This window comes from Metabacillus idriensis (assembly GCF_050483325.1).
In the GTDB taxonomy this organism is placed as follows: Bacteria; Bacillota; Bacilli; order Bacillales; family Bacillaceae; genus Bacillus_P; species Bacillus_P idriensis_A.
Window position 1 is genome coordinate 1 of the sequence record NZ_JBCMYF010000014.1, and the last position, 57,671, is coordinate 57,671.

Annotated in this window: 57 protein-coding genes, 1 tRNA gene and 2 riboswitches (1 of these 60 running past the window's edge); of the genes, 17 read left to right on the forward strand and 41 right to left on the reverse strand. The window is 38.5% G+C overall.

All coding sequences use genetic code 11. The annotated features are described in order from the left end of the window. Positions 1 to 247 precede the first annotated feature (247 nt). Genes ABEQ24_RS09615 through ABEQ24_RS09630 form a run of 4 tightly spaced genes read right to left on the reverse strand, consistent with a single transcriptional unit; the run spans position 248 to position 3,054 of the window. On the reverse strand, positions 248 to 994 hold the full coding sequence (locus tag ABEQ24_RS09615) for an ABC transporter ATP-binding protein (RefSeq protein ID WP_430006583.1): 747 nt from the start codon (positions 992 to 994) through the stop codon (positions 248 to 250). A 1-nt stretch (position 995) separates the two neighbouring features. After that, on the reverse strand, positions 996 to 1,988 hold the full coding sequence (locus ABEQ24_RS09620; RefSeq protein WP_430006584.1) for an ABC transporter substrate-binding protein: 993 nt from the start codon (positions 1,986 to 1,988) through the stop codon (positions 996 to 998). A 15-nt stretch (positions 1,989 to 2,003) separates the two neighbouring features. Next, on the reverse strand, positions 2,004 to 2,789 hold the full coding sequence (locus ABEQ24_RS09625; RefSeq protein WP_430006585.1) for an ABC transporter permease: 786 nt from the start codon (positions 2,787 to 2,789) through the stop codon (positions 2,004 to 2,006). Continuing rightward, a complete protein-coding gene (locus tag ABEQ24_RS09630; protein ID WP_430006586.1) occupies positions 2,764 to 3,054 on the reverse strand; it encodes an MTH1187 family thiamine-binding protein in 291 nt (96 codons plus the stop codon). Before ABEQ24_RS09630 ends, ABEQ24_RS09625 begins: the two co-directional genes overlap by 26 nt. A 125-nt stretch (positions 3,055 to 3,179) precedes the next feature. Next, positions 3,180 to 3,292: riboswitch (TPP riboswitch) on the reverse strand. 142 nt (positions 3,293 to 3,434) lie between these two features. Further along, positions 3,435 to 3,536: riboswitch (TPP riboswitch) on the forward strand. Between the two features lie 106 nt (positions 3,537 to 3,642). Here ABEQ24_RS09630 and thiT point away from each other — a divergent pair. Further along, complete coding sequence (gene thiT / locus ABEQ24_RS09635; RefSeq protein WP_430006587.1) at positions 3,643 to 4,215, forward strand: energy-coupled thiamine transporter ThiT; 573 nt, start codon at positions 3,643 to 3,645, stop codon at positions 4,213 to 4,215. Positions 4,216 to 4,317: 102 nt separating this feature from the next. Continuing rightward, positions 4,318 to 4,515, forward strand: coding sequence for a hypothetical protein (locus ABEQ24_RS09640; protein WP_430006588.1), 198 nt, complete (start codon positions 4,318 to 4,320; stop codon positions 4,513 to 4,515). 17 nt (positions 4,516 to 4,532) lie between these two features. Here ABEQ24_RS09640 and ABEQ24_RS09645 read toward each other — a convergent pair whose 3' ends face one another. Continuing rightward, complete coding sequence (locus ABEQ24_RS09645) at positions 4,533 to 5,420, reverse strand: NAD-dependent epimerase/dehydratase family protein (RefSeq protein WP_430006589.1); 888 nt, start codon at positions 5,418 to 5,420, stop codon at positions 4,533 to 4,535. Then, on the reverse strand, positions 5,417 to 5,956 hold the full coding sequence (locus ABEQ24_RS09650; RefSeq protein WP_430006590.1) for an N-acetyltransferase family protein: 540 nt from the start codon (positions 5,954 to 5,956) through the stop codon (positions 5,417 to 5,419). Before ABEQ24_RS09650 ends, ABEQ24_RS09645 begins: the two co-directional genes overlap by 4 nt. A gap of 117 nt (positions 5,957 to 6,073) precedes the next feature. On the opposite strand from ABEQ24_RS09650, the gene ABEQ24_RS09655 reads away from it, so the two are divergent. Continuing rightward, positions 6,074 to 7,156 (forward strand): hypothetical protein, encoded by a 1,083-nt coding sequence (locus ABEQ24_RS09655; RefSeq protein WP_430006591.1) that lies wholly within the window; start codon positions 6,074 to 6,076, stop codon positions 7,154 to 7,156. A gap of 12 nt (positions 7,157 to 7,168) precedes the next feature. On the opposite strand, the gene ABEQ24_RS09660 is transcribed toward ABEQ24_RS09655, so the two are convergent. Next, the gene (locus ABEQ24_RS09660; protein ID WP_430006592.1) at positions 7,169 to 8,071 is read right to left on the reverse strand and encodes a DMT family transporter; all 903 of its coding nucleotides are present in this window, start codon (positions 8,069 to 8,071) and stop codon (positions 7,169 to 7,171) included. A 116-nt stretch (positions 8,072 to 8,187) separates the two neighbouring features. On the opposite strand from ABEQ24_RS09660, the gene ABEQ24_RS09665 reads away from it, so the two are divergent. Beyond that, positions 8,188 to 9,864, forward strand: a complete 1,677-nt coding sequence (locus tag ABEQ24_RS09665) for an AMP-binding protein (protein ID WP_430006726.1) — start codon at positions 8,188 to 8,190, stop codon at positions 9,862 to 9,864. A 53-nt stretch (positions 9,865 to 9,917) separates the two neighbouring features. Then, positions 9,918 to 10,406, forward strand: a complete 489-nt coding sequence (locus tag ABEQ24_RS09670) for a DinB family protein (protein WP_430006593.1) — start codon at positions 9,918 to 9,920, stop codon at positions 10,404 to 10,406. Positions 10,407 to 10,888: 482 nt separating this feature from the next. Here the strand turns inward: ABEQ24_RS09670 and ABEQ24_RS09675 are convergent, their stop codons facing one another. Continuing rightward, complete coding sequence (locus ABEQ24_RS09675; RefSeq protein ID WP_430006594.1) at positions 10,889 to 11,899, reverse strand: DUF3231 family protein; 1,011 nt, start codon at positions 11,897 to 11,899, stop codon at positions 10,889 to 10,891. 408 nt (positions 11,900 to 12,307) lie between these two features. On the opposite strand from ABEQ24_RS09675, the gene ABEQ24_RS09680 reads away from it, so the two are divergent. Continuing rightward, positions 12,308 to 12,496: a hypothetical protein gene (locus tag ABEQ24_RS09680; RefSeq protein WP_430006727.1), complete on the forward strand. Its 189-nt coding sequence runs from the start codon at positions 12,308 to 12,310 to the stop codon at positions 12,494 to 12,496. 271 nt (positions 12,497 to 12,767) lie between these two features. Here ABEQ24_RS09680 and ABEQ24_RS09685 read toward each other — a convergent pair whose 3' ends face one another. Together ABEQ24_RS09685 and ABEQ24_RS09690 are read right to left on the reverse strand one after the other, a co-directional pair. Continuing rightward, positions 12,768 to 14,030 carry an ATP-binding protein gene (locus ABEQ24_RS09685; RefSeq protein WP_430006595.1) on the reverse strand — a complete coding sequence of 421 codons (1,263 nt, stop codon included), beginning with the start codon at positions 14,028 to 14,030 and terminating at the stop codon, positions 12,768 to 12,770. Between the two features lie 265 nt (positions 14,031 to 14,295). Beyond that, positions 14,296 to 14,643 carry a hypothetical protein gene (locus ABEQ24_RS09690; protein ID WP_430006596.1) on the reverse strand — a complete coding sequence of 116 codons (348 nt, stop codon included), beginning with the start codon at positions 14,641 to 14,643 and terminating at the stop codon, positions 14,296 to 14,298. Positions 14,644 to 14,856: 213 nt separating this feature from the next. Between ABEQ24_RS09690 and ABEQ24_RS09695 the strand changes: the two genes are divergently transcribed. Together ABEQ24_RS09695 and ABEQ24_RS09700 are read left to right on the forward strand one after the other, a co-directional pair. After that, entirely contained in the window at positions 14,857 to 15,369 is a 513-nt protein-coding gene (locus tag ABEQ24_RS09695) for a hypothetical protein (RefSeq protein WP_430006597.1), read from the forward strand. 368 nt (positions 15,370 to 15,737) lie between these two features. Next, a tRNA-Ala gene (locus ABEQ24_RS09700) sits at positions 15,738 to 15,810 on the forward strand. A gap of 268 nt (positions 15,811 to 16,078) precedes the next feature. On the opposite strand, the gene ABEQ24_RS09705 is transcribed toward ABEQ24_RS09700, so the two are convergent. The 14 genes from ABEQ24_RS09705 to ABEQ24_RS09770 form a co-directional block, all read right to left on the reverse strand. Then, the gene (locus ABEQ24_RS09705) at positions 16,079 to 18,670 is read right to left on the reverse strand and encodes a polynucleotide kinase-phosphatase (protein WP_430006598.1); all 2,592 of its coding nucleotides are present in this window, start codon (positions 18,668 to 18,670) and stop codon (positions 16,079 to 16,081) included. A gap of 2 nt (positions 18,671 to 18,672) precedes the next feature. Then, the gene (locus tag ABEQ24_RS09710; RefSeq protein WP_430006599.1) at positions 18,673 to 20,019 is read right to left on the reverse strand and encodes a 3' terminal RNA ribose 2'-O-methyltransferase Hen1; all 1,347 of its coding nucleotides are present in this window, start codon (positions 20,017 to 20,019) and stop codon (positions 18,673 to 18,675) included. A gap of 123 nt (positions 20,020 to 20,142) precedes the next feature. Further along, complete coding sequence (locus tag ABEQ24_RS09715) at positions 20,143 to 23,817, reverse strand: GH32 C-terminal domain-containing protein (protein ID WP_430006600.1); 3,675 nt, start codon at positions 23,815 to 23,817, stop codon at positions 20,143 to 20,145. 81 nt (positions 23,818 to 23,898) lie between these two features. Further along, positions 23,899 to 24,867 (reverse strand): carbohydrate kinase family protein, encoded by a 969-nt coding sequence (locus ABEQ24_RS09720; protein WP_430006601.1) that lies wholly within the window; start codon positions 24,865 to 24,867, stop codon positions 23,899 to 23,901. A gap of 7 nt (positions 24,868 to 24,874) precedes the next feature. Then, positions 24,875 to 26,338 carry a glycoside hydrolase family 32 protein gene (locus ABEQ24_RS09725; RefSeq protein ID WP_430006602.1) on the reverse strand — a complete coding sequence of 488 codons (1,464 nt, stop codon included), beginning with the start codon at positions 26,336 to 26,338 and terminating at the stop codon, positions 24,875 to 24,877. A 66-nt stretch (positions 26,339 to 26,404) separates the two neighbouring features. Beyond that, on the reverse strand, positions 26,405 to 28,009 hold the full coding sequence (locus tag ABEQ24_RS09730) for an ABC transporter substrate-binding protein (protein WP_430006603.1): 1,605 nt from the start codon (positions 28,007 to 28,009) through the stop codon (positions 26,405 to 26,407). Positions 28,010 to 28,028: 19 nt separating this feature from the next. Next, positions 28,029 to 28,907, reverse strand: coding sequence for a carbohydrate ABC transporter permease (locus ABEQ24_RS09735; protein WP_070875791.1), 879 nt, complete (start codon positions 28,905 to 28,907; stop codon positions 28,029 to 28,031). 18 nt (positions 28,908 to 28,925) lie between these two features. Then, on the reverse strand, positions 28,926 to 29,897 hold the full coding sequence (locus ABEQ24_RS09740; protein WP_430006604.1) for an ABC transporter permease: 972 nt from the start codon (positions 29,895 to 29,897) through the stop codon (positions 28,926 to 28,928). 463 nt (positions 29,898 to 30,360) lie between these two features. Further along, positions 30,361 to 31,407: an SDR family oxidoreductase gene (locus tag ABEQ24_RS09745; RefSeq protein ID WP_430006605.1), complete on the reverse strand. Its 1,047-nt coding sequence runs from the start codon at positions 31,405 to 31,407 to the stop codon at positions 30,361 to 30,363. Positions 31,408 to 31,857: 450 nt separating this feature from the next. Then, a complete protein-coding gene (locus tag ABEQ24_RS09750; RefSeq protein WP_430006606.1) occupies positions 31,858 to 32,280 on the reverse strand; it encodes a DUF1801 domain-containing protein in 423 nt (140 codons plus the stop codon). Positions 32,281 to 32,517: 237 nt separating this feature from the next. Beyond that, positions 32,518 to 32,985, reverse strand: a complete 468-nt coding sequence (locus ABEQ24_RS09755; RefSeq protein WP_430006728.1) for a DUF6584 family protein — start codon at positions 32,983 to 32,985, stop codon at positions 32,518 to 32,520. Positions 32,986 to 33,575: 590 nt separating this feature from the next. Then, positions 33,576 to 34,196: a DUF4304 domain-containing protein gene (locus ABEQ24_RS09760; RefSeq protein ID WP_430006607.1), complete on the reverse strand. Its 621-nt coding sequence runs from the start codon at positions 34,194 to 34,196 to the stop codon at positions 33,576 to 33,578. A gap of 144 nt (positions 34,197 to 34,340) precedes the next feature. After that, the gene (locus ABEQ24_RS09765) at positions 34,341 to 34,856 is read right to left on the reverse strand and encodes a hypothetical protein (protein ID WP_430006608.1); all 516 of its coding nucleotides are present in this window, start codon (positions 34,854 to 34,856) and stop codon (positions 34,341 to 34,343) included. A gap of 471 nt (positions 34,857 to 35,327) precedes the next feature. Continuing rightward, entirely contained in the window at positions 35,328 to 36,086 is a 759-nt protein-coding gene (locus ABEQ24_RS09770) for a hypothetical protein (RefSeq protein WP_430006609.1), read from the reverse strand. 274 nt (positions 36,087 to 36,360) lie between these two features. Between ABEQ24_RS09770 and ABEQ24_RS09775 the strand changes: the two genes are divergently transcribed. Next, the gene (locus ABEQ24_RS09775) at positions 36,361 to 38,193 is read left to right on the forward strand and encodes a dihydroorotate dehydrogenase (RefSeq protein WP_430006610.1); all 1,833 of its coding nucleotides are present in this window, start codon (positions 36,361 to 36,363) and stop codon (positions 38,191 to 38,193) included. A 246-nt stretch (positions 38,194 to 38,439) separates the two neighbouring features. Here ABEQ24_RS09775 and ABEQ24_RS09780 read toward each other — a convergent pair whose 3' ends face one another. The 5 genes from ABEQ24_RS09780 to ABEQ24_RS09800 all read right to left on the reverse strand — a co-directional run bounded on the left by ABEQ24_RS09780 (position 38,440) and on the right by ABEQ24_RS09800 (position 41,758). Further along, positions 38,440 to 39,105 carry an HAD hydrolase-like protein gene (locus tag ABEQ24_RS09780; protein ID WP_430006611.1) on the reverse strand — a complete coding sequence of 222 codons (666 nt, stop codon included), beginning with the start codon at positions 39,103 to 39,105 and terminating at the stop codon, positions 38,440 to 38,442. 307 nt (positions 39,106 to 39,412) lie between these two features. Further along, positions 39,413 to 39,880 (reverse strand): NUDIX hydrolase, encoded by a 468-nt coding sequence (locus tag ABEQ24_RS09785; RefSeq protein WP_430006612.1) that lies wholly within the window; start codon positions 39,878 to 39,880, stop codon positions 39,413 to 39,415. A gap of 371 nt (positions 39,881 to 40,251) precedes the next feature. Beyond that, positions 40,252 to 40,698, reverse strand: coding sequence for a DUF5063 domain-containing protein (locus tag ABEQ24_RS09790; protein ID WP_430006613.1), 447 nt, complete (start codon positions 40,696 to 40,698; stop codon positions 40,252 to 40,254). A gap of 89 nt (positions 40,699 to 40,787) precedes the next feature. Beyond that, positions 40,788 to 41,225 carry a hypothetical protein gene (locus ABEQ24_RS09795; RefSeq protein WP_430006614.1) on the reverse strand — a complete coding sequence of 146 codons (438 nt, stop codon included), beginning with the start codon at positions 41,223 to 41,225 and terminating at the stop codon, positions 40,788 to 40,790. 122 nt (positions 41,226 to 41,347) lie between these two features. Further along, entirely contained in the window at positions 41,348 to 41,758 is a 411-nt protein-coding gene (locus tag ABEQ24_RS09800; RefSeq protein ID WP_430006615.1) for a GNAT family N-acetyltransferase, read from the reverse strand. Between the two features lie 692 nt (positions 41,759 to 42,450). Between ABEQ24_RS09800 and ABEQ24_RS09805 the strand changes: the two genes are divergently transcribed. The 5 genes from ABEQ24_RS09805 (at position 42,451) to ABEQ24_RS09825 (ending at position 46,093) form a co-directional block, all read left to right on the forward strand. Further along, positions 42,451 to 43,263 (forward strand): alpha/beta fold hydrolase, encoded by an 813-nt coding sequence (locus tag ABEQ24_RS09805; RefSeq protein ID WP_430006616.1) that lies wholly within the window; start codon positions 42,451 to 42,453, stop codon positions 43,261 to 43,263. A gap of 153 nt (positions 43,264 to 43,416) precedes the next feature. Continuing rightward, positions 43,417 to 43,851 carry a YciI family protein gene (locus ABEQ24_RS09810; RefSeq protein ID WP_430006617.1) on the forward strand — a complete coding sequence of 145 codons (435 nt, stop codon included), beginning with the start codon at positions 43,417 to 43,419 and terminating at the stop codon, positions 43,849 to 43,851. Beyond that, a complete protein-coding gene (locus tag ABEQ24_RS09815) occupies positions 43,848 to 45,113 on the forward strand; it encodes an RNA polymerase sigma factor (RefSeq protein ID WP_430006618.1) in 1,266 nt (421 codons plus the stop codon). Before ABEQ24_RS09810 ends, ABEQ24_RS09815 begins: the two co-directional genes overlap by 4 nt. A 117-nt stretch (positions 45,114 to 45,230) precedes the next feature. Beyond that, positions 45,231 to 45,665 (forward strand): YciI family protein, encoded by a 435-nt coding sequence (locus ABEQ24_RS09820; protein WP_430006619.1) that lies wholly within the window; start codon positions 45,231 to 45,233, stop codon positions 45,663 to 45,665. Positions 45,666 to 45,751: 86 nt separating this feature from the next. After that, on the forward strand, positions 45,752 to 46,093 hold the full coding sequence (locus ABEQ24_RS09825) for a DUF1801 domain-containing protein (RefSeq protein ID WP_430006620.1): 342 nt from the start codon (positions 45,752 to 45,754) through the stop codon (positions 46,091 to 46,093). 457 nt (positions 46,094 to 46,550) lie between these two features. Here the strand turns inward: ABEQ24_RS09825 and ABEQ24_RS09830 are convergent, their stop codons facing one another. The 4 genes from ABEQ24_RS09830 to ABEQ24_RS09845 all read right to left on the reverse strand — a co-directional run bounded on the left by ABEQ24_RS09830 (position 46,551) and on the right by ABEQ24_RS09845 (position 48,600). Beyond that, the gene (locus ABEQ24_RS09830) at positions 46,551 to 47,111 is read right to left on the reverse strand and encodes a uridine kinase family protein (protein ID WP_430006729.1); all 561 of its coding nucleotides are present in this window, start codon (positions 47,109 to 47,111) and stop codon (positions 46,551 to 46,553) included. Positions 47,112 to 47,342: 231 nt separating this feature from the next. After that, on the reverse strand, positions 47,343 to 47,600 hold the full coding sequence (locus ABEQ24_RS09835; RefSeq protein WP_430006621.1) for a hypothetical protein: 258 nt from the start codon (positions 47,598 to 47,600) through the stop codon (positions 47,343 to 47,345). Positions 47,601 to 47,728: 128 nt separating this feature from the next. Beyond that, entirely contained in the window at positions 47,729 to 48,217 is a 489-nt protein-coding gene (locus ABEQ24_RS09840; protein ID WP_430006622.1) for an NUDIX hydrolase, read from the reverse strand. Between the two features lie 47 nt (positions 48,218 to 48,264). Then, a complete protein-coding gene (locus tag ABEQ24_RS09845) occupies positions 48,265 to 48,600 on the reverse strand; it encodes a hypothetical protein (protein WP_430006623.1) in 336 nt (111 codons plus the stop codon). 635 nt (positions 48,601 to 49,235) lie between these two features. Here ABEQ24_RS09845 and ABEQ24_RS09850 point away from each other — a divergent pair. Next, positions 49,236 to 49,484: a hypothetical protein gene (locus tag ABEQ24_RS09850; protein ID WP_430006624.1), complete on the forward strand. Its 249-nt coding sequence runs from the start codon at positions 49,236 to 49,238 to the stop codon at positions 49,482 to 49,484. A gap of 542 nt (positions 49,485 to 50,026) precedes the next feature. Here the strand turns inward: ABEQ24_RS09850 and ABEQ24_RS09855 are convergent. Both ABEQ24_RS09855 and ABEQ24_RS09860 read right to left on the reverse strand, forming a co-directional pair. Then, positions 50,027 to 50,584 carry a hypothetical protein gene (locus tag ABEQ24_RS09855; RefSeq protein WP_430006625.1) on the reverse strand — a complete coding sequence of 186 codons (558 nt, stop codon included), beginning with the start codon at positions 50,582 to 50,584 and terminating at the stop codon, positions 50,027 to 50,029. A gap of 167 nt (positions 50,585 to 50,751) precedes the next feature. Next, the gene (locus ABEQ24_RS09860) at positions 50,752 to 51,603 is read right to left on the reverse strand and encodes a pentapeptide repeat-containing protein (RefSeq protein WP_430006626.1); all 852 of its coding nucleotides are present in this window, start codon (positions 51,601 to 51,603) and stop codon (positions 50,752 to 50,754) included. 964 nt (positions 51,604 to 52,567) lie between these two features. Here ABEQ24_RS09860 and ABEQ24_RS09865 point away from each other — a divergent pair. Further along, positions 52,568 to 53,104 (forward strand): hypothetical protein, encoded by a 537-nt coding sequence (locus ABEQ24_RS09865; RefSeq protein WP_430006627.1) that lies wholly within the window; start codon positions 52,568 to 52,570, stop codon positions 53,102 to 53,104. A gap of 79 nt (positions 53,105 to 53,183) precedes the next feature. On the opposite strand, the gene ABEQ24_RS09870 is transcribed toward ABEQ24_RS09865, so the two are convergent. Next, positions 53,184 to 53,366, reverse strand: a complete 183-nt coding sequence (locus ABEQ24_RS09870) for a hypothetical protein (protein ID WP_430006628.1) — start codon at positions 53,364 to 53,366, stop codon at positions 53,184 to 53,186. Positions 53,367 to 53,750: 384 nt separating this feature from the next. Here ABEQ24_RS09870 and ABEQ24_RS09875 point away from each other — a divergent pair, with 384 nt between their 5' ends. Further along, on the forward strand, positions 53,751 to 54,134 hold the full coding sequence (locus tag ABEQ24_RS09875) for a hypothetical protein (protein ID WP_430006629.1): 384 nt from the start codon (positions 53,751 to 53,753) through the stop codon (positions 54,132 to 54,134). 282 nt (positions 54,135 to 54,416) lie between these two features. On the opposite strand, the gene ABEQ24_RS09880 is transcribed toward ABEQ24_RS09875, so the two are convergent. The 5 genes from ABEQ24_RS09880 to ABEQ24_RS09900 all read right to left on the reverse strand — a co-directional run. Beyond that, positions 54,417 to 54,854: an NUDIX hydrolase gene (locus tag ABEQ24_RS09880; RefSeq protein WP_430006630.1), complete on the reverse strand. Its 438-nt coding sequence runs from the start codon at positions 54,852 to 54,854 to the stop codon at positions 54,417 to 54,419. A 137-nt stretch (positions 54,855 to 54,991) separates the two neighbouring features. Beyond that, complete coding sequence (locus ABEQ24_RS09885; protein WP_430006631.1) at positions 54,992 to 55,675, reverse strand: HAD family hydrolase; 684 nt, start codon at positions 55,673 to 55,675, stop codon at positions 54,992 to 54,994. 709 nt (positions 55,676 to 56,384) lie between these two features. Beyond that, positions 56,385 to 56,726 carry a hypothetical protein gene (locus tag ABEQ24_RS09890; protein WP_430006632.1) on the reverse strand — a complete coding sequence of 114 codons (342 nt, stop codon included), beginning with the start codon at positions 56,724 to 56,726 and terminating at the stop codon, positions 56,385 to 56,387. 128 nt (positions 56,727 to 56,854) lie between these two features. Next, on the reverse strand, positions 56,855 to 57,199 hold the full coding sequence (locus ABEQ24_RS09895) for a hypothetical protein (RefSeq protein ID WP_430006633.1): 345 nt from the start codon (positions 57,197 to 57,199) through the stop codon (positions 56,855 to 56,857). Positions 57,200 to 57,587: 388 nt separating this feature from the next. After that, a protein-coding gene (locus tag ABEQ24_RS09900) for a hypothetical protein (RefSeq protein ID WP_430006634.1) crosses the window boundary here: on the reverse strand, positions 57,588 to 57,671 show its end. It continues 417 nt past the right edge of the window; 84 of the gene's 501 nt are visible here — the last part of the coding sequence; its start codon lies off the right edge, out of view; it ends in the stop codon at positions 57,588 to 57,590.

Sequence of the window (57,671 nt, forward strand, 5' to 3'; positions counted from 1 at the left end):
CAAAGATCATTTGCTTCAAGCGAAGCTTTATTAATATAACATTTTGCCATTTCAAAGTCAAGCGTTAATTTCACTTTTCTTTTTTTAGGCTGTGTTGCTTTTTCGCGATTTTCGCGGCAACGAATAATAATATACCACGCTGTAATTCCCTTTGCAATAGCTTTTTTATCAATTTATAAAAAAAGATTTTAAAGATCGAAAACGCACTGAATTTGTCTGAAATTCAATGCGTCATTTTCTAGTTGAATCATGTTTTTTTCAAATGAAGAAGATCCAGCAATCTCCGTTTAAGCGAAGCAAACTTCATACTTGTAAAGAGATCATCTGTCCTTGGCCGGGTAAACTCCACACTGACCTCTTCTATTATTCGCCCCGGTCTTGGCGAAAGAATTAAGATTCTGTCTGACAGGAAAATAGCTTCATCGATATCATGAGTAATGAATATCACGGTCTGTCCTGTATCCTCGCATATTTGGATAAACCACTTCTGCAGCTCAAGTCTTGTCATCGCATCTAGCTTGCCAAACGGTTCATCTAATAGAAGGAGGTCTTTATTATTTAAATAGGCTCTTAAGAAATTGGCGCGCTGACGCATTCCGCCCGAAAGCATAGACGGATAATGATTTTCAAATCCCGCCAGCCCGAATTTCGGGAAAAGGCCGCGCGCTTGACTGCGAGCTTCTTCTTTCCCGATGCCTTCTATCTCTAAAGGAAGAATGACATTATCCATAACCGTTCTCCATGGAAACAATACATCACTTTGAGGCATATATCCGATTAGGCCGGTTTTATTCGTTATCTCTTCTCCATTGTAATGCACAGTGCCATTAGCCGGCTTATTGATGCCGGCTATAATATCAAGCAATGTACTTTTCCCGCAGCCGCTTGGTCCAATAATGCTTACAAATTCGCCTTTTTTAACAGTAAAGTCTGTCGGCAGCAGGACATGCTGGTCTTCAGAATACGATTTGCTGATTTGAGAAAGAGTCAGCATGCTATTCCTTTCCTTCAGTCAGGAACTCATTTGTAAAGGCCTCGCTTGGGTCTATGTTCTCTTCAATCAGCTTTCTTTCAAACATCCAATCCGCATATCTTTTCCAGACCTTTTCTTCTTGTATGCCCCATTGTTTTGCATCTCCCTGATACTGTCCGCTTAACCATACTTGACTGGCCTTAACCAGTTCCGCATTAATTTCAGGCACGTTTTTAATCAGGATGTCCGCTGCTTCTTCGGGATCCTCACTAGCAAATTGATAGCCTTTTGATGTAGCTTTCATGAAAGATTTGACCGTTCCTTTATCTTTTGCTATTTTGGATTCGCTTGTTGCGATAAGCGGAGTGTAATAGTTTAATGCCGGATCAAGGTCTTTTAAATAGATGTAGTTCAATTCAATTCCCTGGCGGACAGCCTCAACACCGTCCCACCCTTGGAAAATCCATTGAAAATCGGTATCGCGTCCGATTGATTTGAAAAAGTCAGTCGCTCCAAGCGTGACATAATCCACTTTTTCAAAGTCTGCATTCGATTTCCCCATGACAGCTTTGATAACAGCTTCTTCTGTCGGAGAACCCCATCCCCCATATCGTTTCCCTTCAAAATCCTTTGGAGAAGTGATGTTTTCTTCTTTTAATGAAGCAAAGGCAGAAGTATTTTCCTGGATGATTGCTCCTATTGAAACAATCGGAACGCCTGTGGATCTTGCATGTGTAATATTCTCCTGATGGCTGACGGCAAAATCAACTTCCCCTGAAGCAACAATCTGATCAGCACTGACTCCTTCTCCCGGTTCAACGATTTCTACATCAAGACCCTCACTTTTATAGAAGCCCTTTTCTTTCGCTGCATAAATACCTGTATGATTTGTATTCGGAAACCAATCCAGCATAATCTTCACTTTTTTTAATTCCTCATTAGAGGCATTTTCGGCTGATCCGCATCCAGATAAGATGAACATTAAACTAAATAAAACGAATATGAATTTCTTCATTTTTTCTCCCCCGTACTAGTTAGAATGCTTTTGCTTGTATTTCCAGGGCATCATGATTCTTGCCAGGATTTCAATGAGTGCATAAATGATTAAGCTTAAACCTACTATTAAGATGATCGTTGCAAATACTTTTTCTGTTAGAAATGACTGGGATGAACGAGTTAATAGAATGCCGAGTCCTTTACTTGCACCCAGCCACTCCCCGATAACCGCCCCCATCACGCTGTATGTGCCGGCTATTTTTAATCCTGAAAAAAAGAAAGGCGTTGCAGCAGGAAGTTTCAGTTTCACAAACATTTGCCTGCGGCTTGCTCCAAGGGTTCGCATGAGCTTCAACATATCCCTGTCAACTAAACGGAATCCATCAGACAGGTTGATGGCGATCGGAAAGAAACAGACGAGCGCAACCACGATGACTTTAGGAAAAATACCGAATCCAAACCAGATGATAAGCAGTGGAGCAAGCGCGATAATGGGAATGGTCTGTGAAAGAACAAGCAGCGGTTCAACAGATTTTCGAACCAGCTGTGACATGTCTATTAAAATAGCAATAAATACTCCCGCGGCTATTGCGATCAATAATCCAAGCACTGCTTCTGCCAGAGTCTGCAGGATATGGACGCCTATCATCCCCCTCATTTCTGCAAGCGTGACAAAAATATCGGTCGGGCGAGGCAGAATCCATTTTTCCACCTCAGTGACGATGACTGCCAATTCCCATAAAAAGAGGAACGACAGCAGCACGATGCCTGGAAGCGCAGCCTCCAAAAGGGCTTTAACGGTATTTCTTAAGTTTTTCATCCATAGTGACCCCTTCTATTGGACGGTAATGAATTTTCATGTGAGTCATTACCTCAGTCGCACCGGCTGAAATGCAGGCATCCTGCGCTTGCTTGACAATTTCAATCAGTTCATCAAGCTCTCCCTCCATCACCGTCTCCATTGCACCAACCTCATATTTAACTCCTGATTGCTGGACAACCTCGATGGCTTTGTCGACAATTTCATATGTATTTCCCTCTGATGATTTAGGCAGCACCTGAAATGCTAGATTTACACTGGACATTCTTTTTCCTCCTTAAATTTTTCATATATGAATATCTGACCGAGGATCTGGGCGCTGGAACTGGACGAACGACAAAAAAGGCTGCCACAGGGGGCAGCCTTAACGCATTCGCAAAGTTATGGAAAAATAAAGTATCTTCCGCATTCCCTCCGCTGGCATTACCCAGATCAGGTTAAAGGGTCGATACAAGAATCAGTATCCTCTCAGCCAAGTTCACTCAGCTCCCCTGCATATATTGAATTCATGGAAACTATAGCAAGATTCCGGAAAATTGTAAAGATAAAAGAAAAGGCTTTCCAAACTTTTCTGAAAAAAATCTCAATATGTCCTTGTCGAATTTTGCAACTTCCTGTATAGTAGTGTCTAAATCATATATTGCATTTGACCACTTGGGGAGCCATTCGGCTGAGAGTGAACATGATGTTCAGACCCGTTGAACCTGTATAGTTAAAGCTTACGTAGGGATGTGGCGATGGATTCAAGTGATAACCCAACCAAAGCAGTGCGTGGAAACCATCCGACATTCCCCGCATTGCTTTTTATTATGGAAAAAACAGCCCCGGTCGAATGCCGAAAAGGGGAATAGCTATGCAGACAAATACACGTCTTGTTTTCTTAGTAGAGGCAGCAATCCTTGGAGCGATTGCATTTCTGCTTGATTTAGCAACAAGCTTTATTGGCAAAATGCCGCAGGGCGGGTCAATCTCGCTTGCGATGATTCCTGTCTTGATTATGGGGTTTCGCCACGGCTTAAAAGGCGGACTTCTTACAGGTTTTTTACTTGGCGTTTTACAGACGATTATGGGCTACACAACAATCGTCCATCCGGTGCAGGGCTTTCTTGACTATTTTGTGGCATTTACCGCCGTGGGTGCCGGAGGAGTTTTTTATAAGCAAGTCCAAAGCTCTTTGAACCCGCTGAACAAAAGACGGTTAATTACTTATGTCGTGGCGGCTGCTTTTCTCGGAAGCTTCCTTAGATTTGCAGCACATACACTTGCAGGAGCAGTATTCTTTGCAGAATTTGCAGGAGATCAGCCCGTTCTTCTGTATTCAGCCGGCTATAATGCATCATACATGGTGCCGACATTTGTCATTTGCTCCATTATCTTAGTATTGATGCTGACAACTTCTAAAACACTTGTTTTAAAAAGAAAATAGATTTAGGCAAAAGCACTGATTTTTTTCCGGTGCTTTTTTTGTCATAATCTCTCATTTGCCTGCATGTATTAGTAGTAATAGATTTCTTATGGAGGGCAAACGATGAATCTATCCTACTCTTTAATGCTGATGACCTTTTTATTGTCGGTTATTCATTTTCTATATGGTTACTTTGAAGCAATCAGGATCAGCAACGAAGAAGATTTAGTCAGCGGCTGGTCTGTCATTTTCTCTTTCCCGCTTGCCTTTGTATTTGCCTACTTCGCCGCGGTGTTTCATCAGCAGATTTTACCTCACTAAAAAGAAACGCGGCAGTGTCACGTTTCTTTTTTCATTTCCTCTATTAACCTTTCTATGTATGGATTCAATTTCTCAAATGAGTACCCGGCTCTTTCAGCCTTCGACACATCCAGTGTCCATTCACCTGCTAATCCGTAAGGTGAGGCATTCTCTTTTGTAATATCGCTTGTTACCATCGCCTTTTTCCCCACAGCACTCTCGATTTGATGCAGAAGATCATTCAGAGAGAGACTTTTTTCAAAAGCAATATTGAAGGCACCCGCCAGTTTTTTTTCGCCAGCCATATACAAGAATCCCGCAGCGTCCTCAGATGATGTATAGCTATAAAAATGACCAGGATTCACGAGGCCGATCGGCTCCTCGTTCTTCACCTTTTTCACATGAAAGAATAAGCGTTCCGTATAGTCATCTATTCCAATAACAAGGGCTGGTCTAACAGAAGCAACCGGCACATCTGCAGTCTGAAAAAGATAGGCTTCTGCACTGCGCTTTGCTTCCTGATAGCCGCTCATCCCTTTATAATCTTTGCGCTCTTTATAGGAAGGCTTATATACTAACGGATCAAAGTCTTCTTCCTTTCGTCCTCTCCCAAATTCATAGACTGCCATAGTAGACGTGAAAATATAATGCTTGATTTTGCCCTGCAGCGTTTCATAAGAAGATTTTGCTTCAAGCGGCGAAAAGCACGATTGATCATAGACAACGTCCCATTTTTTATTTTCAAAGGCCTTAATCATTGAATCTTTGTTTTCACGGTCGATTATCAGACGCTCGACTCTATTCCCAAAGTCATCAGGTGTTCTTCCTCTTGTAGCAATCGTCACTTCTGTCCCCTTTTCAAGCAGCTCATAAACAAGCCTTTTCCCGAAAAATTGAGTTCCGCCAAGTATTAATGCACGCTTCACAGTGATCCCTCTTTCCTTTTCAATGCAGCTGACAGTTTCGGCAAGTCACGCCATCCCAATGCCGTTTCCTGATGACCTGTTCCCTCAATCGTGTAGACGTCCTCTGCAATCTTTTCAGGTGAGAAGCGTTCGTAGAAACCTTTAGAAGGATTCGCATTCATCACCCACAGCAGCATGGACTGATAGTTTTTCCGCATAAGCTCATCAGCAGCCGCTTCTACCAGTCTCCGTCCGATGCCCGCTCCCTGCACTTCTTTTAATAGATATATCGCATATAATTCTCCATCAAATCCATATTCCCCGGTTCGTTCTTCTCCAAATCCTGCAAACCCGATAATCTGGCCATCTTCATTTTCTGCCACAATAACAGTGTCAGGATCGATGGTTCTCCACATTTTTTCTTTACTTTCATATGTAAGGCTTTCCAGGAAGGCATCTGCTACAATACCATCATAGGTTGTTCTCCAGCTGTCCACATGCACAACAGCAATTTGCTTCGCGTCTTCAATGACCGCTTTTCTTATCTTATAATTCATCTTCAACACTCCTTGCTGATAAAATTCGACAAGCCAAAATTAAATCCCTACCTCTACAAGGAGAATATGTTCATAAAACAGAATAAGTTCATAGACTAAGACAATCGGAGGCTGCATGTGAAAATACTTCTGCATAGTTTCTTATCAATTCTGTATATCGTTTATTTCACCGGAGTGTTTTACGTTCTGTTTCTCTTTTTGAATATCCCTGCCACTGTGATCGCAGGAAGCATTATGGCACTTTTGCTGATCGGCTTGTTTATCTATTCTATATACGAGATGATTCACCGCAAAGAAAGGAATCTGCTCTTTTTCAAAGGACTGTCAGGATCCATCTTTCTTTCCATCACAGCCATCAGTTTAATTGTCACTTTATTTTTTGTTGTTCTCATGAATGTAATGACAACCCATTTTAACTATCAAAGTATTAGTCCGCGGGAGAAGTTTGAGTTTCAGGTCAACGCTTTTTTGCCGATTGACCCATACGAAGAATATAAAGAGGATGCTGAAACAAAGAAAATATCTCATCTGACTGTTTATTATTCCTCTCTGAATAAAAGAGATATCCTGCTTGTTGAGGACGAATTTATAAATGCACGTAAAATCAGTAAACGCTTATTCGGCGATATTGAAGATCAGCCGATTGACCTGATTCTTCTTGATGAATCTCCGGACTCGCTGCAGGAGCTTGAGTATCTGGATTATATGGGATTTTACGATCATCTGAAAGAAACCATGGCGATTGTGATTCCAGATGATTTCGATGCCGCATCCCCGCTTGTTGTGGAAACTTTTTACCATGAATATGCCCATTACTATATGGAGAAAGCATTAGAGAAAATGGAAATCGACTCGATGAAAATTCCGATATGGTTTAATGAAGGCGTAGCAGAATATGCCGGCTATAATGGAGAGGAAGCAAGAATTCCTATTGATAATGTTATTCCTTTCAATGAACTTAGAAATCCAGGAAGCTGGGCAACGGCACTAGAAGACAGTCCGGATGCAGAAGTTTATACTCAAAGCTACTGCGCCGTTAAAATTCTGGCAGATGAATTTGGAGAAGATATTATTATGGAACTCCTGCTTGAAACCAAAGAAGCAGGCAGCTTTGAAGAAGCTTTAAAAAAGAAGACGAAGTATACGTTTAAAGAGTTGGAAAAGAAAATTTCTGAAGAAGAAAAAAGGACTCGAAATTGAGTCCTTTTTCGTTTAAAGCGCCTGTTCACTTGATATCTCGGCCACTTCTTTCTTTTCAAAAAGAAACAGCATGACTCCAATAATAATGATGGCTCCGCCAATTAATTGCGTAAGAAGAACCGTCTCCTCAAGGAAGTAATACGCAAGAATAATCGAGCCAACCGGTTCAAACAGAATCGCTACAGAAATGACATTTGTCGAAATCCATTTCAGCGACCAGTTGAACAATGAGTGTCCAAGCAAGGTAGGAACAATGGCAAGCAGCAAAAAGTACAGCCAATCCTCCTTAGGAAAACCCGTTAGCGGATAGCTTAATAACACACAGTACAGAAATAAAGTCACAGAGCTTACTGCATAGACGATAAACGTATAAAGAGTCAGCGTATGACGCTTTCTTACACCTTGGCCAAACAGCAGATATGCCGTGACCATTCCGCAGGCCGCAAGCGCAAGAAAGTCTCCGAATAAGGCAAGCCCGCTGATCCGGAAATCTCCCCAGCTGATCACAACACTGCCTGCAATGGCAAGCCCGGCGCTGAGAATGGCCCTCGCCGACACTCTCTCTTTAAAAAAGAAATAGGTTCCGATAAACGCAAACAGAGGCTGTAGCGTAACAAGCACAACCGAACTTGCCACAGAGGTGTAGTTCAGTGATTCGAACCAGAGAATAAAATGAAACGCAAGCAGCACACCCGCTAAAATCGAATAGCTCCAGTCCTTTTTCGTTAACGTGTTAATATGAGGCAGGGATTTTGCCAAAAACAGCGGCAGAACGATAAGCGTTGAGAAAAACAGGCGATAAAACGCGATAACAGGAGCAGGCGCAGAAGTCAGCTTGACGAAAATCGCAGATGTTGAGACCGCCGCAACTCCAATTGCTAGTGCCAGATAAGGATAAAATGTAGATTTATTCATGATTGTTCCCCTTTTTAATGTACGTCTCTTCTATTATACTGCAAGTGCATGCGTATATTTTAAAGAATAATAGTTTTCAAAACTTTCTAAAAATAGTTTATAATGAAAGCGTAATCATTCTTTTTGTCCAGGGAGGTCCCATGCAATCACTAAAAAATAAAACCATCGGCCAACTATTGAAGGAAACTGTGTCAAAATACGGGAGCCAGGATGCTGTTGTCTATTCAAAGGAAGATATCCGTTATACGTATGATGAGTTTTACAATGAAACTTCGAAGCTCGCAAAAGCCTTAATGGGTCTTGGCGTGAAAAAGGGTGAAAACATTGCCATCTGGGCAACCAATGTCCCTGAATGGCTTCTTCTTCAGTTCGCATCTGCACGAATTGGAGCTGTCCTTGTTACCGTCAATACAAGCTACCAGAGCAGCGAGCTCGAATACCTGCTGAAGCAGTCGGACTCCACCACTCTTTTCTTAATAGACGGCTTTAAAGGGACATCTTATGTCGATATTGTCCGCTCCATCACAAATTCTGCTTCTGCAGAGAAATACAAGCAAATTGAAGCATTACCGCATTTAAAAAACCTCATTTACATAGGAAATCAAAAAGCACCTGAAGAAATGTACAGCTGGAATGAGCTTCTCGATCACGGATTGAAAATTACAGATCAAGAGCTTGAAGAACGTGAGAGTCAATTAACTCCTGAGGGTGTTATCAATATGCAATACACCTCAGGGACAACCGGCTTCCCGAAAGGGGTCATGCTCACTCATCACAACATCGTGAATAATGGTTTTCTTGTCGCAAGCTCTATGAATTTAACGAATCAGGACCGTTTATGCATCCCGGTTCCCTTCTTCCACTGTTTCGGCTGCGTTCTTGGCGTCCTCGCATGTGTATCTGTCGGGGCAGCCATGGTGCCAATTGTGGAATTTGATCCAGACCTTGTCCTTAAAACCGTTGAAAAAGAAAAATGCACAGGACTGCACGGAGTACCAACAATGTTTATCGCTGAGCTGAACTCTCCTAATTTTAAAACTTATGATCTCTCAACCTTAAGAACAGGGATTATGGCCGGTTCAACCTGTCCGATTGAAGTCATGAAAAAAGTCATCAATGAAATGGGCATGTCGGAAGTAACCATTGCCTACGGTCAGACAGAATCCTCACCTGTCATTACACAGACAACCGTGAATGACTCCATTGAACGCAAGGTTGAAACAGTCGGCAAAGCCCATCCCCATGTGGAAGTGAAAATTATTGACCCGCTTACCGGCGAAGAAACAGCACCCGGCGTACAGGGGGAGCTCTGCACAAGAGGGTATCTTGTCATGAAAGGCTACTACAAAATGCCTGAATCTACAGAAGAGGCGATTGATAAAGAAGGCTGGCTGCACACAGGAGATCTCGCTACTATAGATGAACACGGCTATGTCGTCATTACCGGCCGTCTGAAGGACATGATCATCCGCGGCGGCGAAAATGTCTATCCGCGTGAAATTGAAGAATTCCTTTATCGTCACGAAGAGATCATGGATGTGCAGGTCATTGGCGTTCCTGATGAAAAATACGGAGAAAAAGTCGCTGCCTGCATCGTTCCAAAAGAAGGCGTCACCCTGTCGGCTGAAGACATAAAAGCATTCTGCAAAGGACAGCTTTCGCATTATAAAATTCCTGAATACTACTATTTCGTTAAAGACTACCCGATGACCGCATCAGGAAAAATCCAAAAATACAAGCTCAGAGAACAAGTAAAAAAACATTTAACACAGGAACTGTCAGGAAGAAGCTGAAAAGAGAACTTTGCATATCACTTTGATAAAATGAAGCTGAAGGGAGAGATTACATGCTAGAACATTCGCAGGCAGTACGCGCAGAATTATTGAACGAAGTCAAAAACATGACAGATGAACAACTCAATTTAAAACCTTCACAGGACGTATGGAGCCCAGGACAGATCCTTGAACACCTTTACTTAATGGAGCGTGTCATCACAGGCGGCATGAAACAGGTGCTTATGTCAGGCGAAAAGAAAGCATCAACCGAAAAGCCGCTGGAACTGGTCATCGACCGTTCGCGGAAAGTACCCGCACCTGAAAACCTGAAACCAGCTAAAGGACCTTACGTAAAAGAAGAACTCTTATCAAAACTTGAAGATTCACGCCGCGAACTGATTAATTTTGCAGAAACAGCTCCCGGACAAGACCTGAACGAAAAAGCCATGAAGCACCCTCACCTTGGCGATCTTTCCTTAAAGCAATGGGTGGAGTTTATTGGGTATCATGAAAAGAGACATTTGCTGCAATTAGCAGAAGTAAAAAGTGCGGCTTATTAAAAGTGAGGGGATGTTGGCCAAGACCCAAAATAGCTGACACTGAAAAAAACATCTTGTTTATGCTGCAGTCTGACTGAATTCTACAGGAGTCAGCTTGTCTAATGTTAACTGCAGTTTCTTGGTATTGTATAGCGGTAATCATAAGACGTGTATTGGGATCCTTATCGCCGTGAAGGATGGTCCCAGTCACGTTTTCTTTTTTTTTAGCCATTTTTATGGCTTTAGCATTCATACCATCGTTCTTAGCGCCTTCAACTGTATCTTTTGATCTGAAAGAAATTTTTCTCGAAGCTGATACATTCTAATGGTTTCCCAATCAGCACTTAAACGGCGCAGTTTATCTTCTGTTTTTGCTGCCAACTGATCCAAAGAATAAAAAACATCTATGCAATGGATCATGTACAAGAGCTCTGTTTTTATGTTTATAAATATAGCTATTAATATGATGTCAAAAAAGGGCACCAGAGCGCCCGTTATGATATCTATCTTTTTGTCAGCTGATTTCGATCTTCTACATGTGGAGGTTCTTCCATCCACCCATTTTTGACCATAATTTTTCCACCTTGTTTTGCAAAGTCATAAATATTTTTTGCAAGGAACGACATTTTCGCAGGTAAATCACTTCTTAAACTAAAGGCGCCACCAAGAGCATTACTTCCGAGTCCAAATGTACTTAACAAACTGGTATTATACATCATTAATTTATCAGAAAAAGGGGCGATGGTTGAATTTGTTGCTTTTCCTGCATGAGTGGCTGGTGGTTCAATATAGTCTTGCCGTAAAAATTCACCTAGCGATGTCTCAATTTTCTTTGCGAGTTCCATTCCATTAATAAAATGATTTCGCACCTCTTGATTATGGGCTACTTGAGCGAAACCAATCATTAATTGCATCCCCGTAAGGTTTGTCTCAATCGAATGATGAATAAGAGATGTCTCAATAGTATTCAAGGATCTATTGTTGCTAAACCAATTTAAATGGGTCATATACCTTTTATCCTGTACAAATTTCACTTCTTTTGGCATTGAAACATATGGGGGGCGTGAAAGTACCCCTGTTTCTAAAAGAATAGTTGTGGTTTGATCATATGCTTCTTGCGCTTCCGATGTTAAACGTATGAAAAATTGTCTCATATCTTGACGGTAAGACATAGTTGAATATAGCGCATAAAGATTCGTTTCTAATTTAGCCATCATGTGTAAATACATGACATCATACATATAGTCGAATAACTTGGGAGCCCCTTTATTCACGTCATTTTCAGTAAACCCAACTGGAATAACAGCACCTTCCTGCTGAAAAACAGAAACCACAAACTCTGCACTTTCAGTACAACGTTTATAATAGGATTGAAGAATTTCCCGTGCTTCCTCTGTTTCAACGTATTCCAGAAAGTATTCCAGAAATCTCAAAATCATTGTTTTTTCTTGATACGTCATCCACAAGTTCCCTAATTCTGTAGAAGTAATTGGTACTTTATTTGAGCTATTCATCCTTTTATCTCCTCACCCACCTGTTTTCATTAATTTAACCAATCTGAAAAAATTTATGAATCCATCTCCCTTTAATTTCAAATTAGAGAAACACAAATACAATCGCTGCATGCCTTGATTATTACAGGCGGGGACACCTTCTTTCAGGGCAAGCATCCAGAAGAGAAATACTTTTGCGGAACTCATCAATAATATGCAACAACAGCAGCTGTAAAGCTATTAAAAAAAGAGCAGCTCTCACTGCTCTTTACGGGATATTATACGGGAAATGCTTGTTTTTCAGCTGCATCCAACTAAGATTGTGTACTGCTTCTTTTTAAATAGCTCTCAAACAACAAATCAATTAACAGCATCAATGTTGATCTTGCAGTGATATCATATCCTGCGAAGTTAGCTTTCTCTACAGTCATGCTTAAGTTTGTTTTGACAATTTTCCCCAGTGCAGAACTGCTCATTAGTGTTCTGAATGGAACGGGGATCATCGAAACCGAAGAAGGACAGTTTTCATTTAAAAAGGGAGCTCATTTCATTATCCCTGCTACTATTAAAAGCTTTTTGATAAAGGGAGAAGCTTCTTTAATCGTTTCACATACCTAAGTATCATTATATAGTTGAATACTTTTTAGATCTTTAGAAATTTCCCAGCAGCATAATCATAATTTTTTTTATAATGTCTCTTTGTTTTTGGTTTTTCCTTTAAATGATTAATGTTTCTAAAAAAATCGACTAAATTCATTAGTCGATTTTTTATTCTACTCAATCATTGAAGATAGAGATTTCAGAAAGCGCCTTTCGAGGATTTATAAAATTAAGTCATTTCATTATTTGATTCTATAGATTCACTGATAAGATTCTATTTCCTGCTCCCCTATCCTTTTAATCTCCTATTTTCGACCGCAACGGTGTCAGGCTGATTTTCCATTTTAATAACGACAGGCAAATGAATCTCAACAGTTGTTCCTTCATTTTCTTTACTTGAAAATGATAATGTCCCGCTGTGACTCTCAATAATCCTAAAGCATGTCATTAATCCGAGCCCAGTTCCTTTTTCTTTTGTTGTATAAAATGGCTCTCCAAGTGTAGCTATCCGGTCTTTAGAAATACCGATACCCTGATCAATAATCTGGATTGAAATTTCATCTTCTCCCTTTAACTGAACTTTCACATCGATATTACCGCCCATCGGCATGGCTTCAATTGCATTCTTAAAAACATTTAGAAACACTTGTTTTAATTGGCCTTCTGCACATAATACCTTTGGCAGTTCCCTCTCAAATTCCAGAAAGATTTGAACATTATTCAAGATGGACTGAGTATTAATTAAGGTGACCACATCTTTTAATAAATCTTTTACATCTTGATCTTTGAATACCACAGCATTCGGTTTTGCAAGAACAAGAAATTCACTTACAATTGTATTTATTCGATCGAGTTCATTTAACATAATCGTATAATACTCATCTTCAGGATGATCGGCCTTCAAAAGCTGAATGAATCCTTTTATGGCAGTGAGTGGATTGCGGATTTCATGTGCAATGCCAGCTGCCATTTGTCCCAAAAGAGCAAGTTTCTCAGATTTTTGAAGCATTAATTCCGTTTTCTCTTTTCTTTCAGTAACATCCTTGCCAATTGAAAGCATAGCCTCTTTTTCACCAAAAATAATGTTCAATAAAGATATTTCAAAGAAAAAGGTTGATCCATCGGAACGTCTAACTTTATGTTCAATATTGTGTATTGGCTGTTTCTCTTTCTTTACCTGATCAATCCGTTCCAGCAATACATTTTTATACTCAAGTACAATAAAATCAAACAAATCTCTTCCTATAATCTCATCTTTACCGGAAGCCCCAAGCAAGTTGACCGCAGCTTTGTTTAAATACACAATTTTGTTATCGCGGTGAATAAAGATCGATTCTGGCAGGGAATCAATCATTTGTTTATAACTTGTTTCATTCGCCCTTGCTTTTTTTCCGTAGTATCTAGCCGTATCATATTGCCATCCAACAAGCCAGGCAATAACGGTGAAAATTAAGAAGTCCAGCGTAAAAAAAGGTTCTTGTCCAACAATCTTTTGATAGCTGGTGAATAATATAGAAATCATTACTAAACCAATCTGTCCCATGTACTTCATCCATATTGCCCCTTATGTAAATAGTCCATCTATCATAGCACAAAATAAGAATTTCGATAATTCTCACAATAGAACATTTTTTTGCCGGAATATACGGTGAGGAAACGACACAAGTATTCGCAGTTAAACACAAAAAAGCCAAGAAGATTATTTTTCTTGACTTTGAACTTGCTTTTTCTTTTTTGCTGCACTTATCTGTATATAACGGAAAGACACAGGACGAATGCCCTGTGCTTTCTCTTTTTTGTACTGACTGATATGTATGTTACCAGCAGTACCATTCTTTCCAAATATCCTTTGATTCTTTGGGAATATGCTTAAAGCAGTCTTCCCATTCTTTTTTGGAATACTTCTTCCATCCCCATCCCGTCCAGAGCCAATAATACTTTCCATCGTATTTATACGTATTAGTCTGGTAAGAATTCTTATGACTATTTCCGTAATCATATTTCGTATCCTTACTGCCGAAGAAAAAGGAAAAGACAGAATCCAATAACGCATCAAATGAATTTTGATGTGAGTAATCATAACCTGATGCAGCAAAAGCGGAAGCAGGTATTGAAAGTGAAGCAATAAGCAGACAGATCATAACAACACTTTTCCATTTTTTCAAAGATTCACCTCCTTTATAAAGTACTGCCGGCGCTTTTATTATAGCATTATATATTCTCTATAGAGAACGTTTTTAGGAGTATTTACCTTTTATCGAGATGATTCTCTTTTACTAGAAATACTAATAGGATATTAAATCCAATAATGTTATAATCTTATAGATTTAATTAGAAAATGAGAGTGAATAACACAAAGATATATAAGGAGTTTGAAGATGATACAAGGTCTAAAAATCTTCAGCATCACATTCGCAGCATTAACTGCAATCACAACAATCGGATTCGCTACAATGTATTTCTTGGATCAAGACTATACAAAAGAGGAAAAAAAGGCAGAGTCAGAATCAACAGCTGAAGCACCTGCAGAGCAGCCTGTACAGGATTACGGCAACACAGAAAACCCAGAATACCAGGACGCCGGAGAATTCATAGCCGATTTCCACGCATTCTACAACGAAACCACAGGCTGGGACCGAATCGACAGCTTAAACATGGCCGATCAAACCGCCCGTGCCACTGCAGCAAAAGCATATGCTGCCCACTTCGTCCCGCTGGTTGAAGATGAAGCTTTAAAAACCGACCTCGAATCTATTATCCGGCATTCTGAAAGTGTCATATACGGAAACAGTGACAATGTCCAAACTCTGCACCGCTATTTTCATGATTTGGATATGGTGATTAATGGGTATGTGCATGAAGACTTTTTTGGGGTGGTTGAGAGTGAGTGAGGTTGTTAATAGATTGTAATTAGAAGGGAAAGACATGAAAACTGAATCTCAAAAGAAAACTATTTCAGTACCGCTTAGTATTTGGTTATACGAAGACACAGGACGTTGGCGGTAAATTAACTAGAGTAACAACCCCCCCAGCTTCTAAGCGAGGAAACCCTAGTTTGTATGGAATACTAGAAGAACAGCTTTGTTCGGCTGGGAAGATTAAATAGTTTTTAAGTGAGGCCATTTCTATTTGAAATGGTTTTTGCATGATACTGATATTTTTTTGAAGAATCCTATTGCATGTAAGGGACTGAGGCAGTATAATTTACATTATCGCAATTGAAAAATCTGTTTAATTGCCTAATACCTTTTTTCACCGTGGGGGCTTAGCTCAGCTGGGAGAGCGTTTGGCTGGCAGCCAAAAGGTCAGCGGTTCGATCCCGCTAGTCTCCATCATCTAAAACACCAATATAAAGCCATTCCTGATTATTTCAGGAATGGCTTTATTCATTTTATTAATTTTCAGGATTTCCGTACCTTTCCGAAAATTAGGGTAACCGAATAATATCGTCTTATCTCTAATGAAATTCAAAAACTCGTTCACAACTTGATTAAATTGTGAACGAGTATGGTTGTGAGATACCACTCAATAAAAAATATTGCTATTTAGAAAAATTGAACACTTATAGCATGTCTCGACTGCTGTTGTCTATACACGCTATCACAACCTCGGATCCACAGGATCACTCTCCATTGCCAATGTCGCAAGCACACATTCATGCACCCGCTCAATGGTTTCACCATTCACATATCTCTTAATACCTTCAACTCCCAGTGCAAATTCTCGCAGCGCCAGTTTTTGCTTTTTACCTGTATTCCTGCTTTTCAGCCTTTCAAGATTTTTCGGCACTAAGTAGTCCATCCCGTAAATAATGTTCAGGTACTTTCTGCCTCTTACTTTTATCGCGGGCTGAAGAAGCTTGCCTTTGTTCTTTGCAATGTAGAATTCTGGCTTAATGACAATTCCTTCGTGCCCTTCTCTTGTTATGTCCTGCCACCATTTGATAACTTCTTCTGCACTTGCCTCGTCTGTGATTAGTTTGTATTCTGTTTCAACAAATAAACTTGAAAGTGCTGCAAATTCCCGGTTCATTTCCATGTGCCATGTATGCGGCTTGTCAAAGAATGTCTCATTGCTGTGAGCGAGAACGTGGAATGGTGCGATTTGAATGGAATTGACATCTTCAATTTCCCAGCAATATTTTAAGAAGACTTCATTAAAGGTATGGGCGTTTTCCAGCTTTTGTTCGTATTCATTTAGCCATTCTTTTAAGTCATCGTTTTCCCCAGCTGCTGCCTTTATTTTTTCTTTGAGCATTGTTCGATCTAGGATTGCGTTTTCTGATACGTGAGCGTACTGGCTGCTGATCAGTTCTTTTGCTTTGAGATTCCATGGCATGATTTCGGCGTCAAGAAGTAAATAGTCTGTCTCATACTTATCAAAATAACCTTGTACAAGCAAATCATGATTGATTTTTGATAATACTTTTTCCTCAGTTGCACCGTCAAAGAATCGCCTTCCTGTTCTTGTATAGATCACACCATATGATTCGATGCCAGTATGCTTTTTGGCAGATTCGGCATCTTTAAATACGAATAAAATCGCCCTGCTTCCCATATGCTTCTTTTCCGCAATCATGGTTTGAATGCCATGGCTTCTGTAGTAGTTCATTGCTTCTATGGGATGTTCTAAGTAGTCATCTAAAGAAGAAGGACTGGGTGTCGGACTCATGGTTGGTGGGATATAGATTAACTGTTCAATTGGTACCGTATAGTGTGATATTGTATCAATCGCAGGCTTAACGATATCCTGATGAAGTTTAATCTCCCCAAAATCTTCAGTAAGAACAGAGTAGCCATTGATGAACTTGCCGATATTTGGTGGATTTAACCGATTTTTCTCCCACTCTTTTAATGGGTTTTCAGAAACTCCTGAATAATCCTGCTTCGCTTTAACTGAGATAAATTCTCCTTCTGGATAGCGGAAAGCAGTCAGTGCGCCCCCAAAGACCACACCTTGGTCGATGTTTATCGTTTGGTTAATCAGAAGTGGAGTTGGTTTTGGGTCATGCCCCCAGACAATCAGCGCTTTTTTCTTATGTGAAATATACCAATCTTTTCTTATTGGTTTCCCTTTTTCGTCAAAACCATCTGTATCGCCGTACCGGCAAAAGTCACTAATAGCTTCCGATTGCTTTCCAATAAATTCGTCTTTAATGCCGGCATGAGTACAGATTAAGGTCTGAACTCCGTTTTTAGTAAATACATAATGCGAGGGGGCTTGAAGGAGAAACGCTTTAAGTGTCTGTTTTGCTTCTTCTGCTTTTTCTCTCCCTGCTTCCTTTTCAAACACATTAAACTCTTCTTCTACTTTTTCATCACCATGGTTTAAGGTTACATTTCTTCCATCCAACCATCTTGCAATTTTCCACCCGTGATTACTGTCAATCATATAGGCGAGGTTTTTCCTAACGTGTTCACAGAAAAAGAGCATCGTTTTCAGTGACTGAGGACCTCTGCTCATGATGTCTCCAATGGAAACAAACTTTCGGCCTTTCGGGTGAAGATAGAGGCCTTCTTGATTTTTGTGATAGCCAAGTTTTTCAAGCACCAGGATCATTTCCTCATAGCAGCCATGAATATCACCGATGATGTCAATCCCTTTTTCAATGTCTTTTACTATGGGGTTGCTGCGTCTAATGAACTCCAGATTTTCCGTTTCTTTTATCGTGTAAACGGCCATATATCCTTCTTTTTTAATGAAACGCTTTTCTTTTTTGAACGTTTGGTATTGCTGTCTGATGCGTCTTTTCCCCCGCGGATTGTCTCTTTGTTCATCTCTTATTAGCAGTTCATCTTCAGGGATATCCATGACAATGGATATAATCGGTAAATTGTTTATTCGAGCTAAAGAAAGATATCTTTTCCTGTCATCAGGATGAAGGTGAGTTGCATCCACAAAGGTTAATTTATTTAAACGGCATCTCGCTTCAATGACGGAATCCATCATGGAGAAAGCTTCCTTCGAAATGGACTGATAGTCATCAAGCAGGCTGTCTGCTTCATCCTTCGGTCTATCCCGCCAGTCAATAAATTCGATGTCACTTACTAAAACCCGAAAATCATCTGAACTAATGACCTCTGATTGTAGGATTTCTTTCTTTTCAATCTTGCTTTTTAATAGGGTTGATTTTCCGCTGTTGGATGGCCCAATCAGCAAAACAATTCCTCCGTATGGCAATAAGATTTGCATGGTTAGTCCTCCTTCCTTACGAACACACACATTTGTGTCGGAAAGCCATGTCTATCATGTTCTTCACCGATTCCTTCAAATTGAAGGTCATATGTATTACGGTGATTCCGCTCTTCACACCAGTGATGAAATTCTGCTCTTGTCCACTCAAAGCGATGGTCATTGTGGCGGAAATGGTCCTCCATATCGTAAATCTCGTTATATTCGCGATTTGGAGTTGTTATGATCAGGGCATTGGGCTGATAGTCATGTAAAATTGTATCCAGGACCTTGGGCAGACGGAACTCGTCGATATGTTCGATGACCTCGCACAAAATCATGACATCTTTGCCTTTTAACCTTTCATCATAATAAAAAAGAGAACCCCATATTGTTTCAGGAACAACAAATTTCTCTTTACTCTTCACTTTATCGAACCGCTCTATTGCTTTTAGGGTCGCGGATTGTGATGGCTCCACCGCCAGAATTTCTTTAACTCCATCTGCAAATCCAAGCCGGACTGAAAGTTTTCCTTCACCCGATCCGAAATCTACGACGCTTCTTGGCTTCATTTGATTGACGGAATCAATGATTTTTTCATAGCGAAGATCATTTAAGCGAACCTTTTCTACTTTCTCTTCCTTTTTTTCTTCTGTTTTCTTGTTTTCTACGATGCTGTAAATTTCTTTAAATCGAAGTGATTGGCGGTAAATATAATCCCGCTTAGGATGATCTTCAAGCCAACCCTCTCCATATCTCTCAAGCTTATCAATTTCTTTATCGTCAATGTAATAATGCTTATAGTTATCGATAACAGGAATTAATACAAATAGCTGTCTTAATCCGTTTTGTAGTGTATTCATCCCTTTTAAACAAATGGATCTGGCAGAGCTTCTTTCTTTCATTTCAAAAGAGTACTCAATTTCAGGTCGCGATATTGCAACTTCATAACCATTCGGCTCAAATAAATCCTTTAATTGCTGATCAGAAAGAGAAGAAACCACAGGCCCAAACTCGAACTGAAATGAAAACGGATAATTGACCCACTCTGAATACTCTTCCTTCGGCTGTCCGTTCAATGCTGTCCCTAGAGCAGATCGAATAAAAGAACAAAAGATGCTGCTGACGGCAAATTCCCGATCATTTATGTAATGCGTAATGTCGTATGAGTTTGAAATGTTTTTAACGAGTTCAATTGGATCTGGTGTAACAAAGATTGTCACTTCAAGCTCTGTTTCTTTAAACTTACTATAAAAAAGGCGCACTAAATGGCCTTTGTGATTTCTTTCGTATAGATTGTTCGGGTTTTTTGACAGCAAATAAGAAATGGCTTTCACGTTGTCACCAGTTGCTTTGATTGTTAACTGCATATGGAGCGCTCCTTTTCAAACTATATCCCTAAAATTGTTAAATTAAATATAGCACAAAAAGGATGAAAACCCTTAATAGCGCAGAAAAAAGACACTCAGAAAACCCGAGTGTCTGAAAAACGTCTATTTTTGAGTGTCTGAAGCTTCAATCAATTTCCACTCCTGAAACTCCCCTCCCCCTGCATTCTGTATCTCTGCTATCGTTCCATTCTCTGGCAGGTTATTTTTAAGGCCAAGAACTTTGCCGCTGTTGACGGCGCTGAAACGGTAGGTTCCATCCCACTGGTCGGTGATTCTCCATTGCTGATTGCCGTAGCCAAAGTACTCCCATATTTGCACATCGTCTCCCGCTGAGACCCCTGAAGCATCCAGTACGAACTTGCTGTCACCTGAGTGAACTTTATAAGCTCCAGGAGAAACTCCTTCAATTTTCCATAAATGCTCTCCGCTTGGCTGAAGTTTTGCTTTAGAGCCATTTGAATTCCCTTCAGGTGCAAGGATTTTTCCGGTGGTTTTCTCAGCAATTTTAAAGGACGCCTTGCTCTCGACAATGGTCCTGCCGATCAGCTTTCCATTTTTGGAAACTGCGGTGATGATGCTTCTTCCGTGGCCTGTCATTTTGATTTCTGCACTGCGTTCATCTACTTTCTTGATTTCTGCTGCATCTGGATTGCTTGAATGCCATTTTATTTTTTTATGCTTGCCGGAGACCGATGCAGAAAGTTTGTGCACACCTCCAAGCGGAAGAGACAATGTTTCATGATCCATGACGATTGCAGCAGGATCCGTGTTTTCTTCCTTCCAGACTCCTTTTAATGGATATATATCAAGAGAAACAATTTTCACACTTCCCCCCTTGGTATAAAAGCTCATGCCATCACTTGCTCCGTCCGGAAACACGACATTTGAGAAAACGGCCTGGCCGTCATTTCCGAATACCTCAATGGAGGATTCGTCTACGAACATCCTAAATTTTACTCGTTTGTTCTTTGGAGTAACGTTCGTTTCATGATAGGCGGAAAACTTGTCAGAAAAGCTGATATCTCCAGATTCAGACCGGTCAAAGAACATCTTAGCTTCTTCAGCCTTATAGCCCACAACGGTTTTCTGAGAGTCAGATTCTCTTAGCCCGAACCCGAATTCTGCTTTGCTATTTAGAGGCAGTTCGATTTCTGCTGCTAGTTCATAGGATGTTCCTTTTACGTTTGCAAGCAGATTCGCATCTCCAGTCTTTACTGTTTTATTGCTCCATGAGGAAGCTTGTCCTCTGAGCTGCTCCAGCTCTTCAATCGGCTGCTGAAACAGTCTGATCCCTTCCCCGGGAACCGTCTTTAATGTAAGCTCACGCGGAATCGACATTTGTCCTTTCCACGTTGATGTCGGGAAGCTGAACGGATAATCCCAGTTGCTCATCCACCCCAGTGAAATTCTGCGGCCGTCTTCGGCTGGAATATCCGCGAATGACATCGCCGCATACATTTCTTTGCCAAACTCATTTTTCAGTACAGTGCCTGCTGGATGATCGCTGACGAAACGGTTACCGTCAAATGCCCCCACAAAGTATTCGGAATCCGATCCGTCTGTTTTAGGATTGGCACCAGTACTGATGGACAAAACCCATTTTTTCTTGGATGGATCTCCGTCTACTGGCAGCTGGAAGAAGTCAGGGCATTCCCACACTCCGCCTCTGACATAATCCCCATATCCAAACGATTCAATCATTTCCCAGTCCAGGAGATTTTGAGAGGTAAAAAACCGGATGTGGTCTCCTCCGGATACAACCATCACCCATTGCTTATGCTCCTCATCCCAAACCACTTTCGGATCCCTGAAGTCCCAGCCTTCTCCCCCGTAAAATTCTCCGATATTCGGGATGATTGGATTACCGTCATAAAATTCCCACGTGCGCCCTTTGTCTTTGCTGTAAGCAACGCCTATTTTCTGATCGCCATTGTGCTTTTCAGGATTGAATGAGGTGTAGAATGCAATCAGACCCGATCCTTCTTCAACAAACAAACCAGAAGCATTTGTCTTATCCACCACTGCTGAACCAGACCATGCATGTCCCATTTCATTCCACGGAATGGCAATCGGCAGCCTCTTCCAATGGATTAGATCCGTGCTCACCGCATGTGCCCACTTACCGCCGTCCTGATGGAAAAGATGATATTCCCCTTCATAATAAACTAAACCATTCGGGTCGCTGGCATATCCTCTTGCCTGCGTAAAGTGATACTGCGGCCGGTAAAGCTCTGAATAATAATCGTCATGTGGCTCTGCGTAAACATGCTGAAAATAGGCTGTACCGTTATAGACATTTAATCCATATTTTCCACTTGAATAGGCTGAGTCTTTTACGGAAATGGCAGGATCCGCATATCCATCAAAATAAACCTTCAGATCATCTCCTGCAGCATGAATCTCAACATGATAGTTTTTGCCTGTTTCTAACTCCCGCTCAGCGACTCCAAGGGTACGATTTCCTTTTAAATCCAGGAGACGGATTCTGTTGAGGTTTGGATCCAGGGTGAGCATATATCCTTCGCTTGCATCTGCCTTACCCCTGAATACAAGTCCTGCGGTACAGTATGGAGCTTCAGCATCTACCTTTAGATCTCCTTCAAGGACAAAATCTGCTCCAGCAGTTTGAGCCATTCGGTAGGTATTTTCTTCCGCCGGGCTCGTTCCGGCCGTTCCGTCAAGATGCGGTTCCCACTCTCCATTCACAGATTGAAAGCCTTCTAGATTGGACTGCAGATCACTCACTTGAATGTTTTGAAAAACAGCATCTCCGCCGGCATGCAGCCCAAGCCATCCTCTTGAGTAAGAATGATCTTTCGCTTTCAATACCGGAGTTCCTCCATTCTGCCAGAAAACCTGGAGGGAAGAACCATTTGCTTTGACCTTTACGCGGTAAAGAACTCCCGGTTCGATTGGCATCTTTGCTTCTGCTATGACTTTTTTCTGATAGACATCTATCAGCTGCAAAACATCTATCCTTGCATCAGCCTTTACTTGATATGCCTTCAGTCCTGTTTTATCCGACCGGAACAGTAAGGAAGCTGCTGCAGCTTTATCTTTTAAGAGAAGGTCCGATTCGAAAATGAAATCAGCAGACGATGTAGAGGAAATGGAAGAGAGATTCTCTCCTTGATCAGGTGCAGCCTCCAACCCTTCAGAGCCAGCCTCCCATTTTCCTGTGATCGTTTTTAAGCCTTTCAGGTTTGTCCTCACTTCTTTTAGTTGAACCTTGCCAAAGACAAGTTTTCCTCCCTCAGCATGGAAGCCTGTAAAACCTTTAGAATGGCTGAAGTCCTGAAGATCCATTACATTTTTTCCATCTACATACACCCAAATGGAAGGACCATCGGCCATTATTTTCACTTTTGAATGATCCTTTACTTTAAGCGGGACAGTTTTCAGCTTACGATTCCCATTCAAAGATGAGAGAGAAACTCTGTCTTTTTTGGAATCAAGACTGACTTTGTAGCCCTCTGTTCCTGTATGATTTGCCCTGAATACAAGGGATCCCGTGCTGTTTTTCCCAAGTTTCACTGTGGCTTCATACACAAAATAACTGCCTGTTTCTGAGTCTGATAGGATAAGAGCAGGCTGATTTTTAGCCGCACTTCCTTTTAAAGAGCCATCAGATTCCTTTGTCCAGTTTCCTGACAAAGCCGAGTAGCCGAAAATGGCCGTTTTTCGTTCAACAGCTGCTCCTTTGACTCCTTCCAAAGAGAAGAGCGAAAAAAGCAGGGCAGCAGCGGCCGCCATTTTCAGCAAGGTCATTTTTTTCATGTATCTTTCCCCTTCCAGATATAATAAAGCGCTTTCATCTTCTGCTTAAAAAGACGGGATTGATAACAATCCCTTATAAAATCAGCTGATGACAGATTCCTGATTGACGATTTTCATAGAAGGCATGGCAGATATCGCACCTATTTTTGTGCAGACGATCGCTCCGACGCGATTGCTGAAGAAAATCATCTTTTTCACCAAATCCATATCAGCTGCTGCGACCTTCGGATTGTCTTCATTTGAAATCTGATAGAGAAAAGCGCCAACAAAGGCATCCCCGGCACCAGTAGAATCAATCGACTTAACGTTGATGCTTGGAACGGCCATCCTCTCTTTGCCGTTTGAAACAATTGTGCCGGCACTTCCTAATGTGACGGCAATCAGCCCATTGCAGGTTTTGTGAAGAACGTCTAGTCCTGCACTGACACCCTTTACTCCTGAAATCAGTTCCAGTTCATCAGCACTCATTTTAATAAAATCAGCAAGCATCATTGCCTTTTTAGTCAAACTGATAAACTCGCCTGTGTTTGTTTTCCATAGATCATGTCTGAAGTTCGGGTCAAATGAAATGAATTTCCCTCTATTCTTTGCTTTTTTCATCGTGTCAAAATACAGCGTTCGAAACGGGTTTTCCAGCAGAGCTGTTGCTGATCCAAAATGAAGAATGGCCGCTTGCTTTATTTTTTCTTCATCAATATCCTGTTCCGTTAAAAAAGCATCAGCCCCTCTGTTAAAAAGGAAGTCTCTCTCACCGTCCGCCTGAAGGGATACGAAGGCAAGCGATGTTTTATGGTCAGGATCAAGCACAAGCATGCTCGTATCAGCACCTGCTTCATCAAGCGTTCTCTTCAGAAACTCGCCAAACGGATCCTTTCCGGCTTTACCGCAGAAGGAAGCCTTGCCCCCTAATTTACCGATAGCCGCACAAACATTGGCAGGTGCTCCTCCCGCCTGCTTCTCAAATTTTTTACCTTCTATTAAATCAATATCTGTTTCGATGCAGAAAAAATCAATCAGCAATTCCCCGATGCAAATAACCGAAGTTCCCACCTTGCTTTCACCCTTCCTTGTTCCATATGGAAGACAGCTCATGCAGCTCCATTGATCTTATCTTTAGGGTTCCTCCATGTGAAGCCAAGTGTAAAACACTCTCTTTAGACTCCGGGAACACAAGGCTTGTAATGGCACATTCGCCGTCATTGCCGAAAAGTTCAATAGATGAAGCATCAAGAAGCAGCTGCAGACGAATGCTGTTGTCCTTCTTCTTCAGGGGTGCCTCTTGCACGGCAGGGAATGATGCTGAAAAGCCAGCTTCTCCTGAAAGCGTTCTGTCTGCTGTCAGGGTTTCTGTTTCTGATTCATAGCGAATGATTGATTTTTCTGCTTCAGAATGCTGAATCGTGATTTCTGCAAGCACAGGACCATCAAATTCTAGTTCCAGATTCAGTTCAAGCAGCGGGCTCTCCAGCGGAATCGAAATAGGCTGCTCAGCTGTGACAAGCTTATCTTTAAAGGATGCGCTTCCCTTTCTCAGCACCTGTGCTTCTGAAACAGGATTTTGGATGAGGCGGATTCCATCTGCATTTGAGATTAAGGATAACTCCCTAGGTATCGTCATGACGCCACGCCATTCTATAGTAGGAACTTGATTGGCATAACGCCAGTTGCTCATCCATCCGATATAAATGCGTCTATCGGGAAGGTCCGACCAGCTCACTCCTGCATAATTATCTCTTCCGTAATCCAGCCATAAAACCGTATCTTTCTCATGGTCATTTACAAAGGTTTCACCATCGAAATCCCCGATAAAATACTGAGTCCGGGAACCTTCTGCATGTTCACCGGTATCTCCAAGGCTGACAAGCATCACCCATTTTTCCTTCCCGGAATCGAGCCGAAGCGGAAACAAATCGGGGCACTCCCAGAACCCGGCGTGCGATCCTTCGGCAAATTCACTCGCAAACTGCCAGTCAATTAAATTCGGAGATTTATATATGGTTGCGCTTTGTCCTGTAGCAAGCACCTGAATCCAGTGTTTCGTTTCGGAGTGCCAGAACACTTTCGGATCACGGTAATCTGTTTTTGTTTCGTCAGCAAGGACCGGATTGCCGCTGTACTTTGTCCAGGTTCTTCCGTTATCACTGCTGTACGCAAGGGATTGACGCTGACGCGGCCTGTCCGAACCAGGGGATGTATCGTGACTCGTATAGATGGCGACAAGACCTGGCTGATCACCGAAAAAACCAGTTGTATTTTCCCAATCAACAACAGCGCTGCCTGAAAAAATTGCTCCATGTTCATCAGGGTGCAATGCGACAGGAAGCTGCTCCCAGTGGATCAAATCCTTGCTGACCGCATGGCCCCAATGCATTGGGCCCCAAATTGTACTAAAGGGGTGATATTGATAAAACAAATGATATTCGCCTTGAAAGTACACCATCCCGTTAGGATCATTCATCCATTTTTCGAGTGGTGAAAAATGAAACTGGGGACGGTATTTTTCTGTTAAGATCGGTTTCACAATAAAAACTCCTTTTTCATAGTTTAAGAGGCTGCAGAAGGAATAACAGCCTCTATAGGTTACCGTTTATTGCTGATTGCGGTCATAGCCAGTCTGTTTAATTTCAAGCCATTCCTGAAGTCCTAAACGGTCAAGTTCTGCCAGATATTCCTTCCATTCTGCTTCCGCTTTTCCATTTGTCATCCATTCTGCACGCTTTCTGTTAATATAAGCAAACAGATCGGCTTCAATGGATGAGAGCTTATCAAGCTCTTCTAGCGAGAAGAACACTTTTGGATACGTATTTTCAGCTTTCATATGAGGTACCATGACCTCTTTCATTAAGTCCAGTCTCCAAGCTGCATCATCCGGCTTCGTTGTAACCGCACCATAGTATTCATCTAAAATCGCAAGCGGCCCATTCACACTTGTTTTCTGGCGCACTTCTACCGGCGCAGCTCCTTCAAGCGGCAAATGCTTCAGCATATTTGCAGCTTCGTCATATTCAAAGATATTCTGCTGCTTGTCATCCCCGTATGTTCCCCAGTTGTTCTGAACAGACTGCAGCGGATCATACAGCTGGTCAATCCATTTCGCTGTAAGCTCAAGGTTTTTATTTGAACTTGTAATAACCATTCTTCCTCTGTCAAAGCCCATGCCGTTTGTTCTGGCAACGTTAACATTCCCGTCCGGTCCAGCCACTGGATTCATAAGGTCATATTTGTCATTCATGCCGGTAATATTTGCTTTGTCCCATGTAAAGTACATGCCGTACCGTTCATCCTTGCCTTTTGCAAGATACGTATTCCAGTCGTGTTCAAACGCTTCGACATCAATTAATCCTTCTTTATAAAGATCACTGAAATACATGATCGCATCTTTATATCCTTCCTCAGCCGCTGTCAGGATGACTTTGCCTTCATTGCTTACAACGGTATGATCCCAGTTGTCGCCAAGGCCGAATGCTCCGAATAAAAAGGCAGGATCTTCTCCGCCGTGATTAATGATAAAGGACATCGGAATTTCGTCTGCTTTGCCGTTTCCGTTTGGATCCTGTGTTTTAAATGCAACTAATACCTTCTTCAGCTCTTCGGTCGTAGTCGGCTTTTTTAAGCCAAGCTTGTTCAGCCATTCTACATTGATCCACGGAAAATCATCAACAGAATGAATATTTTCTTTTCCTGTACCAAGCTCTTCAATCCACGGGAAGGCGTAGATGTGGCCGTCTGGAGCTGTCATCATCGATTTATATTCTGGCGAAGAATCGAGCACTTTTTTCAGATTCGGCATGTGTTTTTCAATTAACTCCTCAACAGGAACGATGGCGCCGTCTTTTGCAAGCTTCAGCAAATCATAATCGCCGTAACCGGCATCCATGATGGCATCCGGCAAATCCCCGCTTGCCATGGCAAGGTTTCTTTTTTCAGCAAACACATCATTCGTATAGTTTTTCCACTGAATTTGAACACCCGTTTTTTCTTCAAGTCTCTTATAAATCAGTTTTTCATTTGGATCCTTAGGCGCAAGTGGAGAGCTTTGCGTGATAAATTTCAGCGTTACTTCTTCCTTCAGCGGAAACGATACATCCTTTAGTTCATAGTCTTCTGAGGATGCGACATTTTTGCTTGTGCACCCGGATAATAATACAGCAGCAATGGCAGCAGTTCCTACAGCTCTCTTAACATGTTTCATTTACATTTCCCCCAATGAATTATTTTAATGAACCAACCATAACCCCTTTTTCGAAGTACTTCTGGAAGAACGGATACATAATGATCAGCGGAAGGCTTGAAATCACGATCGCTGAATATTTAATCATCTCTGAAACCTTGGCCAGTTCAGCCATTGCCAATTGATCGCTGATCATGCCGGGTTCAGCCTGGTTCTGAATTAAAATGGATCTTAAAACAAGCTGCAATGGATGCATTTTGGGATCTTCAAGGTAGATCATCGCATCAAAATAAGAATTCCATTGGCCGACAAATGCATAGAGTGCGAGAACAAAGATAATCGGCTTTGAAAGCGGGATCACAATTTTGAAGAAAATTAGCAGATCTGAGGCCCCGTCTACTTTTGCTGCTTCATGAAGTTCATGCGGGATTCCCTTAAAGTAAGTTCTGGCAAGGATGATATTCCACACATTGACTGCTCCTGGAAGCAAAATCGCCCAGACTGTATTTAACATGCCGAGATCTTTGACAACCAGATACGTCGGAATGAGTCCCCCGCTGAAAAACATCGTAAAAAGAAAGAATGTCATAAAAGCGTTTTTACCGACAAACCCTTGAGTTGCCAGAGGAAAAGCAGCAAAGATGGAGACAACTACCGTTATGATGGCAAAGCCTGCAGAGTAAAGCATGGCATTAATAAATCCTCTAATCATTGAATCATCGGATAGAATCCGTTTATATCCCTCAAGGCTCCAATCGTTCATATTAAACGACAGCCCCTGATTCAGCAGAACCGTCGGATCCATGAATGAAGCAATAACGACATAAACGAGCGGGACAAGAACGGCAAGAACAGCCAGACAGAGAAATACAGCATTAAGTGACAGGATGATCCGGTCTACTTTTGTATGTTTAATCATGAATATCCTCCTCTCAGATTAATAGAGCCCTTCTCCTTCATTCAGCTTTTTGACTACAAAGTTCACGACAATCAGCAGAATGACATTGATAACTGAATTGAACAGGCCGACTGCGGTTGAATAAGCGTAATCTCCTGCCTGCAAACCAATTTTATATACGTAGGTCGGTAGAATCTCCGATGTCGGCAAATTCATGGCCGTCTGCATCAGGAACGCTTTTTCAAAGCCGATCGCCATGATGCCCCCTGCACCTAAAATAAAGATAATAGCCATAAGAGGTTTTAAAGCCGGCAGATCGATATGGATCATCCGCTGCAGAATGTTTGCTCCATCAATCGTCGCTGCCTGGTGCAATTCAGGATCCACGTTTGCCAAAGCGGCTACATAGACAATGGACGCCCATCCTGCAGCCTGCCAGATGCCAGAGATAATATAAATGGACCTGAAGTATTCGGGGTCAGACATAAACATGACCGGTTTGCCGGTTATAAAAGTAAGAAAATGATTAATTGGACCAGTGGGAGCTAAAAAGATAAACAGCATCCCGACAATGACAACAACAGAAATGAAATTTGGCGCATATAAAAACAGCTGGATATTTTTCTTTATGGCTGCTCTTCTTACCTGGTTCAGCATTAAAGCAAGAATGATTGGAATAGGAAACCCAAGCAAAAGCCCGTATAAACTGAGCTTAAGCGTGCTCATGAAGATCGTTTCGAAATTAGGCGAGGTCAGAAATTCTTCAAAATGTTTGAGCCCGACCCATTCGCTTCCCCATATCCCCTTGATTGTGCTGAAATCTTTAAAGGCAATGATGGCTCCGTACATCGGAACATATTTAAAAACGATTGTCAGAATAACAGCAGGTGCAATCAGCAGGTACAAAAAGTAATTCTTTTTGATATACTCCCATTTGTACTTTGCTCTGGCTTTCTTTTCCGGCCTGCTGATGACAGCGCTCTCATCTTTTGCCTTCACTACCTCCTGCATACAGCTCCCCCCTTTTGTCAGAAAACACTTATAAGCGCTTTCATAATTTGCGTTCAGAGATTCTATCTGTGTTCTCTGTATTTCCACTTTATCAAAGAGACATTTTGAAAAAGTTTGATTTCTTTGGAAGAAGGAGTTTAATATTTTTGGGTCTTTTTAAATGAAAAAACCCGAGTCCTGAGACTAAGGGGTTCCGTTTTAGGAGGGAAAACCTGAAATCACAAGGTAATTAGCAGTGGAAACAGCATTAGAATTAGCACACTAATTCGCACCGCTTGTAGCGGTGTTTTTTTTGCATAATAAAACTCAGTCCATTATTGAACTGAGTTAATAGGTTATTCCGTTAAAGCCCCCGATTGTTGAATAAAGGACACGAGCCACTATTTGTGTATTGCACCCGATTGTCGAAGATCATACAATCATTTAGGATATAATTTTTCATGGGCATGGGGTAATTCCCCCCTTACAATGTCTCCTTTTTATCTTTTTTAAACCAAGTCTCTAGCAGCTCCTGCTCTTTTTCTCTTGATATCCCCTTTGTTCGTTCTGAATCCTGTCTCGCTTTCTCCCATTGATATATATCATGAATAGTATCTTCAAGAGGCCGGAAGGAAAGACCAGCCTTAACAGCTTTTTGTACACTAATGGAAGAGGCACCATTCCATGGCTCTGTTTCTCCTTCTAATGAGAAGTGTTCAGGAATCCATAGAGGCATTTCCGTCCATGGTTTTATTTTATGTTCCAATACAAATTGTTCATCTGCCCATACAAATTCGGCATAAACGTTTGTGACAGCTTTACAGGTGTTCATGATCTCTTCCATAGTCAATTCATAATCCGGCCCTGTTACATTAAACGTACCCGCTTTCCTGTTTTCAGCCATATTGAACGACCATGTTGCTATATCTTTTACGTCAATCAATTGAACACGACGATCTGGACGTCCCGGAACCAAAACTTTTCCGCCTTGTGCTACACGCTGTATCCAATACGGGAGCCTATCTGTATAGTCAAATGGTCCGACCAGAACCCCAGCTCTTATATGCAATACACGCCCTGGCCAATGCTTCTCTGCCTGTGCTTCGCATAGTACTTTCAAAGCGCCGTAATACTCGTAAGGAGAAATTCTCCCCTCCTCAACGTCTTTCAATTTATTATCTGGCGGCATGGGTTGTAAATGATAATCTTCCCTAATATTGAGCGGAATCCAATCTTTATAAACAGAGATACTTGAGATGTATGTATAATGCTCGATGTTATCACCGAGTACAGCTACAATTTTTTTGATTTGATGAGGGGCAAATCCGCATGTATCCATTACAACATCCCATTTCCGGTTCTCCAGTTGTGATACATCACTGTCTCTATTGCCGATTAACTGCTCTACTTCAGGAAACGTCTCTATATTGGTGCCGCGATTAAATAAAGTGATTTCGTGCCCTCTTTTCAAAGCTTCTTCTACCAAAGCTCTTCCCAAAAAACGAGTGCCTCCTAATATAAGGACCTTCATAGTTTTCCTCCCATTCACTTTAAAAATCTATATAAATACCTTTCGTATTCAATAACGATTTTCCTTCTTCTAAAATGGTAGGGAGAGTATGAAAGATTCAACTAAATTGTTCAACAATCTGGCCCTTTCCTTAAATAAGAAGAGGCGACGCTTTGTTAAGCAATCGCCCCCGATTGCTGAAGAATAAAAATTAAAAAGAACTTCAAAATTGTCTTTAGTTATTGTGCTAACTCACCCGTTAATTTAACATTATTTGCTTCACAAACAAATAGAGGGAAATCAATAAAGTTAAAACCTTAAAAAGTTATCGTATAATCTTAAACATTTTGGAATAAAAAAAGAATTAGTCCTAATCCCTAAGACACGTTCAATTACTTCTTCAATTAACTAAACGCTCCTCTTATCGCTCAATACCCTGTAGGACATGAGTTTAGAACAATCGCAATAACTTTATTCGTTCGGATAAAGATTCTGGTATTTTTCTACTGTATATTTAATTAAATCCTTTAAAACATTTGTATCGATATCAGCTAATTTATTAACATAAATACAAGCCTTACTCTTCGTGTGTTTACCAAAGCTTTCTAATAATTTTCCTCGTTCCTCACTTTCATAGTCTAAATAAAGACTAATTTTCGCCTTTCTTGGTGAAAAACCCACTAAAGGCGCTTTCCCTTCACGTCCTGATGCATACTTATAGAGATAGCTACCAAAGCCTATAATACTAGGACCCCACATTTTTGCGTTGTAACCAGTTACCTCTTCAAAAATTTTTAATAACTTAAAGGCATCCGCCTTCTTCTTCTCATTTTCCACACTTTCAATAAATTCAATTACACTATTGTCGGTTTCTTTCATCTTCGGTTCATACATATATGCGCTCTCCTATTCTTTGAGTAAATACTTGTTTACATTATTGTCATCATTATAAAACTCTAGATCCTGCAATAAGGACAGGTAATCCTAGCATCATTTTATATCTCCCATTAATAAAGTATTAGTTCATAATTTTAAACGGACAAACTTCAATTCTTTCTATATTTAAAGCCCCCGATTGTTGAATAAAATGTTTCACATTAAATGATTTGCTTCCATACGACCTTTACTGGATTAAATTAGCCAATTAAAAAATGAGTATACTCCAATTAATGTAAAGAGAATTATCAATATTATTATCGAAAAGCACCCAATAACAAGTAGTTTATCAAACATTGTATCGTCAGGTTCTTCCAGCAGACTTTCTATCACTTTATTATGTACAGGTGAATTGATTTGTTCTAATTCAAGGTTTTTCAAAATCTCATTGTCACCTTTAAATTTTAAAGCTCTTGCTATAAGGAAAGTATCGTTTCCCATAGTCTTTTCAAATTGAATGCAGGCTTTGATCATTTCCGGTGTTTTATTCTTTTCTAAATACCAGTAACGACCTGCCATCGAAGGATATTTTAATGTGAAATAAATGTCCCCTAACTTTCTTCGGAGCCCTAACTCATTTGGGTAAGTTGAAATTAACCCGTGTAGTCTATCCCTGGCTTTCCCTAAATCGTTTTTCTTAATGTCCTCTTCGATTTTCATCATAGTCTTATCTGGTAATCTTTCTATGTAAAACACCTCATTTATCTTCTTGGGATAGTTGTTTTCTAAATGATTATATTAACTAATGGTCCAACGGTTAAAACTCTATACTGCAATATCCCCCATATGAGGTGCATAAATAACGACCCCAAGATAAACATAACAATCTGGTTAAAGGTTCAAGTTAGTGTGTCGTTGAATGAATTGCAAGATAAAAAGTCATAAATATACTAAAACCTGCTAGGAAGATTAGACTTAAATAAAACACTTTTCTCCAAAATTGCCCTAGAAAGTATATATTGACTAAAAAATAATAGATAATAGCACTTCCAAGAATAAATAATAAAAATTCTTTGTATTCATTCGAAGGAATAGGTTTTGTTACGCTTGTTAAAGCTGAACCTCAAATATGAATGCACCTATTAAATTTAATAACTTTCTCAAACTCATTTCTTTTTTGGTTACTATTTCAACATTTCGAGACCTTCGAATGTTAGTTTCCAATAATATCCTCCTCACTACTTTGTTAGAATAAGAAGAGGCGACACTTTGTTAAGCAATCGCCCCCGATTGTGGAATAAATAATTGATAACTTATCTCTTTTTAAGATGTTCGATATTAAACCCCAATCGATAACCAAGTTCCTTAGTAAATTCCTTTTGAGATGTTACTGTTAGTGCAGAATAAATTTCGTTGATTCTATTTTTTGCTTTATCAGTAAATCCATAGGAGTTATATAGGATAGTTAAGTGATGAGGATTTTCATAATTATCGCTCCCATCCCTTATTTCTAATTCTTTAATAACGTCTTCGATAGATTGAAATCGATTTATGTAAGGAAATAGCACATTGACTATATCGTTGTGTAAGTTTTCCTTAAATACTTCTAAATCATTTTCAGGCGTTATTTTATACCAATAACTAGATTCTCCTTTAATCTCACTGATATTGGTCCTAAGTACAGACTCTTCCTCCTTTGGAAACTTTGGAGGATCCCATTCATTTAACGTACCGAATACCCTGTCTGTGTAGATGCCAGTATTGATGATAAATTCAATTCCTTCTGGTGAATTATGTCTAGATGATTGAATTTTTACCGTCCAAGAAAAATCAGGGAACGTTTTGAAGAAATTATTGCCGTTTTTCTTAAATCCCTCCACCTTAAATAAAGGATTTATTGTTTCTTTCATAATCTTCTTTAGCACTTCCTGCATTCTAAATCACTACTTCCAGGACAAAATTTTCTTTTTAGAATTCGACCATTTAACTCTTACTTCCTTTTCAATTAACCAAACTTTAAAAGAAAAATTAAATAAGAGCGATTGCTTTATGCTGCAATCGCCCCCGATTGTGGTAGATTAAACTCTTTCAATCCCTTCTCCAGAAACAACAAAATGAGGGCTTTTTTCTTTTGGATTAAAGAACCTCCAATGCTCACTATCCTCATCGTCTTCTGAACTGTCTGGAAAGGTTTCTAACTTAAAACCATTTGATAAAATGGCCGCGAATCCCCCGAAATCATCTGCTTCAATTTCTTCTACTATTAATCGTTCATTATCGTTAAAAAAAGATTGAATCCGTTCATCAAATCGATTATTACCTTGAATATCCCAATCGAAATCTTCATTAAGGTCGTCCCATTTCGAGTTTGGAGAATAGAAATCGCGAGAAGCTATAACAATTTTGTTTTCTAATGTAATCCTCCACGAACATTGTATATGTAAGACATATTCTGCTGTTTCTTCTGTTTGGCCTCTCCTAATAATTTGAACCATTTCTCCAAATCCCAGCCAAAATAGGTTAGAGGCTCTTCCTGCATACTGCAATTTCAAACCTTCTATCTTACCTAATTCAATTTCAATTGTTGCTCTCATTACTAGTCTCCTTATTATAAAACAATGATTATTCCTTATAAATTGCCCAAATCTTATCTAAAGGGTGATTACTATCTGCTGCTATAGCCCCCGATAGTTTAATAAGATTTTTGATTCACATAGTATAACCCACAAACTGTCACAGTTCCCGCAACTAGTAATTGATAAACAATCCAATTTACAATAAACGGAACATCAGAAAGCAAGTTGGTTTTAAAAATCTCAAAACCAAGTAGTATGTTAATTAAAATCACTACGAACCACAAATATTCTTTATTTCTAATCGCCCTAATTGAAATGATAAAAATACAGACTACTGTAATAGAATATCCGACAAAAGAGTCACTCAAATCGTTTTACCCCTTTATATATGTTCAATTAAACTGCACAATGGTTCAATAAGAAAGGGCGATCACGCTGTGCTGCAATCGCCCCCGATTGTTAAATTAGGATCCTATTCTCTGATATGTGCTAATCAAAATGGTAAAATTGCTTTAATTTTTCATCAAACTCTTTCCAAGTAAATAAAATGTATGGTGGTTCCATATCCAATTTTATTTTAACATCTTCATCTATTACTTTAATCCGTTTTGATGGGTCATCTTTTTTTCCTGCTTGGAAAATTGCCAATTTGTTCATTTCTTTACTTTCATTTTCCCAAGTCCACTCTTTAAGTGGTAGTTGCCTAATTTTCTCTTTAGAAGGTATCACTTTGCCTTGCCAATCACAAACTTCAAAAAGGGGATATCTACCTTCACTCGATTCTTCAATAATGCCAATCACCTTCAGGATAATATAATTTCCTGATAGTAACTGATAACTAATGGCGTCCCCAGCTTTTAAGTTTGTATCAGTTACAAACCTCTTTTGAACTTTTTTAGCTTTTGGTTGTGGCGAATTTAACTGTTCTTTTAGTTTAAGTAAAACATCTTGACGCTTCTTTTTTAGTTTAGGTTCTTCTTCCCATAGTAAAAGATCATCACCACTATCAATAATTTGAAGTGCCATATATTTTACTTCGTTTTGGAGTCTTCCTAATTTCCATTGTATTAAAGAAAACGATAACCAAAAAGCTGTGATCTCATCTTCACCTAGCTCATTTTGAAATTCATCAATTACTATTTTACTTGATTCTTCACTTGAGTAATTTTCGCTTAATAAGTCTTTATATCTTAAGCTAACATCTTCGGCTATATCGTTTGATAAGATAGCTACTCCCCAAGCACCCATTCTGCGTCACTCCCTATACACATTCCTTACTGAATATATATGTGAATTACTAATACTCCTTATTCCATTAAACTGCCCGATTGCGGAAGATCAAAGGCCGTTGAAGTTGTGGCGCATTTATTGAACTTTAGCACCAGTTCGTTAAATAACAGAAAAGGACAGTTTATGCTTTGTATCTATACATGCTAGAATTAAAGAGAGAAAAATAAATGAGGGACTTAAGATCGATACAGTAAAAAGAGTAACCTAAATTAATGTTTAGAAGGTGTTGTTTATGCCAGACTGGTCTTATCATCCATTAAAAAAACTTTTACTAGATAAAATAAGGCCGAAAACAAGCCGAGAGCTTCTTCATAAATCCATGAGTACAATAGCATCCATTCCTGTTGGTCGGGATCTTATTGAATTTTTAGGGCATATGAAACCCCCAGGGGAGTTTCAAAAGGAAATTCATCATACTAGATTTCCTTCTCCTATTGGGTTAAGTGGCCAAATTGATCCTAGTTTGTCAGGTATTAACGCCTTCCAAGAACTTGGCTTCGGATTTGTAGAAATTGGACCAATCGTGTTAAACGAGCCTAAAAACCAAATAGAACCAAGAAGGGAAAATAGTCATATTCTGTTTTCTAATCATCAAGAAAAGGTTCCTCTCAAACTAGCGATTAAAAAATTAACAAGCCTGAATATCCGAATTCCTATATTTGCTAAGATAGATGCACAAGTAAAAAGAAATGAATGGGACATAATTGTACAACATTTAACACCTTTTGTGGACGTTTTCATCGGAACAAGTGAGCAAATTAACTCATACGTAGATAAAAGTGTAATATGTTTAGAGCGTTCTTTTTATGTATCTTTTTCTACTGATGAAATTAACAAAAAAAAATTAGAGATGGGGAAATTAATACAGCATACATGTATTGGTGCTATTGTCGTAAATGCTCCTCGTCGAACTGGGGATAGTTATTGGCATGAAGTTGCAAATGCAAATGAATGCCTAGCTAAAGCGGTTAAACAGGTTAAAGTTCTACACCCCGAGTTAACAGTTATAACCTCTGGTGGGGTGGAGACACCGGAGGAGGCTTGTGCTTTAGTTCGTGCTGGTTCAGATCTGTTAATGCTAACGGATGGCTATGTAAAAGCTGGGCCAGGGTTACCAAAGCGAATTCATGAACGATTATTATATGAAGAAGTCCGACCTATTAAAAACCCAAACTGGTACTGGTCATTTCTGTTTGGTCTCTCCATCCTAATTGGAGGAATCATTGCCTTATATTTTTCACTTACGAGTATTATCCTCTCTTATGATGAATTGTTTATCGGACTGAAAAAAGCTGATATCTTACAAGTAAATCCACTCATTTTATCATTTATGTCACATGATAGGATGGCACTAGCTGGAACGATGATATCTGGAGGAATATTATATATACAGCTTGCACGCCACGGAATTAAATATGGCATGCATTGGACAGGGGTTGCTTTTCATAGTGCAGCAATCGTGGGATTTATTGGTATTTTTCTTTTTATCGGATTCGGTTACTTTGATTGGTTACACGGTTTATTTTGGCTTTTCCTATTGCCGATATATTATTTTAGCTTTAGGGAAAGAAAAGGAGTCACAGGTACCCCATATTCCATTCATGGGAAGAACGATAGAGCTTGGCAATACGGGCTTTATGGACAGCTCATGTTTATTATACTAGGGTTTTTGATATTAGTAGGCGGTATAGTTATTTCTACAATAGGTGTATCCAAAGTTTTTGTGTCAACTGACTTAAGCTTCTTGTGTATGTCACCTCAAATGTTAGATAGTATTAGTAACAACTTGATTCCTGTTATCGCACATGACCGAGCAGGGTTTGGCAGTGCCCTTGTAAGTGTTGGTTTGCTTGTTCTAATGCTTTCCTTGTGGGGTTTCAGACAAGGGGAACGTTGGGTTTGGAATACCCTTGCTGTCGGGGCATTACCTGCGTTTATAGCGGGGATCGGAACGCATATATATATTGGATATACAACCTTTATACATTTACTTCCCGTTTACTTTTTAGTAATTTTATATTTATTAGGATTAGTATTATCTTATCCTTTCTTAAAAATGAAATAAAGTAGCCGTATCGACAAATGGATACGGCTTTCATATAAGATAATTATAGGTCTACAAAAAATCCTCTTATTATGCAATCGCGCCCGATCGTAACAAAATTTAAAAAGCAACCTGTCAACATTTCTTAAACCTAATATAATATATTTGTTCTAAAACTCGTGCTTTTTGTTACTCCATAAACGCGCCCTATTATGGAAGATTGATATTTAAGGTATAGGATCTACAGATGTTATGAAAAGCACCTGTTCACTTAACTATTTTTACCTTTGGTAATACTGTTTTTAGCTCAATTAAGTCATCTATTACAAAATCTGCTTGAGCAAGTTCGTTCGCTTGTGCAAAATCAAAATTACATCCAATTGCAATTAAACCATTATCTTTAGCAGCATTTATATCAGATAGACGGTCACCGACGACTGCTGCATTTCTGATGTCATATTTTTTTAAAATTGTTTTAACTAAATCTCCTTTATCGAGCGTTTGGATTTGTTGAATACTAAATGTTTCAGTGACCCAATTATCCAAATCATAATAACTTACAATTGCTTGTAAATAATCCACTAAGCCATTACTAGCTATGTAAATTGAATAATTGTTTTCTTTTAAGTAACTGAAAACTTCCTTCACATTTGGATATAAATCTCCTTTTCCTCTACTGATGTTATCAATTAGTCTTTCTAGAAAATAAGAATCGGTTTGTTTCCTTACTTCATTTAAATGATTAGGTAACAAAGCTTCCCAAACTTTTGGCAAAGGTACACCCATTATTTCACGGTATTTATCAATAGGGGTATCTGTATCCCATAAATTTAGTGACCGTAAATAGTTAAAAGTATCATCAAGTGATAATTCTAATATTTTATCTGTCTGAAATAGTGTTCCATCCATATCAAAGATTAGTGATTGAGACATTATTTTTCTCCCCTTTTAAAATGACTGATTACTTTCAAAGTTTAGCAAAAAAAATGAATATAAAATAACCGATACTTCTTAAACCAGATTTTAAGTTTAAGTGTAATTCTCACATTCCATCAAAAACAGTCCCCCAGCTTTGGTTCCATCTTCCACAATATGGCCCTTTACTTAAATAAGAAGAGGCGACACTTTGTTAAGCAATCGCCCCCGATTGTTGAATAAAATTATAATCTCCCTATTAAGGAAAAAAAAATTAAATCCGATTATTCATCAATAGACAGAAAATATTAGAAAAGGCAGCAGTTTACTTTATAATTGGTGCTTGAACTCCATTCACCCAATCTAAAATAAATGGAGATTGGTGAGGGTTTATATTTTCAGGTAATTCGTTCTGATGCAAAAAACTTATTTCTTTACTTTCATTGTTAGTTGTTAAAATGCCAGTATAATCTGTTGTATGAAAAATGATTTGAACACTGAAAACTTGATCACCATTAGAGTATTTAGAAAATCCCTTTACTCCTGAATAAATGCCAAAAAGCTCTAATTTATTTAATGACAGACCTGTTTCTTCAAGAACTTCTCTTAGAACAGCTTCTTCAAAAGTTTCTCCAAGTTCGAGTAAGCCTCCAGGTATTCCCCAAATTCCATAATCTGTTCTTTGTTGTAACAGAATTCTCCCTTGTTCATCTTCAATAATGGCTCCACAACCTACAGTTAGTAAGGTTTCTTGTCCAATAAATTTTCTCATTGTTTTTACGTAATCGTTCATAATTGCCCTCGCTGAAAGTTAGAAATTAGTTTTATATGGTTTAATACCTTTGTCATAATTAATTCAATAAATAGAGCGTCAACCCCTCTTGGATTAACGCCCCTTTAATTGAATAACCTAAAAACAAATACGATTGCATAAAGTGGTACTCCGACAATTAACATTCCAGCTAAAATGTAACATATACTTTTGAAAATAAACTTAATAAAATCATAGATCGCACCAGACAAATCATCAATAAATATGATCACATTCACGCCCACCAATCCTATTTTTTTATATGTTATATTGTTCAGCAATGTTGCCCAATAGTTGCATAAAGAAAAAGCTGCCCTAAGAATTTTTAATCTTTGGCTATTGCCCCCGATTGTTTAAGAAAAATTTATCGAATGGAAAGCACGCATTGCGTTCAAAGCGTGCTTACCCCAATGAATTTCAAAGTTGTATTTCCAATGCCAAATTGCTTCTAATTGTTCGCCTCTTTGGTATAATAAAACCCCTTCTTTAATATTTTTATAAATGTCTATGAAGTCATCAGTTAAGCTTCCACGGATAGGTTCTTCGAGTGTGTATGGTTCAAAGACTACCCAATATGTCTCATTTTTTTCAAGGTTCACATCTGGTAAATCAAAATTCAAGTCGGATACTTCATCATTTTCAGACTCAACTTCAGGAAGAAACATTACTTCTGCATACAGAGATGAAACAGAAATGAGAAATTGATTTAATTTATTTTTGTCGGTATTAAACTTATAATTTTCAACTAACTCACAATAGGATATTGCTGAACATAAGAATTTATCTACTTCTAATTTCATATCCCTTTCCTCCGAATCGCATTTAACAATAGAACCTTATTCATCAAGCCTATCCAATTCTGCAATCGCCCCCTACAATTGAACAAAGATTAATTATATTCAATGATATTTAGCCATCGACCATCGGGACCTATGGTTATATGGGGAATCCTATTTAATTCAAATAATTTATAAATATCTTTGTTTTTCTTGTTTATCGTTTGTAAATGCTCAGATACATCTGCTTCGGAAAAAACGATGTAATCCATTGTCGTTGACCGTAAATAACATTCATATAAAAATTGTTTTTGACTGCCCTTTATATAACCTAAATGTCCTGTATCCCAAATGAAAATACGGGATAACGGAATGGATTTAACTGCAATGAATTTTGTAGAAAGTTCTTTAAGCAGCTCTTTTTCATATTCTGGAATAATCGCATATATGTAACATCCTTTCTTATAAAAACGAGAAATTTGCTCAACAAATTCCTGTTCTTCAATCTCTTCATCAAGAGTTATCTCTGTCCTTTTCGAAAGGCTATCCATCATTTAACTCTCCAATATTTGTAGGTCACATAATTTTCTTCTTCCAGAAGCCTGCCTATTTCTTCAATAAGAAAACGCGATCCGCTTTGCTGCAATCGCCCCCGATTGCTGATAAGCATTCATTAACCTAACATTGCAAATGACACTAAGTCCCCTTTATCACAAGAGGAAAATCCGTGCTTTTCATAAAAAGCTCTTACATCTGCTGCATCATTCGTCAATAATACTTTTTGTCTAACGTCTTTATACTTTAATAACAGTAATTCAAGAAGTTTAGAGCCAATCCCTTTACTTTGATATTCCCTTAACACCAAAATATCTTGTATATAAATGATTGTCTTTCCATCTCCAACCACTCTAATTAACCCTACTAACTTTCCACTATCCCAATCTGTGATAACACTTAGAGAGTTTTTAATTGCTTCCATCAACCTGGCCATATCATTAGTATAGGCTATCCATTTTACATCATCATACAATGCTTTGACTGATTGAGCTTCTAGTTGGATAGTTTCTTCAAATACGATAGTCATACTACGCCTCCTTCAACGTCAATCCCTTCTTGGATAAATGCCCCCGATAGCTCAATAGAGATCTATTTCTTAACAAACAGTTTACCTAAATCGGCTTCTGAAAAGGATTTTGTGTAATTGTCTAACTCATCAGAAGGAAACAAATCAGCAGTGCTGTCTATTTTCCCGCATTTAATCGTATGACCAATCGAGTTGGATGACATAAAAACGTTGTGATGGACTAATGGTGAGACGGTTACACTTTCTCCCTCTTTTAAATAATTCAATTTACAATTCCTATTAAGGTCTATCTCCCCGTAAACAATCCAGCCAGACTGTACTATGTAAATTTCAGTAGCTGCTTTGTGATAATGACTGTTCTGCCAAGCACGAGTTTTGGAACAAATAATAAAATGTGTACTTTTTTAACTTTGTTCAGCAATAAAATCCGTTTAATCAAATATCTAATATTGTAAAATGGCCCCAATTTTTAAAGGGAATATTACACAATTGGAGTATATAAGATGAAATGGAATTTTTAAGTATCCAATTAATTCAATATTTTTAGCAAAGAAAATTTATAAAATTTTTTTTGCGGATGTGTCGATTTTGCTTATAGTGGTTCGTCGTCTAATTAGAAACGGATATAATCTGTGAATATTGGAAGCTAAATATCTGAAAAATCAGTTACAACGACAAAGGAGGAAAAATTAATGTATTTAGTTACTTCAAAAGACGGAACGAAAATCGCTTATGACAAAGATGGCCAAGGACCAGCTCTCATCCTGGTAGCAGGTGCCTTCAGCTACCGAAAATTTCCGCAGCAGGTGGAGCTGGCTAATTTGTTGTCCGAGTACTTCACGGTTTACAACTACGACCGACGTGGCCGAGGAGATAGCGGTGATACAAAGCCATATGATGTTGAGCGAGAAATTGAAGATCTTCAGGCTTTGATTGATGAAGCCGGTGGGTCGGCATATGTTTGGGGATTATCTTCGGGAGCTGTTCTTGCCCTGCTAGCCGCAAAGAAAGGGTTAAACATTACTAAATTGGCTCTGCACGAACCTCCTTTCGTGGTTAAAGCGGAGGACCGTAAGCCGCCGAAAGATTTTATGAGGTATACTACTGAACTTATTTCCAAAGATAACAGAGCTGAAGCCATCAAGTACTTTATGAGCAAGGGCATGGGGGCACCATCATTTGTTGTCAGCATGATGCGCATTATGCCGGGTGTGTGGTCTAAGCTTATGGCGGTTGCACATACGCTTCCATATGATGCTGCAGTGTTGGATGGCTATATAGAAGGAAAGGAATTGTCTGCTGAATGGTGGAGCAGTGTTACGATGCCAACGTTGGTATTAGAAGGGACAGAGAGCCCTGCATCTCTTCGCCATAGTGCTCAAGCATTGGCAAACGTACTCCCCAATGCGCAATTGTTGAGTAAAAAGGGGCTCGGCCATACTAAGAAACTTGATACAAAAAAGATATCACCGGAGCTTGCCGTATTTTTTTCGGCTAATCATTAATGTGGCAAAAATTCTTACAAAAAAATATGGAAAAAATAGTTTAGGTTGTCGATTTAACAAGCTGGTATCTGTTGTATAAATAGAAGCGGATTTTTGATGCGATTTTATACCGATTAGAATGAAGCTTCACCATAAAATAGGAGGTAATTACTTATGAGATTTATGATGATTGTAAAAGCGACTACAGACTCAGAGGAAGGAAAAATGCCTGGCCCGGAGCTTATTAAGGCGATGCAGAAGTATAACGAAGAATTGGTGAAAGCAGGTGTTTTATTAGCAGGAGATGGTCTACATTCTAGTTCAAACGGTATAAGGATTTCCTATCCGGAACCAGGTGATAAACCAAAGATTATTGACGGTCCGTTTACGGAGGCAAAAGAATTAATTGCGGGATATACCTTGATTGAAGTTAAATCAAGAGAAGAAGCTATTGAATGGGCATTAAGGATGCCGGATCCACATGGATTTGGACAGGGAGAAATTGAGCTTAGGCAGGTATTTGAGGCAGTTGACTTGACAGATAATCCAGAATTCCTGGAAAAAGAAGCAGCACTTCGAAAACATGTAGAAGAGCGAAAAAAGGCGTGAGTTCGCCCCAAACACAACGAACAATTGAAGCGATATGGCGAATAGAATCACCAAAACTCATTGCAAAGTTAACCAGAATGGTACGGGATGTTAGTCTTGCAGAGGATCTGGCTCAAGATGCCTTGGTGATTGCTCTTGAAAAATGGCCGCATGCTGGGATACCAGATAATCCTGGCGCATGGCTGATGACGACGGCGAAACGGCGTGCGATTGATCTTTTGCGAAGAACGAAGATTCGTGATCAAAAGTATGTAGAGATTGCTAAAAATACGGATTTATATACTGAGGAAGACATAGATCATGTTCTGGATGGGGAGATTGGTGACGATCTCCTTCGTCTGATTTTTATGACCTGTCATCCAGTATTATCACAGGATGCCAGAGTTGCCTTGACACTGCGCCTGTTATGCGGACTTAACACGGAAGAAATTGCGCGTTCATTCCTCGTCGCGGAATCAACCATTGCTCAGAGAATTGTCCGTGCTAAGAGAACCCTTAACGAAAAAAAGATTCCTTTTGAGGTACCTCTTGGAGAGGAACTTAATGATCGCCTGTCGACCGTACTTGAAGTGGTTTACCTTATGTTTAATGAAGGATATTCAGCAACTTCCGGGGACCACTGGATCCGTCCTTTACTATGCCAAGAGGCACTGAGACTCGGACGTGTCCTTGCCGAGATCGCGCCTAATGAACCGGAAGTTCATGGACTAGTTGCTTTAATGGAAATTCAATTTTCCCGGTTCAAAACTCGAGTTAATTCGAAAGGAGAACCTGTTCTTCTTATGGATCAAAACCGGGCACAGTGGGATCAATTATTGATTCGCCGTGGTTTGGCAGCACTGGAGCGCAGCCGGAAGTTAGGGCGTACACTTGGGCCATATTCATTGCAGGCAGCCATCTCTGCTTGCCATACTCAGGCACCGACTCCAGAGGAGACAGATTGGCCACGAATTGCTGCTCTTTACGAAGCGCTATCGATTGTAATGCCCTCGCCAATCGTAGAATTAAACCGGGCAGTTGCTATATCCATGGCATTTGGTCCGGACATTGGCATCCAGATTGTAGACGAGTTGAATGCTGACCCAACCTTAAAGAAATATCATCTATTGCCGAGTGTTCGCGCGGATCTCCTGATGAAGCTAGGGCGGTACAATGAAGCTCGGACAGAATTTGAACGTGCTGCATCACTAACCCAGAATGAACGTGAACGAACCCTTCTACTAAATCGCGCAATGGAATGTGGAAAAGGAACATTTACATAAAATTATTACTCATTCCTTGTCGATTATCTCATTCCTTATTCGTCGTGCTGGTAAAGGAATAGTTGAGCAGTCTATTCTGCTCTTCAATTCTTCCAACTTAAACGAGGAGGGAAAACAATGAGATTTTTATTGATTGTCAAAGCCACAGAGTACTCGGAGGCGGGGCTAGCCGACGGAAAGGATTACCGCGAGGCAATGATTTCGTATAAGAAGTCACTGGCTAAAAAAGGTGCACTTCTTGCCGATGAAGAGCTTCAGCCAAGTTCAACCGGGTTAAGAATAACGTATCCAAAGAAAGGTGGAAAACCACAGGTATTGGCAGGCCCGTTTCCGGTAAATCAAGACCTTACCATGGAATATATGTTGATTAATGTGAGTACGGAGGACGAGGCGCTAAACTTGGCGCTAAGAATGCCGGTTCCAAAGGTGAGAGGCAAGTACGAGATAGAATTACGAAGTCTAAAAGAGAAACTAGAGTCCATACAAGACCCTGGAATAAAGGCGATGGAAGCCTCTTTACAAGATCAGCTTAATATGTTGAAAAATTTATAATGTCAATTTCAAAAAGTTTATTTGTTTTATTCAAGAAAGATTTTTCAGGCAGTATATAAACCCTATGAAAAGGAGTGTGTGTAAAAATGAACCAAGAAATAACTGATTTTATTGATGCATTAAAAGAACCCTGGCAGGGAGAACTTGCCACTAATCTGAGGGAAGTTGTCCACAAGGCCATACCAAATGTACATGAACGCATTCAATACAAAAAGCCACATTTTTTAAAGAACGGAAAGTACGCTGCTGTTATCTCGATATCAAAAGCAGCAGTCAGCTTTACAATTTTTAATGCCGTCACACTGTATCTTGTAGAAGGCATGTTCGATGGACCTCCAGAAAGAAAGACAATGAAGCTCCGCAAAGGGGATACGATTGATTTCGACCAGCTTGTCTCATTGGTTAGTCAAGCCTCAGAAGCGCTTTAATTACAAATCAATTCTATAAATAATTGGATGTAAATATTAAGAAACCCAGCTAATTTCTCATGTGAAGATAGCTGGGTTTTTATAGTTGGATGTGCAAAATAACACTTAAAATATACGCAAATTATCAGTCAAAGTGACACTATAAAGGCTTTAGCTTCTTTATTTTTTCGTAACTTCTTTAAACATTCATAAATTCTCGCATAAGTACGTGAATGTTCATCTAATTTATTGGATTCAATAAAGCATTTTAGGGAATTTTCATAATCCGGATTCTCGAAATTTTCTAATCCTAAATAATATAAGTTACGTGCCTTTTCATTTGTCCATATTCTTCTTTTACCTACCTACACCTGTTTGAGATTTATGAATCCTATCATTACCTATTGAGCTACCCTGCCAAATCCACAATAAGAAAAGGCGATCCACTTTGCTGCAATCGCCCCCGATTGTTGAAAGTTCACTTAGTCCCACTGAATACAAAATCTGCTCTTTGGAATGGTTTTTGCTCTTCCAGATAAATATCTTCTGATATCATCCAATTATCTTCCCACAATTCACGAGCGTCTTCTCCATCTCTTTTAATACCTCTTGATAGCCTTATCTCTCTAGGGCAATCAATCCATATCTTTATATCATATTTATTTTCTAGTTCTTGACGAGTGGTATATATACCTTCAACTACGACATTACCCCCTACAGGCACAGTATGGCATTCTGCTAAAGAATCAGTTTCCCAATCGTATCGCTGATATTGTCCTTCTCTCCCTTGGCTTATTGGTTCCAGTACCTGATCTAAAAGACGTTTCCAATCGAAGTCTGCACCGACTGGCTTTTGTGTAGGATGTTTTTTTATAATTTGTGATGAAGGAAAGTAAAAATCATCATTATGTACAATTGTTATATTAGGGAGTACTTCTTTCATTTTATCAGCAAATGTACTTTTCCCTGAGCCGCCACATCCATCTATTCCAATCACCAAAGTTGATTGAATTTTAGTGATCTTACAGATAGTTTCCATAAACTCTTTAAAGGAGTTGACTTTTCCCCTTACCAATTTCATATCACTCATAATTTCATCACCCCTTTAGGTTCGTTCAGGAATTTGATAACGACATTCAAAGATTTCAACAAAAAAGGCCTTAACCCTCCTTGGATTAACACCTTCAACTAGTTAATTAGAAGGACCAAAGCAAATTACTTTGCAGCAATAGCCCCCTATAATCGAAGAGAGTGGTTCATTTTAGTTCAGTTAGATAAGAGCTTGTTTCAATACATAAATTATTAAGCCGCAAATTACCGATACTCCCACGAAAGACCCAAAGAAAAATACCGGTGAGACTGTTCTTCCAAACTCTACTTCGTTTGGAAGTTCATTAACACTCTCCCAAGCACTATCTATATCTGGGACATATCTTTTAGTCTTTATATATTCCATTACAAACGTGATTAGAAAATAAATCAAATGAACAAATACAGAACCTATAATTGCTTGAATTATTGTACTCAACCCTTTACACCACCATAATAGAATTATATTTAATCAAAGCTGACTTCCTATAAAATCATAAACGCTGCCCAATGCTTCAAAAAAAAGGCGTACCGCTTTGCTGCAATCGCCCCCGATTGCTGAATATCTTACATTTTCATTTTCCAATCATTATAAACCTCAATATCCTGATCAAATACACTTTCCTTTAACCACCTAAATGCTTTAAGAACTAGTGGAGATGCATTATTAATATTTGCTTCTTTTTCTGATAACCACAACGCACCCAGAGAGTCTTGACCTTCAAACTGATGAGGATTATTTATATTACCACGGACTTTTTCAACCAAATAATAAGCTGCAATGTGATGGACAAATTCACAATCATTCCAATCCCAAGGCAACATAAAATCTGCAATACCTAAGTTCTTTTCTATTTTCACTTCAATACCAGTCTCTTCAAGAAATTCTCGTTTTAAAGCTCCTGTCAGACTTTCACCATCTTCTAAACTTCCTCCTGGAAGATCATAACGATTTATGTAAGGTCCTCTGTTCTTATTGATTACTAGTATTTTATTGCCATCGGTGTAAATGCCATAAACTCCAAAAGCTCGGTGAATCTTTTTATCAGTAATCATTATTTTCTCCTCGCTATATTCTGAACGTCAAAGGGTGAAAACCGATATTACACAATAGCCACCGATTGTGGAAGATTAAACTCCTCTTCTTCTTCAATATTTTTTATTAAGTTATTGAATTCCTTCTGCAGAATTGTTCTTCTGTCTTCTCTAATTTTCTTCTTTTCCTCTCGATCATCATCGATTCTTCCTTTTATCATTTCTATGGCAACTGGTGCTGCTGCTTTAGCAATTTCTATTGCTGCTGTAGCTGCAAGTTCTTTTCCAATTGACCCATTACTGAAAGTAGGACTGTTTTTTGAGCTATTACGCTCAATTATTTCACCATCATTGGTACTGTCTTTAAATATATCTAATTCTGTAGGTTTAGATTTTTGGCTCATATTGTTCCCCCATCTTTATTTTATTCATAATCTAATTTTCCATATAACAGGATTTAATAAGACCTCGTATTAATAACTACACATTACCATATTACACCATATCGTCTCTTGACTAAACTGCATACGTTCTTATTATCTCATCGATTTTACCAACATCAGAAACAACAATCGTAATCACTTGTTTAGTATTTAGCCCTCCCTTATGGTTTCAAAATAGTCTAGGACACTAAGACACTGTCCTAGACATATTGACCTTAAAGTTTTCCTGAATTTATCGGAATGGCTCTACGCTTCTCCCGATAAATTTGCTATAGTAATAGGGGTCCTGCCAGCGAAACGCAGATTACAACGCTAAGGGGTGTAGAACCCAAAAATCTCTTGATATGACAACGTTAAGAGAATCTTCCTAATCTCCATATGTCATAAAGTCCCTTAATCAAATAAAATATTGCATAACTTAAATGCAGGCTTCTAGACATAATGAATTCAAAGGATATTAGGGTTGTCATATAGCATACTTTTTGACATAAACGCTTAGCGTTGTAAATCCGCGAAATGGTGGTGCTACCCCTAATTAAAAAAGATGCTTCAAAGAGTACGCAATTTCCATTAGCATTCTAAGTAAGGAGAAAACGATGAATATAAAAAGAAACCAAGTATTTATCCAGTTAGATGTATCTAATTGGGACAATACTGATCTAGGTTCAACATTACATGAGATTTGTCATTTTAATAAAGAATATGAGAATGATATAGTTGAGGTTCATCAGGTTACATCCTTAGGAAAAATTAATAACGAATGGAGATATTTAGTCATTTTAAATATTTCAAAAGATCTAGATAATTTAGGTGAATTAGTAGGAAATAGTTCCAGTGTAAGATAACTATAATAGCTAAATACTAGGAGTTTAGTTTCTCATGAATACAATATTCATTTCTAATTTACATAATAAAACCTAGAGGAAGTTGCAAAAAAGAAAACCCCTTGGTAATCAAGGGGTTTTTCACTGTCCGGATTTATCATTTATGCACGTTTTTATACAAGGCTGCTAGATCAACGTTTTCAGCTGCGGAAGAAGCCGGTTGGCTGCATAAAAAAAAGGGTGTTTATGCATGTTACTTTAGAATAAAGTTTGATCATTTCTATGATCCTTCTTCCATTAAAGCCCCCTATAATGGAATAATTGAAATTAAAACAAACTGATAAATTTCTCTTGAAAAGCTTTAAATTGTGAAGTGTATTTTTCAATTTTCTTGTGGTCAGCTACTGAATTTAGAAAAGGTTTTCGTTTTCCAATAACCATTATGTCTTTCCCATCTATCGGATCATCTAATACTACATATGGCTGAAAGTAATCGCATTTAGTATCAGCTAGAGCGATGGACAATTTTGCATATTCCTCTGTTGGAAACTGATTTGATATTGTTAAGTTCGATAATTCTTAAGTTGAGTTAATGGTTCTAGAGATTCATCTCTCACTCTAATGTTGAGCAGACTTAAAGAATCGAGGCGAATCATTCCTTTTAATGGCTCAAGAGTATCTAAATTTAGAGTGTTCCATACTCCACCTGATAAACGTAAGGATTCAATAGCTGTATGATTTTTCAATTCATATACGCTGTTTAATTTCTTGAAATCCTCAATCGACAGAGTTTTAAGTGCTGTGTTCTTAGACAAATCCCACAGTTTATCCGCTTTTGTATTCCAACACAAATAGATTTGCTCTGTAGTACTTAATAGTTCTAATGCAGTTAATCTCTCTACCTTCATCCCATATATACAAAGAACCTTTGGCTTAATAAGATTAAGTATCAGGTCAAACTCTGCCTGATTAACATTAAATAACCAAACCGTTTCAAGGTGTTGGTAGTTTATCAACTTCTCAAGGTTATTTGTTTTACCTTGAAGAGCTATTTCAACTATTGTAGTATCAACATCATTTAAATCTTTAATAAACTCCGGCTGTTCACCAATAGGGAACATCATAACTCCCCCAGTTATTTATTATTACTTTAATGTATATCTTCTTCCACCAATACCTAAATAAGAAATGGCGATCCACTTTGCGGCAAACGCACCCGATTCTTGAATAAGACTGATTGTAATACCATCTTCAAATAGGCTCTTTCAATACACAAACATGAATAAGATTAGTTAATCCAATGAGAAGGTCGATGTATATGGGAGGGTAATGTTGTCTTTACATCACCTTTAGCCGAATTAATTTGCATTTGAGTCAAAAACATACTGGTGGACAAATCAGCGCCGCTGATATTAACATCTCGCAAATCTGCACCAATAAAATTGACTGCCCTTAAATCTGTATTTCCCATATCCGCAGCAATCAAATAGGCTCCCCTAAAATCAGTCGCTCTTAAATCTTTTCCTTTTAACTTTTTGCCCATCCAATCAGCTCTTGCATGGTCAAACTCTTTAATTTTCCGAACACCAGGTATTTTATCAATTATATTTTTCCTAACAAAATCACTCGCTAAAGTAAGCAGCTCATTTAAAGAAAATCGGTACATCACTAGATCAAGTGACAATAAATTATCTGCGTCCAACTTCGTTAAAGCCTGCAATTCCTTTAACTGTTTTCCCAACTTGTCAGCTAAATCATCCGGTATATCGTAAGACAGAGCTTCTGCCACGTATCCAATCATTTCATGAATTTGCTCCATGATGGGAAAAACTTGAAACATTTTCTTCCCAATGTCTGGGTTTTCTCTCCAACTCTGACCGTTAAAAGTAACTTGAGAAACGACTTGTCCAGCACCCAAACAATCAAATACTGTACAGCCTTTGAATCCTTTATCCCTTAACTGGCTATGAACTTGGCAACTGTAATCAGACCGCAAATTCATACAAGGAGTACCTGCCGGTTTGTTAATCGGAAAATCACTTGATGCTACAATATTAAGCGCTGTACAACAAAGTCCAAAGCACTTCGTACAATCAGCCTTTAAATTTTCTCTAATATTTTTGGCTGTTTGTTTATCCATTTTTTTACCCTCTATCTGAAAAAACTTTTGAGTTTATTATACAAGATTCCTAAACAATCTGGCCCTTTACTTTAATAAGAAGAGGTGACGCTTTGTTAAGCAATCGCCCCCGATTGTCGAAGAATGAATGGCTTTAATCCTGATTAATGTTAACTTAATCATAAATAAAAGTAAGCTATTACTGGTGAAATACTTAGAATAATTCCGATAGAAATAAGAATTTTATTTTCACTTTTTCTAAAGAGGCCTATAACTGATACTATAAGTTGGACTATTATAACTCCCACTATAATCTCTAATTTAATGGCAACTAATATTAGATACCAAATAAAAACACCTAAGCTGACTGAAAGTACACTACATAAAATGGGGAATTTTTCAATGCTATCACTCCGATAATCAGTGTATGAACTTTCTATTTAGACAATCCCCCTTGCTCATTGAATTGCTCATTTCCCAAAAATAAAAGGCGATCCACTTTGCAGCAATTGCCCCCGATTGTAGAATACTTATGGGATGCAAAATGCACGGGCAATTTCACTTTAGGTCCTTTAATTTGTTAAGTAATCGAAAATAGAAATACTCAGCCAATAATGTACTAATGAACATTGTCCCAACAATAGATGAAATCACTTCAGGTGAGAAATTAAAAGTAATGTAATGCAGAATAATTAAAGTTAGAAACACGATTAACAAAGTGAATCTAAACTGCCTCTCAGTTTTCTTAATTAAATTTATGACGTTCATCTATTCACCTCATTTACTTGTAATTGTCGTTCCTTAATTCATTGGCACTAAGTATAGATCTCCAATAATAGGTATTTCTTTAAACTGCCTTTCCAATAAGGGAAGACGACACTTTATTAAGCAATCGCCCCCGATTGTTGAATAATGCAATTCAGCATACATATTCAATTTAAGCAAATAATATCCTGAATACTTCAACTAAAAATAGTAAAAGGAAGTGGTTATTATTAGGATCGTTGTGCTAGTCTGCCTTTTATTTATTGGACCTTTAATTAAGTCGGCGAATGCAAGCGATAGTATTGATAGGACCTCGAGTGATTATTTTCAGATTGGTTACGGATACATCTATGAGGAACTTCAAATCAGTAGTGAGCACTTCAAAAAGAAAATTGTACTACCCAACAGGCTACCGCCAATAACATTTACTCATAGTTTTGGCCGGTTTTCTGATTTAGATGGAAACCTCAATGACCAGTTTGAAGTTGTTTATGTAAATGAAGATAAACCTAAACATACTTACAGTTTATCAGTTAGGCCGGTTAGAAACGGTATTAAGTTTAAAGATAAACACATAACACAAATCGTTACATTGAGGGACGGCAGCAATGCTATTTTTTCAAAAAGGGTAAGAGGTTTTAATCAATTGGTGGTTGAAAAGTTTGGCTTCCAATACATTTTGAGCATTCCTGATGAAGTGAATATAGACGCAAAAGAAGTATTAGCTGAAATCGCCAACTCAATATCTGATCATTAACATCAAATCGGGGCGAGAATCTTCATCTATCGCCCCCGATTGTGTAATAAGGATTTGATTTATATTCCAAGGCAATAATCTAAATATCTTTAGAAGATAGTTCCTTTAAATAAGAAGAAATCTTAGATAGCTCAATAAGTATCATATACAGAGTCCCTATAATAACTCCTAAGAAAAGTCCAATTTCACCTACTATAAAAGTACCAATTGAACTAAATAATGCAAAAACAAAAATTATTTTAACCTTTTCCTCATTACTCAAAGTTTTTTCCTCCTGATGTCTTACTCATTTTTTATTTTATTGAATTTCAACAAAAAGAGCATTAATCCTTCTTCAATTAATGCCCCCTTTAATGGAATAGCTATTTTCACTATGGCTTATTATAATAATTCCAAAAAATTCTAAAATCGATCTTCATTCACTAGATTTTATTGTATAATTATGGTTATAAGCAACCCAAAGGGTATCGGAGATGTACAATAAATAATTACAACCGCATACTTTTATTCAAAGGATTTAAAACTTGTTTTTTAATTAACAAAAGGGAGGTCAATAAATATTAATAGTAAATTTAATGTAGTAATTTTTATTGTATTTATCATACTCTTATCAGGATGTTCATTTTCAGAGAATGACACAATAAAAGTGTCAGTAGTTAAAGACAATTTACAATTCCAACTAATTTATCACCAAAAAACTACTAAGAATGAAGAGTTTTTGATCGAGTTAAAATTAGATTATATTGGCACCGATGAAGTACTATTGACTCACGGAAGTAATACTATAGATTATATTATTATTAAAGATAAACAAAACGAGGTTGTTTACAAAAATATACCTGATTCTGAAAAATCCCTATTGACAGAAAAAATACAAAGAAATCATTCTGTAATTAAAGAAGTACGTCCATTAATTAAAGAAAAAGGAACTTATTATATTAGTGCAGCTACTTCTGATTTGAAAATTAATGATAAAGAAATTAGTGGAAAACGTTTTATTTTAAAAAATCAATTACTAGAAATAAAATAAACCTAAAGGCAGAACTCTCCTCTTAATAGGTAGAAAACCTTTTAGCGCTTATAAGACAAAAAAGATTTGAGAAATTGTAACCTTGGTTGCTGCCATAGTCACTTCTTAAAATTGAAATCTTATAAGATCTATATATCTTCAATGTTCGTCAGGATAATGCTTTGCCGGGTTTATTTTTGATTCTCCGTACTTTTTAGCTTATATACGATTTCTTAATTCCTCAATAAGAAAAGGCTATCCTCTTTACTGCTATCGCCCTCTATAATGGAATATGTATTACTATCAACTAACGTAGGAATTTTCTTGTAATACTCTCTCGGCTTGTTTGATATTGTTTTTTAAATATTCATGCAGCTCAGTATTGGCAAGAATCTCAGAAGTAGTTAACCAAATAATGTCATCCACTTCTTGGCTGCATTTAGGATAAGGCTCCCCCGACTTATGTTTACATAGAAAAACAATATCAATCACATTAATGCCTGATTCAGTAACAAAAGAAGAACTATTCACGTATTTGAGATCTGTAACTTCGCAGCCAACTTCTTCAAAAATTTCTCTTTTTAAAGTTCTTTCTAAAATATCTGTTGAAAACCCTTCAAGTTCGCATTTTCCGCCGACCAGTGAAAGAGTACCTCCTGCGTGTTCCTCATTTTCGCTCCTCAAGATAAGAAGCCATCTATCGTCGTTATGAATGGCACCTTCTACATTAACTACGAACATAAAAATTCCCCCTAATTAATTCAACATCCTTGTAGATTACAAGGTCGAATGCTGAAATCATTTTCATCAATCGCCCCCGATTGCGGAAGATAAATTATTTCACTGAAGGGAGTTATTCCTGACAAACCCCCATTGACTTAACGATATACTTTATTATTTTCACTTACATTGGATATGATTAAAGGCAGTTCCCCTAAATCATCAATCATTAAACTTGGCGTGAAATGCTTCCAGTGAATATCTTTTTTCCATATTGCTTTCATTCCTACGTTTTGAGCAGCTTGTACATCATTTTCGGGATGATCGCCAACATAAACACTTTGATTCGGCGGAACATCGAGTTGTTTTAAAGCTCTCAAAAAGATATTGGGGTCTGGTTTTTTTAGTCCTTCCCATTCCGATATTAAGATAGTTTGAAAATATTTTTCAATACCTAAAGCCTTTATATTATCCATTTGAAATTGCCCAATTCCATTTGTAATCATCCCCAAGATAAAGTCCTTATTCCTCAATTCCTCCAACATTTCAAATAGATTTTGAAAGGGGATGCAATTATTCTTAAACTGGCTTATATAATCTTGAAGTAAGTCCTCCCAGGTTACACCTGTAATTTCAAGCTCTTCCTTAAGTTGTTGATATACTTTATCTTTCCAAACATATCCTCGGTTATCGAGTTCTATAAATCGTTTAGTATATTTCTCTTTAGTTGTATGATTAACCCATTTATTCAATCTTTCATATTGTTTATGAATAAATACCTTTATTGATTCATCTCTATTTAACAAAGTTCCATCTAAATCAAATATAACAACCTTAATCATTTTGCACCTCACTCCCCGACCACTTTCTTACTTCTATTCTATACTTTCAATCAACTTACCTCCTTCACAAAACTCACCTGATAGCAAAACAGAAAAAAGGCCGCCGCAGCGATCCTCTCCTCAGCTATTGCCCCCGATTGCGAAATAGCAATTATTCATATTCAATGCAGCAATTGCGTCTGTTTTCTAATAATGGATAAAACTTGAGACAATATAGTAGATATAAACTATATAACTGATAGCGACCAAGAATATTGAACAAATATTTATAATCGTTGTGTGACCTACTTTTTTAAACCGGTGGTAAATGAGAGTAAGTATACACAGTAATATTAATTGAAGTACTAATGTTACATAAAAGTACATATGTAGAGACGATTTAGATCCAACGTATATACCTGTACCCACCAATAACAAACCAAATAATGAGATTCTAGCAGTAATCTTATTCATTCTACTGCTATTAAATTCCGCTATCTGAGCTAGAAGTAATGCTATTCCTAACACGATAAAACTGATTAAAATATGAAGTAAAAATACCAACAAAATTTGCTTCCCCTATCTTCTCTAAAGTTTAACCCACTCTTCCATTAAACTGCCCAATTCCTCAATAAGAAAAGGCGATCCGCTTTGCTGCAATCGCCCCCGATTGTTGAAAAACGATCCTTAACTGCTTCGGAGTTATCACAACAGGCTCCTTAGTTAGATATTAAAAATCTAAACCAGAATACAACCTAGCTGTCGAAGAAGGAGAAAAAGTCACTTTGTATTTAGTATTCAGTTCTTTCTTCACTTTTTCTGTAAGTTGTTCACCTAATTTATTATGAGTGTTTTCCAATTCAATTCCGTCGGGACGCAAAGTATCTTTATCCCAGTCAATCCACTCACCGTACATCATTACCCATCTCATAAGTTCATCTTTTAACTCATCTGAAATAGGAACTTCCTCAATATCAAAGTTACTGCCGCATTGATTACACCAAATAGGATCTGTATCAACGTCACCTTCAACTTTTAAATCATATGTTTCCTTGTGCTCAAAACATCGCATACAAGACCCTCCTCTATTTAAACTTCATCTTGTTCATAAGGACTTTTTATTCTGCTATCCTGCCCAATTCTTAACTAAAGGGACGATAACTATATTCAGCAATTGCCCCCGATTGCTTAATAAAGATTTCACTTTCGCTTCTCGTTTAACTGCTTCAACCAATCTTTAAACCACTCATCAGGTAGCTTTTCTTTTGAATGGTCTAATTTCTGCAATTCTTCTAATGAATATGTATTTACTAAAAACAAATCCCATTGACATTCAATATCTCTTGCTATTTCAATAGCCATTGAAACATTCTCATCTAATTCAATACCTTCGTCGTTAGCAAATACCATTGTTAAGTTATCGCACCAATTAACAAAATCATAGTGCGAAAAGCTGTTTTCTTTTTTACATAGGTTATCCAATAATTTCTTTAAGTTTCCAACTGTATATGGGATTTTTATGCTCTTCTCAATACAATTCTCCATTTAAGAACCTCTTTATATGTATTAAAGGGGACAATCACAATATGCTGCAATTGCCCCCGATTGTTGAATAAGATTAGTTGGGTTTTTTCTCTAAGATACGTTTATAAACATTTGCTAAATCAAGTAATTTAAAGTCTCCATTATTAATCAATTTGGTTACTTTATTAGCTTCATACCAAGCTAAATCATAAAGTTGTTTATCAATGGAGTCCCCAACCCTTTAATATTTCCCATCCGAATTTTGCATACATTACCACTAACCCTGAACAAATGTGGCAGCAAGTTTTACTAAAGCCCCCTATTACTGAATCATGGCAAAGAGTTAAAAAGTTATAATTGGTGATCGTCCAGGTTCACATAGAAAATAGAAATGTGCTGCTATCATTAGTTAAGCTATTTTACGATGTTGCTTAATCACTTCTTCTACATAAGTTAGGAAATTAGTGTATGTGGGGTTCCCTTTTAAGAATTG

Excerpts from the sequence above, each read along its gene's own strand:
- ABEQ24_RS09615 (WP_430006583.1), bottom strand. The coding sequence starts at position 994 with ATGCTGACTCTTTCTCAAATCAGCAAATCGTATTCTGAAGACCAGCAT.
- ABEQ24_RS09620 (WP_430006584.1), bottom strand. The coding sequence starts at position 1,988 with ATGAAGAAATTCATATTCGTTTTATTTAGTTTAATGTTCATCTTATCT.
- ABEQ24_RS09625 (WP_430006585.1), bottom strand. The coding sequence starts at position 2,789 with ATGAAAAACTTAAGAAATACCGTTAAAGCCCTTTTGGAGGCTGCGCTT.
- ABEQ24_RS09630 (WP_430006586.1), bottom strand. The coding sequence starts at position 3,054 with ATGTCCAGTGTAAATCTAGCATTTCAGGTGCTGCCTAAATCATCAGAG.
- thiT (WP_430006587.1), top strand. The coding sequence starts at position 3,643 with ATGCAGACAAATACACGTCTTGTTTTCTTAGTAGAGGCAGCAATCCTT.
- ABEQ24_RS09640 (WP_430006588.1), top strand. The coding sequence starts at position 4,318 with ATGAATCTATCCTACTCTTTAATGCTGATGACCTTTTTATTGTCGGTT.
- ABEQ24_RS09650 (WP_430006590.1), bottom strand. The coding sequence starts at position 5,956 with ATGAATTATAAGATAAGAAAAGCGGTCATTGAAGACGCGAAGCAAATT.
- ABEQ24_RS09660 (WP_430006592.1), bottom strand. The coding sequence starts at position 8,071 with ATGAATAAATCTACATTTTATCCTTATCTGGCACTAGCAATTGGAGTT.
- ABEQ24_RS09670 (WP_430006593.1), top strand. The coding sequence starts at position 9,918 with ATGCTAGAACATTCGCAGGCAGTACGCGCAGAATTATTGAACGAAGTC.
- ABEQ24_RS09675 (WP_430006594.1), bottom strand. The coding sequence starts at position 11,899 with ATGAATAGCTCAAATAAAGTACCAATTACTTCTACAGAATTAGGGAAC.
- ABEQ24_RS09680 (WP_430006727.1), top strand. The coding sequence starts at position 12,308 with ATGCTTAAGTTTGTTTTGACAATTTTCCCCAGTGCAGAACTGCTCATT.
- ABEQ24_RS09685 (WP_430006595.1), bottom strand. The coding sequence starts at position 14,030 with ATGAAGTACATGGGACAGATTGGTTTAGTAATGATTTCTATATTATTC.
- ABEQ24_RS09695 (WP_430006597.1), top strand. The coding sequence starts at position 14,857 with ATGATACAAGGTCTAAAAATCTTCAGCATCACATTCGCAGCATTAACT.
- ABEQ24_RS09705 (WP_430006598.1), bottom strand. The coding sequence starts at position 18,670 with ATGCAAATCTTATTGCCATACGGAGGAATTGTTTTGCTGATTGGGCCA.
- ABEQ24_RS09710 (WP_430006599.1), bottom strand. The coding sequence starts at position 20,019 with ATGCAGTTAACAATCAAAGCAACTGGTGACAACGTGAAAGCCATTTCT.
- ABEQ24_RS09715 (WP_430006600.1), bottom strand. The coding sequence starts at position 23,817 with ATGAAAAAAATGACCTTGCTGAAAATGGCGGCCGCTGCTGCCCTGCTT.
- ABEQ24_RS09730 (WP_430006603.1), bottom strand. The coding sequence starts at position 28,009 with ATGAAACATGTTAAGAGAGCTGTAGGAACTGCTGCCATTGCTGCTGTA.
- ABEQ24_RS09735 (WP_070875791.1), bottom strand. The coding sequence starts at position 28,907 with ATGATTAAACATACAAAAGTAGACCGGATCATCCTGTCACTTAATGCT.
- ABEQ24_RS09740 (WP_430006604.1), bottom strand. The coding sequence starts at position 29,897 with ATGCAGGAGGTAGTGAAGGCAAAAGATGAGAGCGCTGTCATCAGCAGG.
- ABEQ24_RS09745 (WP_430006605.1), bottom strand. The coding sequence starts at position 31,407 with ATGAAGGTCCTTATATTAGGAGGCACTCGTTTTTTGGGAAGAGCTTTG.
- ABEQ24_RS09750 (WP_430006606.1), bottom strand. The coding sequence starts at position 32,280 with ATGTATGAACCGAAGATGAAAGAAACCGACAATAGTGTAATTGAATTT.
- ABEQ24_RS09755 (WP_430006728.1), bottom strand. The coding sequence starts at position 32,985 with ATGATGAAAATCGAAGAGGACATTAAGAAAAACGATTTAGGGAAAGCC.
- ABEQ24_RS09760 (WP_430006607.1), bottom strand. The coding sequence starts at position 34,196 with ATGCAGGAAGTGCTAAAGAAGATTATGAAAGAAACAATAAATCCTTTA.
- ABEQ24_RS09765 (WP_430006608.1), bottom strand. The coding sequence starts at position 34,856 with ATGAGAGCAACAATTGAAATTGAATTAGGTAAGATAGAAGGTTTGAAA.
- ABEQ24_RS09770 (WP_430006609.1), bottom strand. The coding sequence starts at position 36,086 with ATGGGTGCTTGGGGAGTAGCTATCTTATCAAACGATATAGCCGAAGAT.
- ABEQ24_RS09775 (WP_430006610.1), top strand. The coding sequence starts at position 36,361 with ATGCCAGACTGGTCTTATCATCCATTAAAAAAACTTTTACTAGATAAA.
- ABEQ24_RS09780 (WP_430006611.1), bottom strand. The coding sequence starts at position 39,105 with ATGTCTCAATCACTAATCTTTGATATGGATGGAACACTATTTCAGACA.
- ABEQ24_RS09785 (WP_430006612.1), bottom strand. The coding sequence starts at position 39,880 with ATGAACGATTACGTAAAAACAATGAGAAAATTTATTGGACAAGAAACC.
- ABEQ24_RS09790 (WP_430006613.1), bottom strand. The coding sequence starts at position 40,698 with ATGAAATTAGAAGTAGATAAATTCTTATGTTCAGCAATATCCTATTGT.
- ABEQ24_RS09795 (WP_430006614.1), bottom strand. The coding sequence starts at position 41,225 with ATGGATAGCCTTTCGAAAAGGACAGAGATAACTCTTGATGAAGAGATT.
- ABEQ24_RS09800 (WP_430006615.1), bottom strand. The coding sequence starts at position 41,758 with ATGACTATCGTATTTGAAGAAACTATCCAACTAGAAGCTCAATCAGTC.
- ABEQ24_RS09805 (WP_430006616.1), top strand. The coding sequence starts at position 42,451 with ATGTATTTAGTTACTTCAAAAGACGGAACGAAAATCGCTTATGACAAA.
- ABEQ24_RS09810 (WP_430006617.1), top strand. The coding sequence starts at position 43,417 with ATGAGATTTATGATGATTGTAAAAGCGACTACAGACTCAGAGGAAGGA.
- ABEQ24_RS09820 (WP_430006619.1), top strand. The coding sequence starts at position 45,231 with ATGAGATTTTTATTGATTGTCAAAGCCACAGAGTACTCGGAGGCGGGG.
- ABEQ24_RS09825 (WP_430006620.1), top strand. The coding sequence starts at position 45,752 with ATGAACCAAGAAATAACTGATTTTATTGATGCATTAAAAGAACCCTGG.
- ABEQ24_RS09830 (WP_430006729.1), bottom strand. The coding sequence starts at position 47,111 with ATGGAAACTATCTGTAAGATCACTAAAATTCAATCAACTTTGGTGATT.
- ABEQ24_RS09840 (WP_430006622.1), bottom strand. The coding sequence starts at position 48,217 with ATGATTACTGATAAAAAGATTCACCGAGCTTTTGGAGTTTATGGCATT.
- ABEQ24_RS09845 (WP_430006623.1), bottom strand. The coding sequence starts at position 48,600 with ATGAGCCAAAAATCTAAACCTACAGAATTAGATATATTTAAAGACAGT.
- ABEQ24_RS09850 (WP_430006624.1), top strand. The coding sequence starts at position 49,236 with ATGAATATAAAAAGAAACCAAGTATTTATCCAGTTAGATGTATCTAAT.
- ABEQ24_RS09855 (WP_430006625.1), bottom strand. The coding sequence starts at position 50,584 with ATGTTCCCTATTGGTGAACAGCCGGAGTTTATTAAAGATTTAAATGAT.
- ABEQ24_RS09860 (WP_430006626.1), bottom strand. The coding sequence starts at position 51,603 with ATGGATAAACAAACAGCCAAAAATATTAGAGAAAATTTAAAGGCTGAT.
- ABEQ24_RS09880 (WP_430006630.1), bottom strand. The coding sequence starts at position 54,854 with ATGTTCGTAGTTAATGTAGAAGGTGCCATTCATAACGACGATAGATGG.
- ABEQ24_RS09885 (WP_430006631.1), bottom strand. The coding sequence starts at position 55,675 with ATGATTAAGGTTGTTATATTTGATTTAGATGGAACTTTGTTAAATAGA.
- ABEQ24_RS09890 (WP_430006632.1), bottom strand. The coding sequence starts at position 56,726 with ATGCGATGTTTTGAGCACAAGGAAACATATGATTTAAAAGTTGAAGGT.
- ABEQ24_RS09895 (WP_430006633.1), bottom strand. The coding sequence starts at position 57,199 with ATGGAGAATTGTATTGAGAAGAGCATAAAAATCCCATATACAGTTGGA.